50 protein-coding genes and 1 tRNA gene (1 of these 51 running past the window's edge) are annotated in these 56,456 nt (G+C 64.0%); 20 read left to right on the top strand and 31 right to left on the bottom strand.

Features of this window, described 5'->3' with window-relative positions; translation table 11 throughout:
- Positions 1-47: 47 nt before the first annotated feature.
- Positions 48-536, top strand: a complete 489-nt coding sequence (locus tag AB7245_RS44530) for a Crp/Fnr family transcriptional regulator (protein ID WP_063980080.1) — start codon at positions 48-50, stop codon at positions 534-536.
- Here the strand turns inward: AB7245_RS44530 and AB7245_RS44525 are convergent.
- The gene (locus AB7245_RS44525) at positions 475-1,302 is read right to left on the bottom strand and encodes a metallophosphoesterase family protein (RefSeq protein WP_063980079.1); all 828 of its coding nucleotides are present in this window, start codon (positions 1,300-1,302) and stop codon (positions 475-477) included. The genes AB7245_RS44530 and AB7245_RS44525 overlap by 62 nt on opposite strands.
- Before the next feature lie 213 nt (positions 1,303-1,515).
- Here AB7245_RS44525 and AB7245_RS44520 point away from each other — a divergent pair, with 213 nt between their 5' ends.
- The 3 genes from AB7245_RS44520 to AB7245_RS44510 all read left to right on the top strand — a co-directional run bounded on the left by AB7245_RS44520 (position 1,516) and on the right by AB7245_RS44510 (position 3,023).
- The gene (locus AB7245_RS44520; protein WP_063980078.1) at positions 1,516-2,205 is read left to right on the top strand and encodes a DNA-3-methyladenine glycosylase I; all 690 of its coding nucleotides are present in this window, start codon (positions 1,516-1,518) and stop codon (positions 2,203-2,205) included.
- A 25-nt stretch (positions 2,206-2,230) separates the two neighbouring features.
- Positions 2,231-2,524 (top strand): DUF1330 domain-containing protein, encoded by a 294-nt coding sequence (locus AB7245_RS44515; RefSeq protein WP_028151136.1) that lies wholly within the window; start codon positions 2,231-2,233, stop codon positions 2,522-2,524.
- A gap of 205 nt (positions 2,525-2,729) precedes the next feature.
- Complete coding sequence (locus AB7245_RS44510; RefSeq protein WP_063980077.1) at positions 2,730-3,023, top strand: hypothetical protein; 294 nt, start codon at positions 2,730-2,732, stop codon at positions 3,021-3,023.
- A 123-nt stretch (positions 3,024-3,146) separates the two neighbouring features.
- Here AB7245_RS44510 and dinB read toward each other — a convergent pair whose 3' ends face one another.
- Complete coding sequence (gene dinB / locus AB7245_RS44505; protein WP_439035685.1) at positions 3,147-4,247, bottom strand: DNA polymerase IV; 1,101 nt, start codon at positions 4,245-4,247, stop codon at positions 3,147-3,149.
- Between the two features lie 43 nt (positions 4,248-4,290).
- On the opposite strand from dinB, the gene AB7245_RS44500 reads away from it, so the two are divergent.
- Both AB7245_RS44500 and AB7245_RS44495 read left to right on the top strand, forming a co-directional pair.
- The gene (locus tag AB7245_RS44500) at positions 4,291-4,734 is read left to right on the top strand and encodes a TspO/MBR family protein (protein WP_084794905.1); all 444 of its coding nucleotides are present in this window, start codon (positions 4,291-4,293) and stop codon (positions 4,732-4,734) included.
- Positions 4,735-4,828: 94 nt separating this feature from the next.
- The gene (locus AB7245_RS44495) at positions 4,829-5,038 is read left to right on the top strand and encodes a hypothetical protein (protein WP_014491045.1); all 210 of its coding nucleotides are present in this window, start codon (positions 4,829-4,831) and stop codon (positions 5,036-5,038) included.
- A gap of 25 nt (positions 5,039-5,063) precedes the next feature.
- Here the strand turns inward: AB7245_RS44495 and AB7245_RS44490 are convergent, their stop codons facing one another.
- The 5 genes from AB7245_RS44490 to AB7245_RS44470 all read right to left on the bottom strand — a co-directional run bounded on the left by AB7245_RS44490 (position 5,064) and on the right by AB7245_RS44470 (position 9,425).
- Positions 5,064-5,996: a ferritin-like domain-containing protein gene (locus tag AB7245_RS44490; protein WP_439035684.1), complete on the bottom strand. Its 933-nt coding sequence runs from the start codon at positions 5,994-5,996 to the stop codon at positions 5,064-5,066.
- A 448-nt stretch (positions 5,997-6,444) separates the two neighbouring features.
- Positions 6,445-6,521: transfer RNA gene (locus AB7245_RS44485), tRNA-Arg, on the bottom strand.
- A 103-nt stretch (positions 6,522-6,624) separates the two neighbouring features.
- On the bottom strand, positions 6,625-7,344 hold the full coding sequence (locus tag AB7245_RS44480; protein ID WP_439035683.1) for a metallophosphoesterase family protein: 720 nt from the start codon (positions 7,342-7,344) through the stop codon (positions 6,625-6,627).
- Between the two features lie 25 nt (positions 7,345-7,369).
- Positions 7,370-8,281, bottom strand: coding sequence for a hypothetical protein (locus tag AB7245_RS44475; protein ID WP_063980073.1), 912 nt, complete (start codon positions 8,279-8,281; stop codon positions 7,370-7,372).
- A gap of 1 nt (position 8,282) precedes the next feature.
- Positions 8,283-9,425: an MBL fold metallo-hydrolase gene (locus tag AB7245_RS44470; RefSeq protein ID WP_231145446.1), complete on the bottom strand. Its 1,143-nt coding sequence runs from the start codon at positions 9,423-9,425 to the stop codon at positions 8,283-8,285.
- Between AB7245_RS44470 and AB7245_RS44465 the strand changes: the two genes are divergently transcribed.
- A complete protein-coding gene (locus AB7245_RS44465) occupies positions 9,318-9,767 on the top strand; it encodes a hypothetical protein (protein ID WP_231145501.1) in 450 nt (149 codons plus the stop codon). The two genes, AB7245_RS44470 and AB7245_RS44465, sit on opposite strands and share 108 nt — an antisense overlap.
- Positions 9,768-9,802: 35 nt before the next feature.
- Here AB7245_RS44465 and AB7245_RS44460 read toward each other — a convergent pair whose 3' ends face one another.
- The 10 genes from AB7245_RS44460 to AB7245_RS44415 all read right to left on the bottom strand — a co-directional run bounded on the left by AB7245_RS44460 (position 9,803) and on the right by AB7245_RS44415 (position 23,892).
- Positions 9,803-10,864 (bottom strand): sensor domain-containing diguanylate cyclase, encoded by a 1,062-nt coding sequence (locus AB7245_RS44460; RefSeq protein ID WP_063980070.1) that lies wholly within the window; start codon positions 10,862-10,864, stop codon positions 9,803-9,805.
- A 1-nt stretch (position 10,865) separates the two neighbouring features.
- Positions 10,866-13,979: a bifunctional diguanylate cyclase/phosphodiesterase gene (locus tag AB7245_RS44455; RefSeq protein ID WP_063980069.1), complete on the bottom strand. Its 3,114-nt coding sequence runs from the start codon at positions 13,977-13,979 to the stop codon at positions 10,866-10,868.
- A 174-nt stretch (positions 13,980-14,153) separates the two neighbouring features.
- The gene (locus tag AB7245_RS44450) at positions 14,154-15,239 is read right to left on the bottom strand and encodes a branched-chain amino acid ABC transporter permease (protein WP_028149341.1); all 1,086 of its coding nucleotides are present in this window, start codon (positions 15,237-15,239) and stop codon (positions 14,154-14,156) included.
- Positions 15,236-16,246, bottom strand: a complete 1,011-nt coding sequence (locus tag AB7245_RS44445; RefSeq protein WP_063980068.1) for a branched-chain amino acid ABC transporter permease — start codon at positions 16,244-16,246, stop codon at positions 15,236-15,238. The genes AB7245_RS44450 and AB7245_RS44445 overlap by 4 nt, the downstream gene beginning before the upstream one ends.
- Positions 16,243-16,965, bottom strand: a complete 723-nt coding sequence (locus AB7245_RS44440) for an ABC transporter ATP-binding protein (RefSeq protein WP_063980067.1) — start codon at positions 16,963-16,965, stop codon at positions 16,243-16,245. Before AB7245_RS44440 ends, AB7245_RS44445 begins: the two co-directional genes overlap by 4 nt.
- Positions 16,962-17,726, bottom strand: a complete 765-nt coding sequence (locus AB7245_RS44435) for an ABC transporter ATP-binding protein (RefSeq protein ID WP_028155337.1) — start codon at positions 17,724-17,726, stop codon at positions 16,962-16,964. The genes AB7245_RS44440 and AB7245_RS44435 overlap by 4 nt, the downstream gene beginning before the upstream one ends.
- A 63-nt stretch (positions 17,727-17,789) precedes the next feature.
- Positions 17,790-18,974 carry a substrate-binding domain-containing protein gene (locus AB7245_RS44430; protein ID WP_063985950.1) on the bottom strand — a complete coding sequence of 395 codons (1,185 nt, stop codon included), beginning with the start codon at positions 18,972-18,974 and terminating at the stop codon, positions 17,790-17,792.
- Positions 18,975-19,319: 345 nt separating this feature from the next.
- A complete protein-coding gene (locus tag AB7245_RS44425; protein WP_063980066.1) occupies positions 19,320-20,759 on the bottom strand; it encodes a sigma-54 interaction domain-containing protein in 1,440 nt (479 codons plus the stop codon).
- 224 nt (positions 20,760-20,983) lie between these two features.
- Positions 20,984-22,720 carry a putative bifunctional diguanylate cyclase/phosphodiesterase gene (locus tag AB7245_RS44420; protein WP_439035682.1) on the bottom strand — a complete coding sequence of 579 codons (1,737 nt, stop codon included), beginning with the start codon at positions 22,718-22,720 and terminating at the stop codon, positions 20,984-20,986.
- Positions 22,721-22,926: 206 nt separating this feature from the next.
- Complete coding sequence (locus AB7245_RS44415) at positions 22,927-23,892, bottom strand: sensor histidine kinase (protein ID WP_063980064.1); 966 nt, start codon at positions 23,890-23,892, stop codon at positions 22,927-22,929.
- Positions 23,893-24,071: 179 nt separating this feature from the next.
- Here AB7245_RS44415 and AB7245_RS44410 point away from each other — a divergent pair, with 179 nt between their 5' ends.
- Positions 24,072-24,911, top strand: a complete 840-nt coding sequence (locus AB7245_RS44410) for an SDR family NAD(P)-dependent oxidoreductase (protein ID WP_063980063.1) — start codon at positions 24,072-24,074, stop codon at positions 24,909-24,911.
- A gap of 118 nt (positions 24,912-25,029) precedes the next feature.
- On the opposite strand, the gene AB7245_RS44405 is transcribed toward AB7245_RS44410, so the two are convergent.
- The 3 genes from AB7245_RS44405 to sthA all read right to left on the bottom strand — a co-directional run bounded on the left by AB7245_RS44405 (position 25,030) and on the right by sthA (position 29,449).
- Complete coding sequence (locus AB7245_RS44405) at positions 25,030-26,403, bottom strand: cytochrome P450 (protein WP_063980062.1); 1,374 nt, start codon at positions 26,401-26,403, stop codon at positions 25,030-25,032.
- Positions 26,404-26,541: 138 nt separating this feature from the next.
- Positions 26,542-27,777, bottom strand: a complete 1,236-nt coding sequence (locus AB7245_RS44400) for an LLM class flavin-dependent oxidoreductase (protein ID WP_014491084.1) — start codon at positions 27,775-27,777, stop codon at positions 26,542-26,544.
- A gap of 280 nt (positions 27,778-28,057) precedes the next feature.
- The gene (gene sthA, locus AB7245_RS44395; RefSeq protein WP_071908996.1) at positions 28,058-29,449 is read right to left on the bottom strand and encodes a Si-specific NAD(P)(+) transhydrogenase; all 1,392 of its coding nucleotides are present in this window, start codon (positions 29,447-29,449) and stop codon (positions 28,058-28,060) included.
- Between the two features lie 148 nt (positions 29,450-29,597).
- On the opposite strand from sthA, the gene AB7245_RS44390 reads away from it, so the two are divergent.
- Together AB7245_RS44390 and AB7245_RS44385 are read left to right on the top strand one after the other, a co-directional pair.
- Positions 29,598-31,010 carry an MFS transporter gene (locus AB7245_RS44390; protein WP_085404096.1) on the top strand — a complete coding sequence of 471 codons (1,413 nt, stop codon included), beginning with the start codon at positions 29,598-29,600 and terminating at the stop codon, positions 31,008-31,010.
- A gap of 139 nt (positions 31,011-31,149) precedes the next feature.
- A complete protein-coding gene (locus AB7245_RS44385) occupies positions 31,150-32,322 on the top strand; it encodes an extracellular catalytic domain type 1 short-chain-length polyhydroxyalkanoate depolymerase (RefSeq protein WP_085404095.1) in 1,173 nt (390 codons plus the stop codon).
- Between the two features lie 22 nt (positions 32,323-32,344).
- Here the strand turns inward: AB7245_RS44385 and AB7245_RS44380 are convergent, their stop codons facing one another.
- Positions 32,345-32,647, bottom strand: a complete 303-nt coding sequence (locus AB7245_RS44380; protein WP_223153830.1) for a hypothetical protein — start codon at positions 32,645-32,647, stop codon at positions 32,345-32,347.
- Between the two features lie 139 nt (positions 32,648-32,786).
- On the opposite strand from AB7245_RS44380, the gene AB7245_RS44375 reads away from it, so the two are divergent.
- Positions 32,787-33,155, top strand: a complete 369-nt coding sequence (locus AB7245_RS44375; protein WP_085404073.1) for a winged helix-turn-helix transcriptional regulator — start codon at positions 32,787-32,789, stop codon at positions 33,153-33,155.
- 3 nt (positions 33,156-33,158) lie between these two features.
- Here the strand turns inward: AB7245_RS44375 and AB7245_RS44370 are convergent, their stop codons facing one another.
- Positions 33,159-33,839, bottom strand: a complete 681-nt coding sequence (locus AB7245_RS44370; RefSeq protein ID WP_085404072.1) for an MBL fold metallo-hydrolase — start codon at positions 33,837-33,839, stop codon at positions 33,159-33,161.
- Between the two features lie 173 nt (positions 33,840-34,012).
- Between AB7245_RS44370 and AB7245_RS44365 the strand changes: the two genes are divergently transcribed.
- On the top strand, positions 34,013-35,617 hold the full coding sequence (locus AB7245_RS44365) for an alpha-amylase family glycosyl hydrolase (RefSeq protein ID WP_085404071.1): 1,605 nt from the start codon (positions 34,013-34,015) through the stop codon (positions 35,615-35,617).
- A gap of 37 nt (positions 35,618-35,654) precedes the next feature.
- Here the strand turns inward: AB7245_RS44365 and AB7245_RS44360 are convergent, their stop codons facing one another.
- The gene (locus AB7245_RS44360) at positions 35,655-37,352 is read right to left on the bottom strand and encodes an alpha-amylase family protein (protein ID WP_085404070.1); all 1,698 of its coding nucleotides are present in this window, start codon (positions 37,350-37,352) and stop codon (positions 35,655-35,657) included.
- 261 nt (positions 37,353-37,613) lie between these two features.
- Here AB7245_RS44360 and AB7245_RS44355 point away from each other — a divergent pair, with 261 nt between their 5' ends.
- Positions 37,614-38,105 (top strand): MmcB family DNA repair protein, encoded by a 492-nt coding sequence (locus AB7245_RS44355; RefSeq protein ID WP_085404069.1) that lies wholly within the window; start codon positions 37,614-37,616, stop codon positions 38,103-38,105.
- Positions 38,106-38,231: 126 nt separating this feature from the next.
- Here the strand turns inward: AB7245_RS44355 and AB7245_RS44350 are convergent, their stop codons facing one another.
- Both AB7245_RS44350 and AB7245_RS44345 read right to left on the bottom strand, forming a co-directional pair.
- The gene (locus AB7245_RS44350; RefSeq protein ID WP_014491094.1) at positions 38,232-38,786 is read right to left on the bottom strand and encodes an ActR/PrrA/RegA family redox response regulator transcription factor; all 555 of its coding nucleotides are present in this window, start codon (positions 38,784-38,786) and stop codon (positions 38,232-38,234) included.
- Positions 38,787-38,888: 102 nt separating this feature from the next.
- Positions 38,889-40,211: an ActS/PrrB/RegB family redox-sensitive histidine kinase gene (locus AB7245_RS44345; protein ID WP_085404068.1), complete on the bottom strand. Its 1,323-nt coding sequence runs from the start codon at positions 40,209-40,211 to the stop codon at positions 38,889-38,891.
- Between the two features lie 106 nt (positions 40,212-40,317).
- Between AB7245_RS44345 and AB7245_RS44340 the strand changes: the two genes are divergently transcribed.
- From AB7245_RS44340 to AB7245_RS44325, 4 genes are all read left to right on the top strand, one after another.
- Positions 40,318-41,121 carry an ABC transporter ATP-binding protein gene (locus tag AB7245_RS44340; protein WP_085404067.1) on the top strand — a complete coding sequence of 268 codons (804 nt, stop codon included), beginning with the start codon at positions 40,318-40,320 and terminating at the stop codon, positions 41,119-41,121.
- Complete coding sequence (locus AB7245_RS44335; protein WP_063980053.1) at positions 41,118-41,936, top strand: ABC transporter permease; 819 nt, start codon at positions 41,118-41,120, stop codon at positions 41,934-41,936. Before AB7245_RS44340 ends, AB7245_RS44335 begins: the two co-directional genes overlap by 4 nt.
- 121 nt (positions 41,937-42,057) lie before the next feature.
- Positions 42,058-43,386 (top strand): polyhydroxyalkanoate depolymerase, encoded by a 1,329-nt coding sequence (locus AB7245_RS44330; RefSeq protein ID WP_063980052.1) that lies wholly within the window; start codon positions 42,058-42,060, stop codon positions 43,384-43,386.
- Between the two features lie 217 nt (positions 43,387-43,603).
- Positions 43,604-44,443, top strand: coding sequence for a M48 family metallopeptidase (locus tag AB7245_RS44325; protein ID WP_063980051.1), 840 nt, complete (start codon positions 43,604-43,606; stop codon positions 44,441-44,443).
- 372 nt (positions 44,444-44,815) lie between these two features.
- On the opposite strand, the gene AB7245_RS44320 is transcribed toward AB7245_RS44325, so the two are convergent.
- Together AB7245_RS44320 and AB7245_RS44315 are read right to left on the bottom strand one after the other, a co-directional pair.
- Positions 44,816-45,481, bottom strand: coding sequence for a hypothetical protein (locus AB7245_RS44320; protein WP_085404065.1), 666 nt, complete (start codon positions 45,479-45,481; stop codon positions 44,816-44,818).
- 414 nt (positions 45,482-45,895) lie between these two features.
- Entirely contained in the window at positions 45,896-48,112 is a 2,217-nt protein-coding gene (locus tag AB7245_RS44315; RefSeq protein ID WP_085404064.1) for a transglycosylase domain-containing protein, read from the bottom strand.
- A gap of 168 nt (positions 48,113-48,280) precedes the next feature.
- On the opposite strand from AB7245_RS44315, the gene AB7245_RS44310 reads away from it, so the two are divergent.
- Entirely contained in the window at positions 48,281-48,706 is a 426-nt protein-coding gene (locus tag AB7245_RS44310) for a DUF1330 domain-containing protein (protein ID WP_028149366.1), read from the top strand.
- Positions 48,707-48,883: 177 nt separating this feature from the next.
- On the opposite strand, the gene AB7245_RS44305 is transcribed toward AB7245_RS44310, so the two are convergent.
- The 3 genes from AB7245_RS44305 to AB7245_RS44295 all read right to left on the bottom strand — a co-directional run bounded on the left by AB7245_RS44305 (position 48,884) and on the right by AB7245_RS44295 (position 52,129).
- Positions 48,884-50,110: an ABC transporter substrate-binding protein gene (locus AB7245_RS44305; protein WP_085404063.1), complete on the bottom strand. Its 1,227-nt coding sequence runs from the start codon at positions 50,108-50,110 to the stop codon at positions 48,884-48,886.
- A 273-nt stretch (positions 50,111-50,383) separates the two neighbouring features.
- Positions 50,384-51,625 carry an ABC transporter substrate-binding protein gene (locus AB7245_RS44300; RefSeq protein WP_085404062.1) on the bottom strand — a complete coding sequence of 414 codons (1,242 nt, stop codon included), beginning with the start codon at positions 51,623-51,625 and terminating at the stop codon, positions 50,384-50,386.
- A gap of 147 nt (positions 51,626-51,772) precedes the next feature.
- Entirely contained in the window at positions 51,773-52,129 is a 357-nt protein-coding gene (locus AB7245_RS44295) for a DUF1304 domain-containing protein (protein WP_187388035.1), read from the bottom strand.
- Positions 52,130-52,226: 97 nt separating this feature from the next.
- Here AB7245_RS44295 and AB7245_RS44290 point away from each other — a divergent pair, with 97 nt between their 5' ends.
- The gene (locus AB7245_RS44290) at positions 52,227-52,757 is read left to right on the top strand and encodes a methylated-DNA--[protein]-cysteine S-methyltransferase (protein ID WP_085404061.1); all 531 of its coding nucleotides are present in this window, start codon (positions 52,227-52,229) and stop codon (positions 52,755-52,757) included.
- 8 nt (positions 52,758-52,765) lie between these two features.
- On the opposite strand, the gene AB7245_RS44285 is transcribed toward AB7245_RS44290, so the two are convergent.
- Positions 52,766-55,555 carry a [protein-PII] uridylyltransferase gene (locus AB7245_RS44285; protein WP_071909009.1) on the bottom strand — a complete coding sequence of 930 codons (2,790 nt, stop codon included), beginning with the start codon at positions 55,553-55,555 and terminating at the stop codon, positions 52,766-52,768.
- Between the two features lie 188 nt (positions 55,556-55,743).
- On the opposite strand from AB7245_RS44285, the gene AB7245_RS44280 reads away from it, so the two are divergent.
- Positions 55,744-56,456: the 5' portion of an aliphatic sulfonate ABC transporter substrate-binding protein gene (locus AB7245_RS44280; protein ID WP_014491109.1), read on the top strand. It continues 259 nt past the right edge of the window; 713 of the gene's 972 nt are visible here — the first part of the coding sequence; it begins with the start codon at positions 55,744-55,746; its stop codon lies beyond the right edge, outside the window.

Below are 56,456 nucleotides of genomic sequence, written 5' to 3'. Positions count from 1 at the left end.
CGTGCTCTAGTATCGCCTGGATTTCCCCAGCGATGGGAGCTTCGGCGATGCGCGCAGTTCTGGATCATTGCACCGGCGGAACGGAGCGGCAGGTCATGGCCGGCACGTCGGTCGTTACCGAGGGCGGCACCAGCAGCGGCCATCTTTACGTGCTCGTCGAGGGCAGGCTCGAGGTGCTCAAGAGCGACACGGTGGTCGCGACCATCACCGAGCCCGGCGCCGTGTTCGGCGAGATGTCCGTGCTGCTCGGGCTGCCGCACACCGCGACGGTGCGGGCCAGCTCGGATTCCGTCATCTATGAGTTCGAGGACGCGGCGTCATTCCTCATCCAGCGGCCCGAGGTCGCGCTGCTGCTCGCGCGCACGCTGGCGCAGCGGCTCAACGTCGCCAACACTTATCTCGCCGATCTCAAGCGGCAATATGCTGGCCACGGCACGCATCTCGCCATGGTCGGCGAGGTGCTCCAGAGCATGATCAACCTGCCGCCGCTCGAGGTGTCGCCAGGCTCGGATCGGCAATCCGATCCAAGGATGTGAGCCAGTCCGGCGGCTCCTCGATGGTGTTTGCGGGCCGCTTCAACGGTGCGCCGAGGTCGATCCACTGCGCTTCGCCCGCTGCCAGCCAGAACGCCTTGTCCGCAGCGAGATCCAGCACGATATGCGTCGGCGGCCGTCCCGGTTGCAGGCCGGCGTTGAACACCCAGGTCTGGCCGAGCCGGTCGAACCACGAGCCGTCGGCGACGAAGGGCGACTGGTGCACATGGCCCGAGATCACCATCGACGGCTGATACTGCATGATCCATTGCACCAGATCGACGTCGCCGAAGAAACGCTTGCCGCCCCAGCTGGTCGGTGAATTCGCCGGCGGCGCATGATGCGCCCAGATCCAGTGCTGCGGGCGGCTTTCGGCGGCGTCGCGCAGCTGTTCGACGATGCGCTGCTTGACCAGCGGGCCGTCCCACCACGGGCACACCGTGAACAGCGTGTCGCCGATGGTGAGGTTGCCGCCGTCGCAAGTGATCCCGAGCTCCCGCACCTCGGAGATCCAGCGCGAGATCTTTTCGCCCTCCGCATTGCGCTCGTCGAGGTCGTGATTGCCGGAGCAGAGGATCACGCGGGTCTGCGCCGCGAGCAACGCGAGGTATTTCTTCACCACCACGATCTGCGCGCGAAAATCCACCACCGAGCCGATGTCGAGCGCATCGCCGGCGAAGATCACGAGGTCGAACTGCGGTGCCGCGCTGACCAGCCAGTCGAGCTGCGGCAGCGAGTAGTGCAAATCGGCCACGACCAGGCAGCGCATTGAAAATCCGTGGGCGGGTTTGAAAAGGTCTGGGAATTCCAAAACGTTAATTACAAAGCAAGAAGCAGACCAGAATGGCTGCCTCTCTTCGTCAAGCCAATGGCCGGCAGCATGCTGCGGCGCATTGGCGTGCGCAAGTGACCGGGCGCCGCAGGGCTGGACCGTGTCATCGAATTCTGATGTCGTGGCGCATCCTCAAACGCCCGTATCCGCATGACCTCCTTCAAGACCATTCGTGCCCGCGCCGAGAAACGCAAGGGCGGCCCCAAGGCGCTGGACAAGCTGATGCCCGAAAAGCCCGACCTGAAGGGGCTCGCCAAGCTGGGCGACGATCGCATCCTCGCCGAGATGACCAGGCGGGTGTTTTGCGCGGGCTTTGCCTGGAGCGTGATCGATTCGAAATGGGACGGCTTTGAAGCGGCGTTTTTGCATTTCCAGCCGGCCAAGCTCACCTTCCAGCCGGAGGACTATTGGGAGGGCCTCGTGCGCGACGCGCGCATCGTGCGCAACGGCGCCAAGATCATGTCGGTGCGCGACAACGCCAGCTTCGTCCAGGAGATCGCAAAAGAGCACGGCAGCTTCGGCAAGTTTCTGGCGAAATGGCCGCCATCCAACGAGGTCGGCCTGCTCGATCTCCTGACGAAGCGCGGCAGCCGGCTCGGCGGCAACACCGGGCAGATGCTGCTGCGCTTCGTCGGCTGGGATGGTTTTGTCACCTCCAGGGATGTCGTCGCCTGCCTGCGCGATGCCGGCCTCGACATCGCCGAAGAGGTCAAATCAAAGGGCGATCTCGCAAAAGTGCAGGCACAGTTCAACGCCTGGGCCGAGGAGACCGGTCTGCCATACACATATCTGTCACGCATCTGCGCGCTCTCGGTTGGCGAGAACCGAGGCGAGCACTAAGTCACGAGAAACCAGGAGAATAAAAATGGCAAAAGCCTATTGGGTTGCCACCTACCGCGCGATCAAGAGCCCCGACGCCATGGCGGCCTACGCCAAGCTGTCGCGTCCGGCCATCGAGGCCGCCGGTGGACGCGTGCTCGCGCGCGGGATGCCGGTTGCGGCCTACGAGCACGGCCTGATGGAACGCGTCGTTCTCATCGAGTTCGATAGCGTCGAGCGCGCCAGGGCGGCGTATGAAAGTCCCGCCTACAAGGCCGCTCACGACCTGCTCGGAGACGGCGCCGACCGCGACATCCGGATCGTCGAAGCCGCCGAATAGCGGCATCGACAGGCGGATCGTGTGCTTCGTGTGGCGGTCCCGTGCCGTGAGCGCGGCAGATGAAACTCGCGATCACGAAATGCATTTTTCCGGAACATTCGTGCGCAACACCCGTTCGGGAATTTGAGCCAGGCGACACAGGCGCAGGGAACGCCCGTTTTGGCTCAACTCACTGAAACCCGGCACGACAGAAACGGAGCAGCGCATGAAGCTCACATCCGAACAGGTGAAGCAGACCGTCAACCAACTCGGCGCCCAGGTGCTGCCCGACGAACATCCCGCCATGCCGCAGCTCAACAGCATGTTCGGCGAACACACCTTCTTCGTCGACGAAACGGGCCTGAAGGTGCTCGAGCCGACGCCGTCGGTCGGCGCTGAGCGCCAGACCGGCGAAGTCGTCAGCCTCGCCAACTGGAGCGATGCCGACCTCACGCGCCTGATGGCCCATGAGCCGGAGCCGACGGGTGTGATCGTCGTGTTCGAGCATGTGAGGCATTGATTGGCCCGAGCGGATCGGCCTTCATCGGTGGCGGGTCTGAAAATCCCGCCACCTTCCATGGCTGGTTTGGAGCCGCGCCGCGGACAAGGATCTCGCGTTCGCGGAGGGCCTTTCCAGCCTGGTTCAAAGACCGAAAGTCAGCTGCGGCTCCGCATCGTCGCCGTCCTGGAGGGCAGACAGCGACACCCCCAGCAGCCTGACGCGCTTGGGTAGCGGTATCTCGGCTTCGAGCAAGCCGCAGGCCAGCCGCCCCAGATCGTCCCGGCCTGCAACCGGCGCCGTGACGGACCTGCTGCGCGTGATGATCTCGAAGTCGGCGAATTTGATCTTCAGGGTGACGGTCCGGCCGCGGTTGCCGGTCGTCTCGCAATGGCGCCAGACCTTGTCGACAAGCGGCTTGAGCTCGGCGGCCAGCGCGCCGTATTCGTCGAGGTCGGTCGAGAACGTCGTCTCCGCGCCGATCGACTTGCGGATCCGGTTGGCCCGGACCGGTCGCTCGTCGACGCCGCGTGAGATCCAGTAGTAATAGGCGCCCGACTTGCCGAAATTCGCATTCATGAACTCCAGCGTCTGGTTGCGGATGTCGAGGCCGGTGAACAGGCCGAGCGCGTTCATCTTCGCGCTGGTCGCCGGGCCTATCCCGTGGAACTTGCCGACGGGCAGCGTCTCGACGAAGGCGGGTCCCATCTCCGGCGAGATCACGAACTGACCGTTGGGCTTGCGATGATCGGAGGCGAGCTTTGCAAGAAATTTGTTGTAGGAGATGCCCGCCGAAGCGTTGAGGCCGGTCTCGGCCTTGATCTTCTCACGGATCCGCAAGGCGACGTCCCGCGCCAGCGGGATGCCTTGCAAATTCTCCGTCACGTCGAGATAGGCCTCGTCGAGCGACAATGGCTCGATGATTGGCGTGTGCTCGGCAAAGATGTCGCGGATCTGCTTGGAGATCGCCTTGTAGACCTCGAAGCGCGGCCTGACGAAGATCAGGTCGGGACATTGCCGCTTCGCGGTCACCGACGGCATCGCGGAGCGAACACCGAACTTGCGGGCCTCGTAGCTCGCGGCCGCGACGCCGCCGCGTTCCGCGGAGCCGCCGACGGCGACCGGCTTGCCGCGCAGCTCCGGATTGTCGCGCTGCTCCACGGACGCATAGAAGGCATCCATGTCGATATGGATGATCTTGCGGACGGGCGTGGCCTCGCCAGTCACCGTGCCGGATTCGCTCATGGAACGATGATACAATTGCCCGAAGAGAAGCGCGAGGTGATGGATGCTTCAGTTGTTGGTCTTCGTCGTCGGTGTGGTCGGCATCGGCTGGCTGATCGGCGCGACCAATCTTCCGGGAGAGTGGTATGCGGCCCTTGCCAAGCCGGGTTTCGTGCCGCCGAACTGGGCGTTCCCGGTGGCGTGGACTATCCTTTACATCATGATCGCGGTTGCGGGCTGGCGGACTTTTCGCCGTGAGCCGCCGGGTCGAGCGATGCAGGTCTGGGCCGCGCAACTGGCCCTCAATTTCGTCTGGTCTCCGGTGATGTTCACGATGCACCAGATCGGAGCCGCGCTCGTCATACTCATTTGCCTGTTCGTCGCGATCGTGACCTACATCAGTCTCGAGACGTCACGGGACAGGCTGGCCGCCGCGTTGTTCATACCTTATGCAGCCTGGGTCGCCTTTGCCGGCCTGCTCAATGCGGCCATCTGGCGCTTGAATTGAGGCGATTTGTCCAAGGTTCATCAAAGAGCAATCTCAGGCTCGTGAGTGGCGAGCCTAGGCACGCGTTCCTATATAGGAGCGCGGAGGACAGCCAATGCAATACAGCTCCGAGCTCATTCAGACCATGCGCCAGGCCCTCGAGACCGTGATGGCGAGCGTACCGGCCGATCAGTCGGTGTTCGGTCTGAAAGCCGCTGTCGCCGAATGCATTTTGAAGGCTGCCGCGCACGGTCATACGTCGTATGACGCCCTGGTGACGTCCGCCTCCGATCAGATCCAGTCGATCATCTCGATGCTGACGTGAGGGAGGCAGGCGGCAGATCCGGAGTTCATGCCGACGGAGGCGCCCATAGGAACTCAGGACGAATGCCCTGCTGGATGAGGTCCGTGCCAAGCGACTGAAGTGTGAACATGGCGCCGATGCTGGGTCTTGTACCGCTTGTCCAGCACGTTTGAAGGCCGATCAAGAGCTGCGACAGGGCCTGATTGAACGCAAGCGACGGACTCGGTGTGACGGTCGATTGCTGAAAATCGAACCAGGTCGGAAACGGGATTGGTGCTCCCGTAAAGCTCCAATGGCCAGCCGCATCCTGCACCAGCGTTTTCTCGGTGTAGATTTCCTTGAAGACATAATAGTGGGCGAATGTTGCATTGCCGGTTGGGGGTTGGTTAGGAGAGCCTTCCGTACCTTCACCTTCGGCCTTGATCAGCAGGATCGCCGCCTGCGCATCGGCGATGCTCTTGATCGGCGTTGCTTCCCCCGAATTGACCGCGAAAGCGCTGGCATTGATCGCGGGATTGACTGTGGTGAAACCCTCGGCGATCGCATCGTAGAAATCACCAATCGCCGCAGGTCCCGTTCTTGCGGCGAGCGCAACCGGTGGAAATTCCGGATACTCGATCTGCATGAAGACCTGAACTTGATCTGGCGTAAGCGGCTTCAGATCAACGGGCAATTTTTGCAGAATTTCTCCGGGCAGGACATTGGTCGGGTAGCTCGGAATGAAGGTCGCATTGGCAATGGATGGCACGCCGCCGATCGCGGTCAGCATGTTGCCTGCCAGGGCAAAGTGATACATCTCTTGCACCACAATGTCCTGAATCATACCGCCGACACCGCCCGGGTCGCTGTTGATCGACCATTGCGCGCAAAGATAAGGCGGGATGGTGGAGAACTCCAATTGCATCGCGGTCTGGAGTGCGTCTTTCAGGTCGGAAAGCGTCGTAATGCGATCCTCGACGAACTGGGCGATGGTTTTCATCTGAAGCACCCCTCCCGACTCGGTTGATTGCGAAGCCCTGTTCCTGGCGCCGCCACTGGATCGACGTCGTCAAGCAGGTTCCGTGTTGGCTCATTGCTTGCGGGACGAGCGCTCCTGGGGTGATTCAGTCCGACAATAACCGGATATCGGTCTGCGACATCACGCCTACAATCGGACCTGCCCCGATGATCGCGACCAGAAACGTGCCGCGATCGGGCTCATTTTCCGCAACCCATGAACAATAGTACAATTTAAGGGTGCAATCAATTGCGCCGTTGGTCAGAGATTTGTGACCGCTTTTCCATTCGACGTGCTTAGCCGGACGCGCGCGCGACGTTGCGAAGGCCAGATTGCGAGCCGCAACATTTGATGGATGGTGCCGTCACAGCGTCAAAAGCCGGCACACAGTCTCGGTCCGGCACACAGTCTCGGTAAAGAGTAGGGAGACTGGCGCACCCGACACGATTCGAACGTGTGACCTTTGCCTTCGGAGGGCAACGCTCTATCCAGCTGAGCTACGGGTGCTAGTCGAGGTTCATTTAGCCGATTGGCGGGGGGTGGGCAACCTCCGCTTTGCCCGTGCCCGGACGCCCGGCATCGCCCAATTCCTGGTCTTATGCTTCGCTCTTCAATCCCGGAGGGCGGCCGGTCCCGAGATCTCGCCGGAATCGGTCACGAACATCAACGGGCCCGTCTCCGAGGTGGCGAACACGGCCGCGGTGAGCGGGCCGCCAAAGCAGGCGCCGGTATCCAGATTCAACCGGTTGGCTCGCAGATCAGGTGTCCCGGACCGGACCGGCGTATGACCATGGACAACGAAAAGCCCGTGGTCGTGATCCGACGACAGGAAGGGTTCCCGGATCCACAGCAAGTCTCGCTCGGATTGTGACGCCAGCGGCACGTCCGGCCGTAGTCCAGCATGGACGAACAGCCGCCCATGCTCGATTTTCGTCAGCTGAAGCGCGCGTATCCAGTCGAGATGCTCGCTCGGCAGATCGGCGGGATCGTCGATCCCGTAGCTGTCGAGCGTCTGCTCGCCGCCGTTGCCCCACCAATTCATGAGGTCGCGGTCGGTGCGCTCCATGTCGGCCGCGCGAAGCAGCATCTCCTCATGGTTGCCCCGCAGACAGACGAAGGGGCGGTCCTGCTTCCCTTCGCTGCCGACGAGAAAATCCATCACGTCGCGGCTTTGGGGTCCCCGGTCGATATAGTCTCCGACAAGCACAAACTGCGCGCTCCGCTCGCCGCGAAGCTCCTCGCACGCGGCGAGCAGCGACGTCAGCTTGTCAAAGCAGCCGTGGATGTCGCCGATCGCGAAGGTGAGTTCTTCGTGCTCGGGAAGATGCAAAGCCAGGTTTCTCCCGCGTGCCAACTTAGATGGTGAGACCCTTTGTCGTGCCTTTGAGCCTGATCCGCTCCGGACCCACGCCCACCTTCGCGAGCGATTCAATCACTCTGTCGCTCAGCGCCTTGCCGTCCTTGTCCTTGCGATCGCGTTGAACCGCGGTGAAATCATACACGAGCAGCCCGACATTGGCGCTGCTCACGTTGAGCTTGGCCCCGTCCGCAACAGCGCGGATCGCCGCAGCCACATTGCGATGTCCGTTGCTCCATTTCGCCATGCCGGCCAGATTATTCGCAACGCATCGATAGCTGTCTTCGATCTCCGTCTTGTGAAGGTCGATCACCTTCTGATAGTCCGCGATCTGACCGACAATATCGCCGTTCTCCAGCTCGGGGTTGCTGAACGTCTTGGCCTCCCAGAACACTAGATCCACGCCGGTCGCCGTCGTTTCGAAGTTCGCCAGGTCCATGCGGGGGAGGTTCCGCTTGATGCCGGGGACGCCGGATGCGTTGATCGCAATCTCGACGTCGACGACGGAGAGATTGGACGTCGCGATCTCGTGGACGCCTTCCTTCTCCTGTCCGGAATAGGGCGATGCGGCCCTTTTGAGCTTCGCCAGCGTCTCTGCGCCTTCGTAGTCGCGCGTCAGCATTCTTGGCTCGGCGTTGCCGAAGGCGAACTTCCCCTCGACCAGCGAGACCTGATCCTTCAAGTCCGGATTCAGCAGATATTTCTCGTGCGTCGAGGCGGTCACCTTCCCGCCCTTGAATGACACTTTGAAGATGGATTGCCCCTGCCAGTAGACGTTCAGGTACTCGTCCCGAATGCCGATGATGAGTGTGGGATCGGCGAGAACGTCTTTCCACCAGCCATCCTGCTGGGCGAGTGTCTCGAGTGCCTTGCGAAAGTCGTCGCCCCGGATTCCGCGTCTGAAGCTCATCTCATACCTCCCACCATTCGCCATCGCTGCGTCGCGTGACGTTGTCAAAATATCTGGAGAAACTGTCGCCTTCGAATGTGTGAACGGGCACGAGCCTGTCCGGCTGTATTGCGTTCGCGAGCCGCTTGAGATCCAGGATGCTGGCGTGGCCCGAGGTGTGGATGATCTCGATGGGAACGCCGCGTGTCGCGAGATCCGCCTTCAGTCTGGCGCCAGGACCGTCCTTCAGATATCCGTCCCATTGCGACCAGATCGCTCTGGTGCCGGGCCAGAGATTTGCGGTCTCCACGTCGTCGGCCATCGCCGGGCGAAACAGCATCACGGTGCGATCGGCGATCTCGGTGATGCGCTCGCGGTAGATCCGTGCGGATTTGTAGGGATCCAGCAGGTCGAAGCGCTTTTTCCTTGCGATCTGCCGCCGTTGATATTCCGGCACATAGACCGACAAATTGGGCCAGCCGGCGTTCGGCAAGCGCTCGTTGCCAGTGGCCCGCAATATCTCCATCGCATAGAGGTCCAGCAGCAGCGTCCGGCCGCTGCGCTTGCAGGCGCGATAGATACTGACGATGCGATCGATGTTCTGCGCGGACGCCGAGAGGATGACGAAGCCTGGCTGCTCAAAACTCTCGGTCAGCCTCGCCTCGATGTCGTCCTCCGTCGGGAATTGCGTGTGCTCGTCGAGACGGCCGAGGCTCGACCCCTCCATCAGCATCGTGTCGATACCGCGGGGCGGATGGCTCACCAATCGCTCGAACAGACCGCCCTTGCGACCGTGCGCACGGATGTCGCCGCTGTAGAACAGACGCCGGCCGGCAGCCTGGATCAGCAGCGCATAGGCATCATAGGCCGAGTGATCGACAAGATAGGGCGTGATGCTGAACGGGCCGATCTGGAAGGTTCTGCGATCGTTCAGCTCGAATGAAACATTGGGCACGAAGGCGTTGGGCACGAAAGGAGCTGCCGCACACATGATGCGCGCGGTCGCAGCGCCCATGGCGAGGGGGACATTGGGTCTGCACAGGGGGAGCAAACCCCAATGATCGCCGTGTCCGTGCGACAGGACAACCGCACGCAGGGTTGGATCTTCGACGCGAAGCCCGGCCACAGGCGGGAGAAGATCGTCGGACGCGCCGTCGGCATCCAGCGGAAGGCCAAGGTCGAGCAGGATTCGCTCGCCCGCGGCCTCGAGCTCGATGCAGGTGCCACCAATTTGCTGCGTTCCGCGGTGGACACGTCCGCGAAACGAACCGGCTGCTTCGGTCATCAGCGGTTGGTCTTGGCGGCCGAGCCGGGTTCGGCCGTGACTCGCGACCAGGCGATGGCGTTTTTGGCGGAGGGGAGGGCACTGCGAGATGGGCGGGGAAATTTCAAAGCGAATACGGCTCCAGGCAACGACATATCTATATTCAAACGAGCGCCCGAGAAATTGCGGCTTTTCGAGAAGAAAATGTCCGTGTTGTTCCGGCGCAACATCACCTGCTGGTGAGGCCGAACGCAATAGAACCTTCGGTGGGATGAACGTCAGCCCCGGCTGGACCGGCGATTGGCGGCGACTTGAATCCCGGGCGAGCCGCGATCGGCGTGCGCGAATTCGGCAAGCAGGCGTTCGGAGCAGATGACGCGGTTGCGGCCGAGCCGTTTTGCCGCATAGAGCGCCTCGTCGGCCGCACCCAGCAGCCGGTCGGGGCTGCCGTCGGCCTCAGTGGGAATATGGCTTGCGACGCCGACGCTGAGGGTGACGTGGTCGCCGGCGTCAACAGCTCCATGAGCGATCCGCAAGGCCATGACGGCACGGCGGATCTCCTCGGCGATGGCGCAGGCGGCATCGCAATCCACGTCGGGCAGGATCAGCGCGAACTCTTCTCCGCCATAGCGGCTGGCGAGGTCGAGCGGGCGCACGGCATGGCGGCTGACGACATCAGCGACCGCGCGCAGGCATTCGTCGCCGCTCTGGTGGCCGTGCCGGTCGTTGAACAGCTTGAAATGATCGACGTCGACGAACAGCAGCGCCATCGGCTTCTGCGTCCGCTGGGCGCGGGCCCATTCGCTCATCAGCATCTGGTCGAAGGCGCGCCGGTTCGACAGGCCGGTCAGCCCGTCCTTGGTGGCGAGCTCCTTAAGCGCCATCTCGGCGCGCTTCTGATCGGTGAGGTCGCGCAGCGTCTCCACCACGGCGATCAGCTGGCCGGCCTCGTCGTGGATCGGGCCAGCGTCGATCGCGAGATAGAGCTGGCTGCCGAGCTTGGGCATCACGCACCAGTTCTCCGCGGAAAAGCCGAGCCCGTTGTGGCCGCGTGCGGCATATTCCGAATAAAACTCCGGCAGCTGCTCGGGACGGTCGAGCGCGACCAGGTCGGCGAGGCAGGGGCGCCGGGTCTCGTAGAAGGCCTGCCAGTGTTTCGTCGTGCCGATCACCTCCGCGGCGGGGACGCCGGTCAGCCGCTCGCAGGCTCTGTTCCAGATCACGACGCGGCGCTTGGGGTCGATCACGAAGGTCGGCACCACCAGATGCTGCATCAGCCGCACGGCATAGGAATCCGCGACGTCGACGCCTTTCGCTGACGTTTTCCTCGGCTTCGCCATCTCAGGCCACCGCCGCCACCGGCGCGGCATCGTTCGGACCGAACAGCTTTCGCACCTCGGCGGCCGGCTTCGGTTTGCTGAACAGATAACCCTGCATCTCCGTGCAGCCGAGCGCGCGCAGCATCTCGCGCTGCGCCTCGGTCTCGACGCCCTCGGCGACGGTGGTCATGTGGCTCGCCGCGGCGATGTTCACCACCGCCTGCACGATCACTGGCGCGCCGCTGGTCTCCGCGATGTCGGCGACGAAGCAGCGGTCGATCTTGATCTTGTCGAACGGGAAGCGCTTCAGATAGCTCAGCGAGGAATAGCCGGTGCCGAAATCGTCGAGCGCGATGCGCACGCCGATGGACCGGAGCTGGTGCAGGATCGAGAGCGCGGCCTCGTCGTCGCGGATCAGCACGGCCTCGGTGATTTCGAGCTCGAGCCGGGAGGGAGAGAGCCCGGAGGCGGCGAGTGCGCCGGCAATCCGCAGCGCCAGCGTGTCGCATTTGAGCTGCACCGGCGAGACGTTGACCGCAATCCGCACATGCGCCGGCCAGGTCGCGGCCTCGTTGCAGGCCATGCGCAGCACCCAGTCGCCGAGCTCGTTGATCAGGCCGGTATCCTCGGCAATCGGAATGAACTCCGCCGGCGACACCCAGCCGCGTTCGGGATGCCGCCAGCGCAGCAGCGCCTCGCAGCCCGACACGTCGTTGGTGCTCAGGTCGACCAGCGGCTGGTAGTGGATCTCGAAGCCGCCATTCACCAGCGCCTGGCGCAGATCCTGCTCCATGGTCAGGCGCGCCTTGGCGCTCGCATCCATCTCCGGCTCGAAGAAGCGATGGGTGCGGCGTCCTTCGGCCTTGGCGCCGTACATCGCAAGATCGGCGTGCTTGATGAGCTGGTCGAGATCGGTCCCGTCCTGCGGCGCCAGCGCGATGCCGATGCTGGCGTCGGTGGAGAGCTGATGGCCGAGGCAGTGATAGGGCTGGCGGATCGCCTCGTAGATCCGCGTCACGAACGATAGCACGTCCGCAGAGGACTGGATTCCGGTCTGGATCACGGCGAATTCGTCGCCGCCGAGCCGCGCGATCAGGTCGCTCTTCTTGAGGCAGCCGCGCAGCCGGGTCGCGATCGCCTTCAGCAGCTCGTCGCCGACGTGATGGCCGAGCGAATCGTTGATGCCCTTGAATTCGTCGACGTCGATATAGAGCAGCGCGAACTGTTCGCCGCCGGCGACCTTCGCCAGCTCGCGCTCGATCTGTTCGCGGAACAGCGTGCGGTTCGGCAGGTCGGTCAGCGCATCGTAATGCGCCATATGCGCGATCTTCTCGTGGGCGCGCCGCCGCTCGGTGACATCCTCGACGACGCTGATGAGGTAGCGCGGCTCGCCGGACTTGTCGCGAATGCCGATCCGGGTCGAGGTGATGTAGCGCGGTCCCTTGGTCTGGCTCTGCCAGGTGTGCTCGTCCTTGAACAATCCCCCGGGCGCCTGCAGCGCCTTGCTGTCGTCGTCGTTGACGATCCTGGCGGCGGCCTCCGGATACATGTCGAAAGGAGTCTTGCCGACGATGACGTCACCCGACTGGCCGAACTGCTCCTCGGCGGTCCGGTTGACCAGCAGATATTGCCGCGTCAGGGCATCCTTCACCGTGATCTGCGAGGGGATGTGATCGATGATCTCGCGCAGGAACATGTAGTTGCGGTCGCGCTCCTGCTCCAGATTGCGCCGCTCGGTGATTTCCTCGATCGTGGCGACCCATCCGCCCTGCGCCAGCGGGGTGTTGATGACCTGGAAGGCGCGGCCGTTGGGCAGTTCGTGGATCCTGCTGGAGACCTTGCCCTCGGCGACGACCCGCATCACATCGGTGCAAAACGTCTCGACGTCGCCGCCGAACGTGCCACGCTCCTTGCGATGCTGCATCGCCTCGCGGATGTGACAGCCGGGCTTGATGATGTCGTCGGACAGGCCGAACATCTCGGAGTAGCGGCGGTTGCAGGTGACGATAAATCCGGCGGCGTCGTACAGGATCAGCCCTTGCGACATGTTGTTCAGGGCGGTGTCGAGCCGGAGCCGTTCCGCTTCGATCCGCTCCTGGGCTTCCCGGTTCTGCCGGCTGATCTGGCGGATGATCAGGAAGAGGATCAATGCGATCACGATCGCCGAAAGCGTTGCCGTGGTGACCATGAAGCCGGTCTGCTGACGCCAGTCGGCCAGCGCGGCGCTCGTGGTGTTGGTCGCGACGATGACCAGCGGGAAATGCGACAGCGAGGCCCCCGAGCCGAGGCGGTCCTCGCCGTCGATCGGACCCTTGACGCGCAGCGTGTGCCGGCCGCCCTCGGCCAGCATCTTGCGCATCAGCGGCGCGTCCTTGAAATTCCTGCCGATCAGCTCTTCGACATGTGGATAGCGCGCCAGCATCTTGCCTTCGCGATCGAACAGCGAGATCGCCGTACCCTCGGCAAGCGCGACAGAAGCGAAATACTGCCGGTAGCTGTCCGGATCGATCCGCCGGACCATGGCGCCGAGGAAGGTGCTGCCGTCCGCGCCGCTCAGCCGCCGCGCGACGATCGTGGTCCATTTGCCGATGATGAAGCTGCGGACGGATTCCAGGATGACCGATTCGGCCATCGGATCGGATTTGAACGTCTGGAAATAGGCGCGCGAGGAGACGTTGATCTTGGGCAGCGGCTCGGCCCGCGACCAGTTGATCAGCTCGCCGTCGGCATCGTAGATCGCGATGTCGCCGAGATAGGAGACGGAGCTGATCTTGCTCCGCAGCATCTGATTCGTCGCGAGCCCGGACATGCGCTCGCGGAACATCGCCGGCGAGGTGATCTCCGGCAGGTTCATCTGCCCGATCAGGTCGGCGGCGACGACGTCGGAATCCTGGAATTGCTGATCGAAGTGCCGTGCGATCAGCTGCACCGTGTTTTCCAGCTCGCGCTCGCGGTTGGCCAGGGTGCGCTCGCGGAATTCGCCGACGGCCATGGCGGTCACGGCGAAGATCCCGGCGACCAGCAACACGCCGCACAGGGTCAGCCAGAGGACAGGACCACGCCGCGCCAAGGCCGCCCAGCCGTTGGTCGCGGCTGATGACATTCCGGCTGTCACCGTGGAAAAGACCTGGCGCATTCCCCCTCCCTGGAAGGACAGGAATACACCGCACAAATGGCGCAAACCTTAGGAAAGCCAGTTACCTAAGCATTAATCCGGTTGTGCAGCCGCGCCCGTATGCAGTGGGGCGGGAATCACGTCGCGGTTGTGCCGTGCCCATCACAACCGCTGCGCTGCATCATTAACCGCAGCTTAATGCGAAGCGCCCGCGCTCTTGTCGCGGCCGGCGTTGCGCAGACGTCCGACGACGCCGGTCGGGAAGAAGTAGACGCTGGCGATGAACAGCAGCCCGAGCCACAGCAGCCAGCGATCGGGATGCAGCAGCCCCGGCAGCAACGGCAGGCCGGCTTCGCTCGCCGCCTTGGAGGCGACGCCCATCAGCGATTGCAGATAGTTCTGGGCGAGGATGAAGATGGTGGCGCCGATGATCGCGCCGTAGATCGTGCCCATGCCGCCGATCACCACCATCAACAGAATGTCCAGCATGATCGAGAAGCTGAGCGAGGTGTCGGGACCGGCATAGCGCAGCCACAGCGCGTTCAAAATGCCGGCGCTGGCGGCGACCAGCGCGGCGAGGCAGTTGGCGTAGGTCAGGTGGAAGACGGTGCGAAAGCCGAGCGCCTCGGCGCGAAAGCGGTTCTCGCGGATCGCCTGGAGCACGCGTCCGAACGGCGAGTTCACGACACGCAACAGAGCGAGGATCATCAGGGCTGAGACGGCGAACACCAGGTAGAAGGTGAGGATGCGGCCGTTGATCTCGAATCCGAACAGGTTCTTGGAGATCAGCACCGTGCCGGGCCGCAGCAATTCCGGCAGCTGGAAGCTGCGCCCGTCCTCGCCGCCCGTCAGCCAGGAGAGCTGCGAAGCCAGCACCTGGAAGGCGGAGGCGACCGCGAGCGTGATCATGGCAAAGAAGATCGCGGCCACCCGCAGCGAGAACAGGCCGATCGCGAGCGCGAGCAGCGCCGCGAGCGGCAGGCCGACGACGATGCCGGTCGCGACCGCGGCCCAGTTCGGGCCCATCCCGTACAGCGCGATCGCGATGGCGTAGCTGCCGATGCCGTAGAACATGGTGTGGGCGAACGACACCGAGCCGGTATAGCCGAGCAGGAGGTCGTAGGAGGCGACCAGCGCGGCGAAGACGCAGATCTTGGCCGCGACGTTCAGCGCCTTGGCACCCGGGAACAGGAACGGCGTCGCCGCCAGCGCCAGGATGATGACGATGAGGAGGAGCGTGAGCACGCGGCTCTTCGGCGGATCGCCTGACAGGAGCATCATCGGCTGGTCACCGCATAGAGGCCGCGCGGCCGCCACATCAGAATGGCGACCATCAGCAGGATGTTGGAGACGAGGGCGAGTTTCGGCACCAGGAAGCCGCCGTAATTGGCCACCATCGCGACCAGGATGGCGCCGATGAAGCAGCCGCCGATCGAGCCGAGGCCGCCGATGATGACGACGATGAAAATCAAGACGGTGAGGTCGTCGCTCATGGAGGCGTGGACCTGCTCGCGATACAGCGCCCACATCACGCCGCCGAGGCCGGCGAGCGCCGATCCCGTCATGAACACGCCGAGGAACAGGCGGCGGATGCGATAGCCGAGCGCCTCGACCATCTCGCGGTTCTCGACGCCGGCGCGGATCAGCAGGCCGAGCTTGGTGCGGTTGAGCACGAGCTGGATCGCGATGAAGACCGCGAGGCCGACGAGCATCGCCAGCACACGGTATTTGGCGATCGCGACGTCGCCGAGGATGAAGGAGCCTCGCAGCGAGGTCGGCAAGGGTGTCGGGATGATCTGCGGTCCCCACAGCGCATAGAGCGTCTGCTCGGCGACGATCAGGCCGCCCGTCGTCATCAGGATCTGCTTCAGGTGCTGGCCGTAGACGGGCAGGATCAGCACGCGCTCGACGACCAGGCCGAGCGCGCCGGACACCGCCATCGACAGCAGCGCTGCCGGCGCCAGCACCGCGAGGTTCGTCCACAGCGAATCCGCCTGCATCGAGGCCGCGAACGGCGCCAGCACGAGGGTTGCCACATAGGCGCCGACGGCGATGAAGGCGCCGTGGCCGAAATTGAGCACGTCCATCAGGCCGAACACCAGCGTCAGCCCCGAAGCCATGATGAAGATCATCATGCCCATGGCGAGACTCGCGGCGGTCAGCGTCAGCCAGGTGCTGGGTGACCCCACCAGGGGAATCATCGCAAGCGCCAGTGCGACCGGCAGCAGGATCGGCGCGAGATCGCGCTTCGGCTTCGGCAGTGGATCATTTGCGGCGAGTTCAGTCACTGATGCGCCTCCAGGCTCAGGCCGAGCAGCCGCTCCTGCAGCGGCACGTCGGCGGCGAGCGCCGCCATCTCGCCGCGATGGACGATGGTGCCGTTGTCCATGACCAGCACGTTGTCGCCGAGCTCGCGGGCGGCAAAGAAATTCTGTTCGACCATCAGGATCGTCGCGCCCTTGCGCTCGATCTCCTTCAGGCACTCGATCAGTGCCATGACGATCGCGGGCGCCAGCCCCTTGGTCGGCTCGTCGATCAGCAGCAGCTTGCGCGGCTCGACGATGGCGCGCGCGATCGACAACATCTGCTTCTGTCCGCCCGAGAGGCTTCCCGCGCGCGACAGCCAGAACCGGCGCAGCGCGGGGAAGAAGCCGAAGATCCAGTCGAGCTGGGTATCGTCGAGCGGCCCGTCGCGCGCCGCCAGCACCAGGTTTTCCTTCACCGTGAGGTCGGAAAACACCGCCATGCTCTCCGGCACGTAGCCGACGCCGAGCCGCGCGATGTCGGGCGTGGCGCGGCTCTCGATGCGCTCGCCTGCGAGCGTGATTTCGCCGCTGGAGGCCTGCCACAGGCCCATCACGGTGCGCAGCGTCGTGGTCTTGCCGGCGCCGTTGCGGCCGAGCAGCATGGTGGTCTGGCCCTGCGGTACCGCGAGGTCGATGCCCTGGAGGATGTGGTAGCGGCCGATATGCGTGTGCACGCCGGAGAGTTTGAGCAGATCTGTCATGCGGCACTCTTTGGAGCAACGCCGAGATAGGCTTCCTGCACGATCGGTGAGGCGATCACCTCGGCCGGCGGACCGTCGGCGACAAGTTGTCCGTTGTGCAGCACGATGATGCGGTCGGCGAGCGAGCGCACCACGTCCATCTTGTGCTCGACGAGGAGGATGATCTTGCTCTTGTCCTGCTTGAGCTGGGCGATCAGGTTCAGCACGACCGGCACCTCGTCGATGCTCATGCCCGCGGTCGGCTCGTCGAACATGAACACTTTGGGTTCGAGCGCGATCATCAGCGCGACCTCGAGCTTGCGCTGGTCGCCATGCGACAGCGCAGTGGCGGCGACGCCGCGGCGATTGCCGAGTGCGACCTGGTCGAGGATGGCATCGGCGCGGGCGATCAGGTCGCGGCGGACCATCCAGGGCCGCAGCATGTCGTAATGGGTGCCGCTGGCCGCCTGCACCGCGAGGCGGACGTTCTCTTCCACGGTGAGATTCGGAAACAGGTTGGTGAGCTGGAAGGCGCGGCCAAGGCCCGCGCGGGTGCGCAGCGGCGCGGAATGTTGGGTGATGTCGGTGCCGTCGAATAGGATGCTGCCGTGTGAAGCGCGCAGCTGGCCCGAGATCAGGTTGAAATAGGTGGTCTTGCCGGCGCCGTTCGGCCCGACGATGGCGGTGAGCTCGCCGGGGCGGAACGTGCAGGTGACGTTGTTGACCGCGACATGGCCGCCGAAGCGGATGGTGAGGTCGCGCGTCTCTAGCGTCAGGGCCATGAGGATAACTCTGGAATAGGGAAGGATCCTCTCCCCGCACGGGCGGGGAGAGGGGATTCGATATCAGCGCTTGTTGCGGACCGGAACGTCCATGTCCTCGATCTTCAGCTCGCGTACCGGCTCGAGCACGGCCCAGGCGACGTTCGGATCGACCTTGACCTTGAAGTGATACATGCTCTGCAGCGCCTGATGGTCCTCCTTGCGGAACACCATCTTGCCCTTCGGCGTGTCGAACTCCAGGCCTTCCATCGCCGTGATCAGCTTCTCGGTGTCGGTCGACTTCGCCTTGGTGACGGCGGCGACGACGGACATCGCGGCGGCGAAACCGCCCGCGGTGAAGAAGTCCGGCGGCGCGTTGAAGCGCTTCTGGTGCTCGGCGACCAGCCAGTCGTTCACCGGGTTCTTCGGGATGTCGTAGTAGTAATAGGTCGCGCCTTCCATGCCGGGCAGGCCCTTATACGCCGCGAGCGCCGGCAGGATGTTGCCGCCGGTCGAGAGCTCGATGCCGTAGCGCTTCGGGTCCATGTCCTGCAGCTTGGCCAGCGGATTGCCGGCGCCGGCCCAGATCACCCAGATCACCTTGCGGCCGGGCTTGTCCTTGAGAGCGTCGAACAGGCGCTGGCCGACCGCGGTGAAGTCGGTGGTGTTGGTCGGGGCGTATTCTTCCGCGGCGAGCGTCGCGCCGGTCTTGGCGAGCGCCTCCTTGAAGGCGGCGACGCCGTCGCGGCCGAAGGCATAGTCCTGCGCCAGCGTGGCCACGGTGACGCCCTGCTTGCCGATCGCGACCGCGTTCGAGATTGCGTCCTGCGACGAGTTGCGCGCGGTGCGGAAGATGTAGCGATTCCACTTCTCGCCGGTAATCTGATCCGCGACGGCGGGCTCGACGATCAGGATCTTCTTGTTCTCCTCGGCGACGGGGAGGATGGCGAGCGCCGCGGCCGACGAGGTCGTGCCGATCGCGATGTCGGCCTTGTCGTCCTGATAGGCTTCCGCGAGCGCGGCTTTCGACAGGTCGGGCTTGCCCTGGTCGTCCTTGGTGATGACGACGATCTTGCGGCCGTCGAGCATCATGGTGCCCTTGGTGGCGTATTCAAAACCCATCTGCAGGCCGGTTTCGGTCTGCTTGGCATAGGCTTCGAGCGGGCCGGTCTTGCCGTAGATCAGCGCGACCTTGAGGTCGTCGGCCTGCGCGGAGGTGTTCGCGGCCAGGCCGAGGATGGCTGCCGTGAGAATGAGCGATCGACGCACGATGATTTCCTCCTTGAATGAACTGCCTTGATCACAGCGATTTGCACAAGTGTGCATACATTGCAATTCCACCTTCCGGCGGAGCTTGCACGAGGCTCATGTGACAGTCTCTTGACGTGCGCGTGCCGGATCGTCGCAGGCCGCGATGAGTTCGCGTTAACGATCCCCTGGCTTCACATCAGCCCATGCGTTTCCTCAGGCCGCCTCAGAGCAAGCCCTGCGCCAGATCCGGAGTTTTGCGCGGGAATGCCTGAAATTGCGGCGGATCGCGCGCGAATGCCACAGGCGAGTGCCGATATGGCGGTGTCAGGAGTCCGAGACTCCGGACACGTGCCGTCTCGAAAGTCAGACAGGCGGCGATCCCGACGCCAGTCCGAACTTGGCGAGCTTCTTGTAGAACGTCGCGCGCGAGATGCGCAGCATCCGCGCGGCTTCCGAGATCTGGCCGTTGCTGGCGGCGAGCGCATGTTCGAGCGTCTGCTTCTCGAACTCCGCCTCGGCTTCGGCATAGGGGACGACCGAGCCGGTCATCTGCGGCGCCGGTCCAGGGCCGGCCTCCGCGCTGACCGGCAGGATGTGAACGAAATCATCGCCGGTCAGGCGCCCGGAATCGCTCAGGATCAGTGCGCGTTCCAGAATGTTGCGGAGCTCGCGGACGTTGCCGGGCCAGTCGTAGCGCGCGAGCGCCGACAATCCGCTCGGCGTGATCCTGGCATTGAGGAAATCGCCGGAGGCGCTGATGTCCTCGATCAGCCGCGCACAGATGTCGGGCAGATCGTCGAGGCATTTTCTCAGAGGGGGCAGGTCGATCGAGAGCACATTGAGGCGGTAGTAGAGATCGGCGCGGAAGGCGCCGTCGCTGACGCGCTTGCGCAAATCCACATTGGTCGCGGCAATGACGCGCACGTCGACCTTGCTGATCTTGTCCGAGCCGAGCGGCTCGATCTCGCGCTCCTGCAGCACGCGCAACAGCTTGGCCTGCAATTGCAGCGGCATCTCGCCGATCTCGTCGAGGAACAGCGTGCCGCCATCGGCGATCCGGAACTTGCCCTCGCGCCCCCTGCGGTCGGCGCCGGTATAGGCGCCCGGAGCAGTGCCGAAGAATTCGGACTCGATCAGCGTTTCCGGGATCGCCGCGACATTGACGCTGACGAACGGTTTTTCCGCGCGCGAGGACGCATTGTGGATCGCCTGCGCCAGCAGCTCCTTGCCGGTGCCGGTCTCGCCGGTGAGCAGCACGGTCACGCTCTGCCGCGCCGCGCGTTTGGCGAACTCCTTGGCCTGCGCGATCGCCGCTGTCGTGCCGACGAAATCGGCAAGGGTGAAGCGCGCCGCGCGGGCGTTGGACAATTGCCGCCGCGCCAGCCGCAGATCGCTCTCGAGCTGGGTGACGCGGGCAAGCAGCGGCTTGAGACTCTCGAGGTGGTCGTAGAGCACGAACCCGATCGCGCCGATGACGTTGCGGTCCTCGTCCTCGATCGGCATGCGCGTCACCACGAGCTGTTCGCCGCCGAGCTCCATGATGTCGAGCAGGATCGGCTCGCCGCTCTCGGCGACGTTCCGCATCAGGCTGTTCGGGATGATCTCCTCGATCGGCCGGCCGATCGCTTCGGTGGTCTGCTTGAGGCCCAGCGACGCCAGATATTTCTCGTTGACGTAGATCACCCGCCCGCCGCGATCGATCGCGATCGCGCCCTCGCACAGATGCTCCAGCCGCTCGAACAGCGTCACCATCGCCCGCGCGCGGACATAGGCGGGATCGCTGACGTCGGGGGAGGAGGGCATGGCGTACCTCAGGGAAGTCCGCCCGTGTATTAGCAAAAGGGCAGTAATTTCAAAGGGGGAAATGGGTGTTGCGGATGCGAGCCGCCCCCACCGCTGTCATGCCCCGGCTTGACCGGGGCATCCAGTACGCCGCGGCCTATCGGTTCAACCACAACCGTCTCGGCGTACTGGGTCGCCCGGTCAAGCCGGGCGACGACATCGAGATTGGAGCGGCGCTTGGGCTCTTACCGCCGATACCCGCTCGCCCGAGAATAGCCCTGCCGGTTCTGCTGCGTCGGGCGGTTGGACACGCCGGGACGGGATTCGCTGGAGGTGGGGGTGGCGAGCTTGAGCTCCTCCAGGAAGATCGGCCGGGCGAAATAATAGCCTTGCGCGTAGCGGATCTTGGTCGCGGCCTGGAGATAGGCCAGCTCCTCGTAGGATTCGAGGCCTTCGGCGATCACGGTCATCCCGAGCGCTTCGCTCAGGGATTCGATCGCGCGCAAGATGCCCTGGCTGCGCGGACGCTTATGGATGTCGGTGATGAACGAGCGGTCGATCTTGATCTCGTCGGCGGTGATGTCGGCGAGCGCCGAGAGCGAGGAATAGCCGGTGCCGAAATCGTCGATGGAGATGCCGACGCCGAGCTTGCGGAACATCGGCAGGATCTCGGTCTGGAAATGATTCTTGGCGACGAAGGCGTCTTCCGTCACCTCGATCATGAAGCGCTGCGGAAAGCCGGTCTCGTCCAGCGCCCGCGCGAAACTGCGCATGAATTCGGGATTGCCGGCCTGCTTGGCGGCGACGTTGATGCTGATGGTCGCTTCCGCGCCGAAGCTGTCGTTGATCAGGTCGATCGACTTGACGATCTCGGCGAGCACGAGATGGGTGAGCTCGTCGATGAGTCCCAATTCGCCGGCAAGGTTGATGAACGAGCCCGGCGCCTGGATCACGCCCTCGTCGTCGCGAAGGCGCACCAATGCCTCGATGCCGGTCACGGCCTGGGTGCGGATGTCGACCTTGGACTGGAACGCGCAGCAGAAGCGCTTTTCGAGGATGGCGAGCCGCAGCGACTGCTCGATCTTCATCCGCGCCAGCGCCTCGCGCTCCATGCTGGCGTCGAAGAAGGCCGCCGAGCCCTTGCCGCTGTTCTTGATGCGGTACATCGCGATGTCGGCGTTCTGGCGCAGCGTCTCGAAGCTGCGGCCGTGGTCGGGATAGAGGCTGACGCCGACGGAGGTGGAGGCGAAGACCTCCGAATTGTCGATGAAGAACGGTGCGGTCAGCCGCTCCAGCGTCGCTTGCATGAATTCGGCGACTTCCTCCTGGCTCTGGATCGGGGAGAGCAGCAGCAGGAATTCGTCGCCGGAGATGCGCGACAGCATGTCGGAATCGCGCAGGTCGCGCCCGAGCCGCTTCGACAGCTCGACCAGCAGCGCATCGCCGACGGCGTGGCCGTAATAGTCGTTGATGTGCTTGAAATTGTCGACGTCGAGAAAGGCGAGCGCGAAACGCTCGCCTTTGCCGTCGCGCGCGAGCAGGCTGGCGGCGCGATGCTCGATCACGCGCCGCGAGGGCAGGCCGGTCAGCTCGTCGAAATAGGCCGAGCGGAACAGCTGGTCCTCGAAATTCTTCTGTTCGGTGATGTCGGAGGAGGCCGAGATCAGCAGCTCGCGTCCGGCAACGCGGACGGGGCGATGGGTGGTCAGCAGCACCTGGCGTGCAGCTCCATCCTGGAGCGCTTCCTCGGAGATGACTGCCTCGCCGGACCTCAGTGCCCGCTGGCAGGCTTCCCGGCGCGGCGTCAGATCGGGCGACGGACGGCTGCCGTCCATGCCGAGCTGAGCGGCCGCGACATCGTTAACCAGGAGAAGCTCGCCCTGCGCGTCCTGCACGGTCAGACCGGCAGGCAGCATTCTAACGATTTCCTTGAGAAATCCGAGTTCGGCTTCACTCGCGCCGGAATATCTGTTGTGGTTCATAGAAGTCATGAATCTTGTTGTTTCAACGCGCCTTTGCAATGGACGCGATCTTGCGCAGTTCCCTCTTAGGTTTGGTTAAGGGGTACGGAGAAATACGGGGGTGTTTTGCGGCGATGCGACGCGCCCGACCCATCGTCATTAACGGAGCGTCAACGCGCGCAACGAAACTGCGAGCGGGGCGCGCGTCTCTTGCGCTCGTGCCGCGTCTAACCGTTCTGCGGGATGCGGCATTGCATGATGCAATGCAGGCCGGTCTTGAGATACGAGACCTCGGACTTGCCGTCGAAAGCCGACAGCGCTGACTTCAGCAGCTTGGTGCCGAAGCCGGGCTCGGAGACCTTGTCGATGCTCGGGCCCTCGGTTTCGTCCCAGGTGACGGTCAGACGGTCGCCGCTGACGGTCCACGACACCTGCAATAATCCGCGCGGCGCGGAGAACGCACCATATTTGCCCGCGTTGGTGGCGAGCTCGTGAAACATCAGCGACAGCGTGACCGCGAGCTTCGGCGGCAGGAACAGCCGGTCGCCGTTGAGCGTGAAGCGGACATGGCCGTAAGGTCCGAGCTCTGCGATCAGGAGATCGCGGATATCGCAGCCGCCCTTGTCGATCCGCGAGATCAGATCGTCGGTTGCAGCCAGCGACCGTAGCCGCGGATCGATCCGGGCCCAGACCTGCGGCTGGTCGTGCAGCACCTGGTGCAGCACGGCGTGCGCGGTCGACAGCTTGTTCTTCAGCCGATGCTGCAGCTCGTCGACCAGCAGCTTGCGGTATTCTTCTTCCTCGATCAGCCGTTTGGAAATCCGGCGCTGTTCCGCCAGCATCCCGCGATAGTGCTCGACGCCCCAGATCGTGAGTGCGGAGACGCCCCAATAAAGGGTCAGCAAGGTGAACCTGGAGCGATCGGCAAGAGCGTCGCTGAAATTGACGACGACGCCGAGCACGCCGCCGATCAGCGCGGTGATGATGCCGATCCGCAAGCCGCCGAACGCGGCGGCAAAGAACACGGCCGGAAAGTACGGGGTGAAGTAGACGTCGGGCCGCACATGCGCGAGACCCCAGCGCGCCACCGTCGCAACCAGCAGGCAGGCGACCGCGAAGCCGAGGCTCAGAGCGAGGGATGGCGCTGCCACGCCCTGCCAGCCCTTGCGGAATTCGTCGATCAGCTTCTCCATGCCCGGCCCGGTTGCGCTATGCGCGCGTAAATCGAGAAAGGAGCGGGAATGTTACGCATGTCGCATGCACAAGCAAAGCTTGCCTTGTCGCAGACCGGCAGGAATAGTGACTGTCGCGGCGCCGAGATCGATCGGCGTCCGCCATTTGACATCAAATCATTCGAAAACAGGAACATTCCATGGGTAGGTTGGATGGCAAGGTTGCGGTGATTACGGGCGCGACGAGCGGGATCGGCCTGCGTACCGCGGAAGTCTTCGTTGCCGAAGGTGCCAAAATTGTGATCGCGGGGCGGCGCATACCGGAAGGCGAGGCGCTGGCGAAGCAGCTCGGGGTCAATTGCATCTTTCGCCAGACCGACGTGACGGTCGAAGCGCGGATGCAGGCGCTGATCGCGCTCGCGGTCGAGAAGTTCGGCCGGATCGACTGCCTGTTCAACAATGCCGGCGGCCCGGCGCAGACCGGGGGCATCGAAGGCCTCGATGTCGAGCGGTTCGACGCGGCGATGGCGACCCTGGTGCGCAGCGTCATGCTCGGCATGAAGCATGCCGCGCCCGTCATGAAGAAGCAGGGTTCTGGCAGCATCATCAACAATGGCAGCATCGCAGGCCGTCTTGCCGGCTTTTCCTCGTCGGTCGTCTATGGCGCGGCCAAGGCGGCGGTGATCCATCTCACCAAATGCGTGGCGATGGAGCTCGGCGAGTCCAACGTGCGCGTCAACTCGATCTCGCCCGGTGCGATCGCGACCGGCATTTTCGGCAAGGCGCTGGGGCTCGCGACCGATGCGGCGGAGGCGACGCCTGCCGTGATGCGCGAAGTCTTCAAGACCGCACAGCCGATCCCGCGCGCGGGCCTCCCCGATGACATCGCGCAGGCCGCGGTGTTTCTGGCGAGCGACGAATCCAGCTTCGTCAACGGACACGATCTCGTCGTCGACGGCGCCGTCACCGGCGGCCGCAACTGGAGCCAGCAGCAGCAGGGTTACGTCGCCATGCGCAAGGCGTTCGATCAGGAGGCGTAGTAGCGGCAGGTGACGGTGCCGTAGGGTGGGCAAAGCGAAGCGCGCCCACCAATTCTTTCTTCGCGAGGAATGGTGGGCACGGCGCTACGCGCCTTTGCCCACCCTACGAAAACGGTGCCTAAACCGTCTTCACCCGCACCCGCAAGCCATCCCGCGGCTTCGGGATCGGCCACATCTGCCAGTCCGGCTTGTAGCCCGGCTCCAGCGACACTTCGAGGTTCTGCAAAAAGTGCCGGGCAAAACACTTCGCCTGCATGTAGGCGAAGTGCAGGCCGAGGCACATATGCGCGCCGCCGCCGAACGGCACCCAGGCGAAGCGATGCCGGTTGCGCTGGGCTTCCTCGGTGAAGCGCAAGGGATCGAAGCGATCCGGCTCCGGCCAGATGTCCTTCATGTGGTGGGTGTAGAGCGGATTGACGCCGACGGCGGTACCGGCCGGAATCGTAAAACCCTTGAAGGTGAAATCGCGCATCGCACGGCGCGGCATCGACGGCACCGGCGGCTTGATCCGCAGGGCCTCCTTGAACGCCATCTCCGACAGCGGCATTTTTTCGAGGTCGTCGAAGCTGCTCGGCGAACCCGGTGCGAGCCCCAGCGCAAGAACCTCCGCGCGCAATCTATCCTGCCAGTCCGGATTGGCGGCGAGCTCGCCGATGAAGGAGGTCAGCGACGAGGTCAGCGTGTCGTGCGCCGCCATCATCAGGAAGCTCATATGGTCGATGATGTCCTGCTCGGAGAGCAGGGCGCCATCCTCGTGGGTGGCGCGGCAGAGCTGCGAGAACAGATCGTCGCCGCCGTGATTGCCGCGTCGCAGCGGGATCTGCTCGCGGAAATAGGCGACGATGCGTTTGCGTCCCTTCACGCCAGCCGCCATCTGCGTGCCCGGCAGCGGCCGGCGGATCGGGGCGACCGCGGCCGCGACCATGTCGACGAACGCGCGGTTGATCTCGTCGACCTCCGGCCCGATATCCGCGCCGAGGAACGACGCCGCCGCGAGGTCGAGCGTGAGCTGCTTCATCGCCGGATAGAGCTTCATCTCGCCGGGCTTCGCCTTCCACTGCGCGACGCGCGCGGCGATGCCGTAGTCGAGATCGCTCAGATACGACTTCATCGGCCCCGACTTGAACGCGACCGACAGCGCCTTGCGATGCAGACGGTGCTCGTCGAAATCGAGCAGCATCAGGCCGCGCGGAAACAACAGGCCCAGCACCTTGTTCCAGCCATGTGTCGACGAGAACAGCTTTTGCTGGTCGAACAGCACGAGCTCGTTGGCCTCGGGCCCGAGCAGCACGACATTGGTCTCGCCGAAAATATGGGTGCGGTAGACCGGGCCGTATTTGGCGCCGTTCGCCTCGATATGTCCCTTGGGGTCGGCGAGCACCTGAAAGGTCTTGCCGATGATCGGCCAGCCCTCGTCGCCAGGGATGTGCGTCAGCTCGTTGCGCCTGGGTGCGGTGAACGGAAGCGCAGGGGCGACATTCTGCATCGACATGACGATTGCTCCGGTTGACCGACCGAACAGGCGCGCGAACACAGATGACTACGACCCGCGCCAGCTGACCGGGGTCAGCATAGCACAGGCCGGTATGTCTTTCTTGTGAACGTCGTTACAAGCGTAGTTCCGACGGGCCTACCGCTTCGCCGCTTCCTTCTGCAAATCCGGGGCGTTGACGGCGGGAATGGCGACGCGGCCGGCGCCGGTCACCTTCAAGGCCTCTGCAGCCTTTTCGTTCTCCATGATCTTCGCCATCACGGCCTGCCCGGCGCGTTCGAAGATCGCGCGGTTCTCAATCACGAACTTTTGCGACTTCCGCAATCCGTCGATATAGCCGTTGATCTCCGGCACGACGTAGCGCGCCACCAGGTCCCAGCTTCGGCGGGTATTTTCGGGATTGGCCCAATCGTGCACGAAGCCGATCACGGCGCCGACGCCGCCCGACACCTGCATCACGTTCTTGATCATCTTGACGAGGTCGTCGGGCGTGCCGATCACGGAGGCCGCACCGTCGACGAAAGCGGTCTTGTCCACGGCCTCGTCGGGCGAGGCGAACGCGGTCAGGCCCGGCCGCTGCAGCGTGCCGACATTATATTCGTTGTGCCAGCGCATCAGGCCGGCGCCGGCTTCGCGGCGGGCCTGCTCGCGGGTCTCGGCGAGGTGCCAGGTCAGCAGCACGCGCCAGTTCGCCCGATCCACCTTGGTGCCGTGCTTCTTGGCGGCGTCCTCGGCGAACTGCCATTGCTGTTGCAGGGACATCAACCCTTGCGTCGTCATCGAGCCCAGCGAGATGATGCCGATGCCGTATTTGCCGGCGAGCGTCATGCCCGACGGCGAGATCTGCGAGGCCACCACGAACGGCATCTCCTCCTGCAAGGGCAGGATCTGGAGTGCGGCGTCGTTCATGGTGAACCAGTCGCTCTTCGCGGTGACGCGTTCGCCGTTGAACAGGCGGCGGATCACGCCGATGGCCTCGTCCTGGCGGTCGCGCTGCGTCATCGGGTCGATGCCGAGCGTGTGCGCGTCCGACGCCAGCGCGCCGGGGCCGGAGCCGAAGATGGCGCGGCCGCCGGTCATGTGGTCGAGCTGCACCATGCGCTGGGCGACGTTGAAGGGATGATGATAGGGCAGCGACACCACGCCGGTGCCGAGCTTGATCCGCTTGGTGCGCTCGCCGGCTGCGGCCAGAAACATCTCGGGCGAGGCGATCATCTCCCAGCCGGAGGAATGATGCTCGCCGCACCAGAACTCGTCATAACCGAGCGCGTCGAGCTGCTCGACCAGGTCGAGATCGCGCCGGAACTGGAGCATCGGATGCTCCCCGATCGGGTGATGCGGGGCAAGGAAGGCTCCGAACTTCAGGCGCGCCATGGCGTTCTCTCCGGCTGAATTTTCTGTTTGTTGAGGCGATGAGGCTACGTGCTGGCGATAGCGAAGGCAATCGCGCGGTGTCCCGCGCGGCGGAATGCAGGCATGCGTTGAGACGCTGCAACGACCTGCCTGGCCTGCATGGTTCGAGACGCCCGCTTCGCGGGCTCCTCACCATGAGGGTCTGAGGCTGCGCCGCGAAACGAGACCTCATCCTGAGGAGACCGCCGAAGGCGGGCGTCTCGAAGGATGGCTGCGAAGAGACTGTTCGATGAGCTTGCGGCTACCGCGTCATCCTGTTCCACGCATCCAGCCCGGCGATCTTGTACGCCTCCGCCAGCGTCGGATAGTTGAACGTGTTCTGGATGAAATAGTCGATGGTGCCTTTGAGGTTGAGCACGGCCTGGCCGATATGGATCAGCTCGGTGGCGCCTTCGCCGAGGATGTGCACGCCGAGCAGCCGGCGCGTCTTGGTCGAGAAGATCATCTTCATCATGCCGCTGTTCAGCCCCATGATGTGGCCGCGGGAGGTCTCGCGGAAGCGTGCGATGCCGACCTCGTAGGGAATGCCGCGCGTGCGCACCTCTTCTTCGGTGAGTCCCGTCGTCGATATCTCCGGCACCGAATAGATGCCGTAGGGGAAGAACTCCGGCGGCGCGAGCGGCTCCATGCCGAGCGCGTGGCAGGCGGCGACGCGTCCCTGCTCCATCGAGGTGGAAGCAAGGCTCGGAAAGCCGATCACGTCACCGGCGGCGTAGATATGCGGCACGCTGGTTTGCAAGGTCACGGGATCGACCGAGATGCGGCCGCGATGGTCGACGACGATGCCGGCCGCCTCTAAGTTGAGCCGATCGGTGGCGCCGACGCGCCCGGCCGCGAACAGCAGCATTTCCGTGGTGACGTGCCGCCCGTCCGACAAATGCGTGACGATGCCACCCTGCGCAGTCTTCTCGATCGAGTTGACCTTGGCGCCGAGCCGCAGCGCGACGTTGCGGTCGCGCAGCTCGTGCACGAACTCGTCGATCAATTCCTTGTCGATGAAATCGAGGAAGGTGGGCCGCGGTTCGATCAGGGTCACGGGCACGTCGAGCGCGCTGAAGATGGTGGCGTATTCGACGCCGATCACGCCGGCGCCGATCACAGCCAGGCTGCGCGGCAGCTTTGGCAGCTCGATGATCTCGTCGCTGTCGAGCACGGTGGTGCCGTCGAACGGCACGTAGTCGGGGCGGAACGGGCGCGTGCCGCAGGCGATCAGGATGAAGGCGGCCGACACCACTTTTACCTCGCCAATTGAGCTCGTGATCTCGACCTCGTGCGGTGAGACCAGCCGTGCCTCGCCATTGGCGGTGCGCACCAGGTTGCGGCTGAACTGATGTTCGAGTACCTCGACCTCATGGTCGAGCGTCTTCTGAAGACGGATCATCAGGTCGCTCGCCGCGATGTCCTGCTTCACCTTGTAGGAGCGGCCGTAAAAGCCGCGCTCGCGCCAGCCGGACAGATTGAGCACGGTCTCGCGCAGGGTCTTTGAAGGAATCGTGCCGGTATGGACCGAGACGCCGCCGACCCGCCGGCCCTTCTCCACCACCAGCACGGCCTTGCCGAGCTTGGCACATTGCACCGCGGCCCGGCGCCCCGACGGGCCCGAGCCGATCACCACCATGTCGTAGTCGTACATCCGGAAAACTTCCGAGCCCGCAAAACCAGCGGGAATTGCCATGCAGCAATCGGGCCAAAGCGGCAAGTCCTACCTCGGAGGTAATCGCGCCAATGACGCCGATCTGCGAGTTTTGCGCGCAAATAAATCGCCGAAGGCTCGCGCGAAAATGCATCAAACCGTCACAAAACAAGTCGATTCGTCGCGCCGCTGGGGCGTGCTGGCGATCGTCGTCGCTGCTCAATTCATGTTCGGCGTCGACGCGTTCATCGTGAACGTCGCCATTCCCACTATCGCGGTGGACCTGCATGCGACGCCGGCGCAGATCGAATCCGTCATCGCGATCTATCTGATCGCCTACGCCACGCTGGTCGTCACCGGCGGCCGCCTCGGCGACATCCACGGCACGAAGAATGTCTTCCTGGCCGGCGTGCTCGGTTTCACGGTGACCTCGCTGTGGTGCGGGTTGGCGCAATCGGGCGCGGAGCTGATCATCGCACGGCTGGCGCAGGGCGCGACTGCAGCGCTGATGGTGCCGCAGGTGCTGGCGACACTGCATCTGCTCTTCACCGACGAACAGCGCAGCCGCGCATTCGCCATCTACGGCATCGTGCTCGGGCTTGCGGGCGCCGCGGGCTTCCTGCTCGGTGGTCTCCTGGTCACGGTCGACCTTGCCGGTACCGGCTGGCGCTCGGTGTTCTTCGTCAACGTGCCCTGCGGCCTCGTCATTGCGGCCGCCGCCTGGCGCATCATGCCGTCAGTGCCGCGCCGGGCCGGCACGCGGCTCGACATCAACGGAAGCATGGTGCTGTTCGCGGGGCTGTTGTGCCTGATCGGACCGCTGCTGTTCGGTCACGATGTCGGCTGGGCGCCGTGGCTATGGGCCGTGATGGCAAGCGGCGGCGCGATCCTTGTCGCGTTCCTGAAGCTCGAGCATGCGGTGGCGCGCGCCGGCGGCATGCCGCTGATCGATCTGACGCTGCTGTCCGATGCAGCCTTCCTGCGCGGGCTCGGCGCGGCGTTCTTTTTCTTCGTCGCCAACCTCTCGTTCTATCTGGTGATGACGCTGTTCATGCAGCGCGGCCTGAAGATCCCGCCGCTCGCAGCCGGCATGGCCTTCATTCCGCTCGCACTGGCTTTCGTGGTCGCGTCGCGTCACAGCGGCGCGCGAGCGCGCCATCGCGGGACCAAGGTGTTGATCGAGGGCTGCATGCTGCAGATCGCGGGCCTCGCCGCACTCGCGCTGGTCACGGGCTATATCGATGCGCCGGCGCCGATCCTGCTCGCACTCGTCATGATCATCTTCGGCTACGGGCAGGGGCTGGTGATGGCGCCGCTATCCGGTGCGGTGCTCTCGACGGTGAAGCCTGTCGCGGCAGGCTCGGCGTCCGGCATGTACGGCACGACGGCGCAGATCGGAAATGCGGCCGGAGTGGCCGCAATCGGCGCGGCGTTCTTCGCGGTTGAAGCGTTGCAATCGGCGCGCGCAGGCTTCTTCGTTTCGCTCGCCGCGTTTGCGGCGTTAATCACGATCTGCGCCGCATTTCTGGCGTGGATGCGCCGCGTCTCTGCACGAAGTTGAGGCATTGCGGTTAATTCATGCGTATTCCTGCGGATTTTTGCGTGATTTCGGGTGATAGACAGCACACGGGCTTTTTATTTTGCACCGCAGCAACTATTTGGTTTGGGTGAACGTTGAACGTCGCCTGCCAGGAGTTGCCGTGTCGCTTGCCAAAAATCTCGCTCTCTTGAGACATCTGCCAAAGGTGGATGGTCTGCGCCTTGCCGAATTCGGCCGGAGCGCGGACGTGTCCAGCCCGTTGGAAGAGGTCACGGGCTTCGGCGACAATCCCGGAAACCTGCGCATGTTCGCGTTCGTGCCGGCGCAACTCCAGAAGCCGCGCGCGCTCGTCGTCGTGCTGCATGGCTGCGGCCAGACCGCCGCTACTTACGATCTCGGCGCGGGATGGTCGACGCTCGCGAAGCATTACGGCTTCGCGCTGGTGATGCCCGAGCAGCAACGCGTCAACAATGGCAACACCTGCTTCAACTGGTTCAATCCGGAAGACACTGCGCGGGACGGCGGCGAGGCGCGGTCGATCCGCGAGATGATCGCGCATATGGCCGAAGCGCACCGCATCGATCCCAGGCGCGTCTTCATCACCGGTCTCTCCGCCGGCGGCGGCATGACGTCGGTGATGCTCGCGACCTATCCGGAAGTTTTTGCGGCCGGTGCGATCATCGCTGGACTTCCCTACGGCATCGCGTCGAATTTGCGCGAGGCGCTCGACGGCATGTTTCATTCGCCGCAGCGGCCGGAGCGCGAGCTCGGCGATTTCGTGCGGCGCGCCTCGAACCATCACGGGCCGTGGCCGAAAATCTCGGTGTGGCACGGCAGCGCTGACCGCACCGTCAATCCCGGCAACGCCAGCGAGATCGTCAAGCAGTGGCTCGATTTGCACGACCTGCCGGCTGTGCCGATGGCGGAGACGATTGTCGATGGCTATCCGCGCCAGGCCTGGTGGAACAAGGACGGCGAGACGCTGGTCGAGTCCTACGCCATCACCGACATGGCCCACGGCACGCCGCTCGGCCTCGCCGACAATGATCAGCGTTACGGCATCGAAGGCGCATTCCTGATCGAGGCCGGTATCTCCTCGTCGTACCACATCGCAAAGTTCTTCGGCCTCACCGGCTGGATTCCGGACGCGGCCGGGAAGAAGGCGGGGCCCGGGACGTCGAAGCCGGCGCTTTCACCCGCGCCGCATCTCGCCCGCTCGATCCGCGCCGCAGTCGCCGAAGAGCCGGCCGAGCCGAAGCGCGCGGCGGCGCGCGGCTTCGATCTCGGCCAGATCATCACGCGCGCACTCACCGCCGCGGGCTTGATGAAGTAGTTCGTCGCTCGATAAGCGACGGCTACGCCGTCTGATCGATCCATTCGATCGGCGCCACCGTCACCTCGCCGCCGGCGACCTTCCGCGTCATCTCCTGATAGGCCTTGAAGAAGTCGCGCGATTGCAGCGCTTTTTGCGCGGCCTCGTCGGTGACGCTGGCGAGGTGGAAATAGCTGGCGTCGTCGCGGTTCTTCAGGACCCGATAGCCGATCCGCCCCTTCAACTCCGGATCGCCCTCGATCGCCTTGATGAAGCGGCCGATCTCCTGGTGCCAGGCTTCCGTCGTGCCGTTCCTGAATTCGTACCTGATCATGAAGTGCTTCATGTGACGCTCCCTGTTCGTCCAGTGCGTCATCATCTGCGCCTTGCAGGCGATCCTGCAAGTATGGACAAAATTGATAGTATGGACTTTTTCGACGTTGCTCCTATCCTCCTGCAAGCTGGCTGCGTATGGAGGAGGCGACATGGCAAGGGCAAACCCGGCGCGCACCTGTCCGGTTACGGCCTTTCAGAAGATGATCAGCGGCAAGTACAAGCTCCGCATCGTCTGGGACCTCAGGGACGGCCCGCGCCGCTATGGCGAGATCAGGAGCGGCCTGCTGCGCGGCGCGGCCGGCAGCGCCGAGATCACCCCGCGCGTGCTCAGCCGCGAATTGAAGGCGCTGACCCAAAGTGGCCTGATCGACCGCAAGGATTTTGGCGAGGTGCCGCCGAAGGTCGAGTATCGCCTGACGCGCAAAGGCAAGAGCTTCGTGCCGGTCGTCGCCGCGATCCGCGACTGGGGCGAACGCAACCTCAGTGACACCGCGGCGTTGGCGGAGGCCGCCGAGTAGCGCTCACATCTCGCCGGTGATGAACGGATTGGTCATCCGTTCCTGGCCGATGCTCGAGCCGGCGCCGTGGCCGCAGATGAAGCCGACGTCGTCGCCGAGCGGCAAAAGCTTGGTCTTGATCGAATTGATCAGCGTGGCGTGACTGCCGCCGGGCAGGTCGGTGCGCCCGACCGAGCCTGCGAAGAGCACGTCGCCGACATGGGCAAAGCGCAAGTCCTTGTTGAAGAACACCACGCTGCCGGGCGAGTGGCCCGGGCAGTGCAGAATGTCGAACTGCAGGCCGCCGATCGACACGCTGTCGCCCTCGTCGAGCCAGCGGTCCGGCTCGAAATTGCGCACCTCCGTCATGCCGAAGCGCGCGCCGCTCTCGACCACGTTGTCGAGCAGGAATTTATCCGCGACATGCGGCCCCTCGATCGGCACCTTCAGCGCATCGCGCAGTTCGGCCGCGCCGCCGACATGGTCGATATGGCCGTGGGTCAGCCAGATCTTCTCCACGGTGACGCCGGTCTGCTTGATCGCGTCCAGAATCTTCGGCACGTCCCCGCCGGGGTCGATCACAACGGCCTTCTTGCCGGGCTCGTCCCAGATGATGGTGCAGTTCTGCTCGAACAGCGTCACGGGGACGATGATCGCGCCGGCCTTGGCTTGTTGGGATTCTTGGTTGTCGTTTTGCTCGGTCATGGGCCTCACAATGCCGATTTTTGCCATGCCGCCAAGCAAAAGATTCGTGCCTCGCCCGGGAACAGCCGCACCCGCCGTCACACGGCCGTCCCAATTCGCCTGCTGGTTTGAACCGCGGCGTTCGTTCCGCGTTCACTCGCGCGAGACGCAGATTTTTGGGTGGGTTTTCCGGCATGGCTCAGGGCGGCGACAATTGGTGGCGCGACGGCATCTTCTATCAGATCTACCCGCGCTCCTTTCAGGACACAGACGGTGACGGCGTCGGCGATCTCGCCGGCATTCTGCGCCGGCTGCCTTACGTGAAATCGCTCGGCGTCGACGCGATCTGGCTGTCGCCAATCTTTCCGTCGCCGATGGCCGATTTCGGCTACGACATCTCCGACTATACCGGCATCGATCCGCTGTTCGGCACGATGGAAGATTTCGATGCGCTGCTCGCGGCGGCGCATGACAACGGGCTGAAGCTGATCCTCGACCTCGTGCCGAACCACACATCAAGCCAGCATCCCTGGTTCGTCGAGAGCCGGTCCTCGCGCGACAATTCCAAACGCGACTGGTACGTCTGGCGCGATCCGGCCGCCGATGGCGGTGTCCCGAACAACTGGCTGTCCGAATTCGGCGGCAGCGCGTGGGCTTTCGACGAGACGACAGGTCAATATTACTACCACGCCTTCCTTGCCGAGCAGCCGGATCTCAACTGGCGCAATCCGGATGTCCGCGCGGCGATCTACGACGCGATGCGGTTCTGGCTGGAGAAGGGCGTCGACGGCTTCCGCGTCGATGTGATCTGGCACCTGATCAAGGATGCCGAATTCCGCGACAACCCGCCGAACCCGCATTACGTCGAGGGCCGGCCGCCGAACGAGAGGATCCTGACGCAATACTCCACCGACCAGCCGGAGGTGCATGACGTCATCGCCGAGATGCGGCGCGTCACGGACGCGTATCGCGACCGCGTGCTGATCGGCGAAATCTATCTGCCGCTGCACCGGCTGATGGCCTATTACGGCAACGACCTCACCGGCGCGCAAATGCCGTTCAATTTCGCGCTGCTCTCGACCTTCTGGAGCGCGCGATCGATCGAGACAATCGTCGACGATTACGAGAAGGCGCTGCCGAAGGGCGCCTGGCCAAATTGGGTGCTCGGCAATCACGATCGTCCGCGCGTCGCAAGCCGCGTCGGGCCGGAGCAGGCGCGCGTTGCCGCGATGCTGCTGCTGACGCTGCGCGGTACGCCGACGCTCTATTACGGCGACGAGATCGGCATGCATCAGCTGGCGATCTCCCCCGAGGACGTGCGCGATCCCTTCGAGAAGAATGTGCCCGGCATCGGAGTGGGGCGCGACGGCTGCCGTACGCCGATGCAGTGGGATGCGTCGCCGGCCAGCGGCTTCTCCGGCGTAAGGCCCTGGCTGCCGCTGCCGGAGGACCATATCCGCGAGAACGTCGCCGATCTCGAAGCCGATTCGCGTTCGATCCTCAGTCTGTACAAGCGGCTGATTGCCTTGCGGAAGGCATCTCCGGCGCTGGTCGAGGGCGACTACCATCCGATCGCCGCGCAAGGCGATCTGCTGGTCTATCGCCGCGAGGCCGAGGGCACGGCGGTGATCGTCGTGCTCAATCTCGGGCCCGACCCGATCGCCGTGACCTCCAGCGCGATCCGTTTCAACAGCGAGATCTTGCTGTCGACGTTTCTGGATCGCGAGGGCGAGAGGCTGGAAGGCGTGCTGGATCTGCGCGGCAATGAGGGCGTGGTGGTGATGCTGCCATACATCTAGCCGCTCGCGGGGACGACGGCCGTGTGCGGAGATGCACCTACCCCGGATGCTTGTTACCCGCGGCATTCCCGTCGATGTCGCTCCGCTTCAGCAAATAATCCAGCCCTCCGATGCGGTACCAGCGATAGCCATAGGGCGCCAGCACGACGCGATGCTGGCCGCGCTTGTCGGCGTGGCTGTGATCTTCCGCGAGCAGGTTGATCAGGTGCGCGCCGGCCTCGCCGGACAGCCCCGCCGAGAATGCGATTTCGCGCGGCTTCTCATCCAGATTGTGAACGAACAGCACGGAATTGTTGCGCCAGTCGTAACGCATGATGAACACGGAGGGATCGCGCGTCGGAATGATCACGAAGTCGCCCCAGCCGATCTCGGGCACCTCCTTGCGCATGCGGACGATGCGCTCGGTCCAGTTCAGCATGGAATTGGGATCGCGCCGCTGTTTTGCGACATTGACGTGCTCGTAGCCGTAGGGGCCCGTGTCGATGACCGGGCATGCCGGCTTATCGTTCTTGGTGAAGCCGCCATGCGGCTCGGTCGACCATTGCATCGGCGTGCGCGCGCAATTGCGCTCGGGGAGCGAGAGATCGTCGCCCATCGCGATCTCGTCGCCGTAGCGGATGACGGGCGTTCCCGGCAACGTGCACATCAGGCTGTAGGCGAGCTCGAGCCGCCTTCGGTCGCCGCCGACCATCGGCGCGAAGCGGCGGCGAATGCCGCGGTCGTAGAGCTGCATGTCCTTGTCGGGGCCGAAGCGCTTGAACACGATGTCACGCTGCGCCTTGGTCAGGCGTCCCAAATCGAGCTCGTCGTGATTGCGCAGGAACAGGCCCCATTGCGCGCTGGCCGGCCGCGGCCTGGTCGCCTTCAGCGCCTTCGCCAGCGGACGCGAATCGCCGGATGCCAGCGCATAGAACAGATGCTGGTTGACGTGGAAGTTGAACATCATGTGCATGCGGTCGCCGTCGCGGCCGAAATATTCCATGTCCGTCTCAGGCAGCACGTTGGCTTCGGCGAGGATGATGGCGTCGCCCTGCCGCCATTGCAGGAATTCGCGGAACGCGCGCAGCATGTCGTACTGCTCGACCGGCTTCTTCACCTTCGCGCCCTTGGTGGCGATCACGAACGGCACGGCGTCCATGCGGAAGCCGGAGACGCCGAGCTGGATCCAGAAGCCCATGATCTTCAGGATTTCGGCCTGCACATGCGGATTTGAGGTGTTGAGATCGGGCTGGAAATCGTAGAAGCGGTGGAAGAACCAGGCGCCGGCTTCCTTGTCGCGCGTCCACGTCGACTTCTGCACGCCGGGAAACACCATGCCCTTGTTGGCGCCGGCCGGCTTCTTGTCCGACCACACATACCAGTCGCGATAGAGCGAATTCCTGTCGCGCCGCGCCTCCTTGAACCAGTGATGCTGGTCGGAGGTGTGGTTGACGACGAGGTCGATGATGATGCGGATGCCGCGCTGCTTGCAGCCGTGGGTGAACTCGACGAAATCGCCGAGCGTGCCGTAGCGGGAATCGACGCTGTAATAGTCGGCGATGTCGTAGCCGTCGTCGCGGCCCGGCGAGGTCTGGAACGGCATCAACCAGATCGTGGTGATGCCGAGGCCGTGCAAATAGTCGAGCCGCCGCAGCAGGCCCTTGAAGTCGCCGACGCCGTCGCCGTTGGCATCCATATAGGTGCCGACGGAGAGGCAGTAGATCACGCCGTTCTTGTACCAGAGATCGTCGATCATGCGCGAGCAGCCTCGATGCTCCGCCGAGGTGTGGCGGCTGCGTGATAAGTGCGTGGGGGAGGCGAGGTTCCCGCACTCCGCTGTCGTCCCGGGGCGCGACGTAGTCGCGAGCCCGGGACCCATAACCACAGGGAGTAGTTTGGCCAAAGCTCGGAGTTACCTGCTCACCCGACAACTTCTCCCTGTGGCTATGGATTCCGGGCTCGCGACTGCGTCGCGCCCCGGAATGACGGGCCCACCGGAATCGGCTAAGCTCCCCCCATGGACAGCCCCGCCCGCAACATCGCTCTCGTTCCGCCGCCCGATCGCCGCCAGTCCGAGACGGCGCTTGCGATCGCGCGCGGCACGGCGCGGCTGCTGCGCTCGCTCGGCTTTACCTGCATCAGCGAACTGCCGCTGCCGTCGGGCCGGCGCGCCGATCTGGTGGCGCTCAACGAGCGCGGCGAGATCTGGATCGTGGAGATCAAATCGTCGGTCGAGGATTTGCGTGCCGACCAGAAATGGCACGAATACCGCGCCCATTGCGACCGGCTATTCTTCGCCTTCACGCAGGATTTGCCGTGCGAGATCTTTCCGCAAGACACCGGCCTGATCATTGCGGACGCCTATGGCGCGCATCTGCACTGCGAGGCGCCCGAGCACAAGCTTCAGGCCGCCACGCGCAAGCAGATGACGGTGCGTTTCGCGATGGCGGCAGCGCTCCGGATCAACCGTCTGGTCGACCCGCAGGGCCACGCGGATTTTTGGGAGTAGCGGCGCGGCGAACGCGGACGCCGTAGGGTGGGCAAAGCGAAAGCGGGCCCACCATCCAAGCCGATCAGGATTGAAGTAGAAGCGGTGGGCACGGCGCTACGCGCCTTTGCCCACCCTACGAGACCGCTACCGCGGCGCGCGCTTGGCCAGAATCCGCTGCAACGTACGACGGTGCATATTCAGCCGCCGCGCCGTCTCCGAGACGTTGCGGTTACACATCTCGTAGATGCGCTGGATGTGCTCCCAGCGGACGCGGTCGGCGGACATCGGGTTCGTCGGCAACTCGGATTTCTCCGAGCTGGTCGAGAGCAGGGCGGCGACGACGTCGTCGGCATCCGCGGGCTTCGACAGATAATCGATCGCACCCATCTTCACGGCGGTCACGGCGGTGGCGATGTTGCCATAGCCGGTCAGCACGATGGCGCGGGCTTCGGGGCGCTTCTTCTTCAGCGCGGAGACGACGTCGAGACCATTGCCGTCGCCGAGCCGCAGATCCACCACGGCGAATGCGGGCGCGGCCTTGCCGATCTGCGCGAGGCCATCCGAGACGGTGTCACACGACGTCACCGCAAAGCCACGGGTCTCCATCGCGCGCGACAACCGCTCCAGGAACGGCTTGTCGTCCTCCACGATGAGAAGCGAGCGGTCGGTCTGTTCGTTCAGTTCGGCGATGGCGTTCAAGGTGTTGTCCTCTCTCTGCACATCTACATATGGCGTCGCAATCAGGCGGTGCCAAGGCCGCAAATAGTCGATCGGCCCTGCTGTGCGACGCAAGGTCGCGGCCTATCCTATTGTTTCTTCGAGCGTCTCGATAGTCTCAAAACGCTCTCTCGGCCAATTGATGTGAACCACAGCACCGTGTTCCGGAAAGGTCCGGTTGGTAAACGAGACCTTGGCCCCGGTGCGTTCCAGCAAGGTGCGCGCGATGAACACGCCAAGCCCGAGCCCACGCTGCTCGCCGCCGCCGTCATCCAGATTGCGCCGCCGCGACAAATAGGGCTCGCCGATCCGGTTAAGGATATCGGGCGGAATGCCCGGGCCGTCGTCGGAGATCACGAGCTCGATCGTGTCCTTGTTCCACCATGCATTCACCTCGACGGTGGTGCGGGCGAAATCGACCGCGTTCTCGACGATGTTGCCGACGCCGTAGAGGATCGCGGGGTTGCGCGAGCCGATCGGCTCGGCGAAGGCCGCCACCGCGATCCGCACCTTGATGTCGACGCCGAAATCGCGGTGCGGCGCCACCACCTCCTCGATCAGCTCAGACATTTTCATGCGGTCGAACGGCGCGCCTTCGGAGGAAAGCTGGGTGATCTTGCTCAAGATGTCGCGGCAGCGCTGGGTCTGCTCGCGCAGGGTTTTCAGGTCGGCGGCGAAACTTGGATCCTTCACCGTCTTTTCCAGCTCGCGCGAGATCAGGAAGATGGTCGCGAGCGGCGTACCGAGCTCGTGCGCGGCTGCGGCAGCCAGGCCGTCGAGCTGGGTCAGATGCTGCTCGCGTGTCAGCACCAGCTCGGTCGCAGCCAGCGCGTCGGCGAGCTTGCGCGCCTCCTCCGTCACCTGGAACGAGTAGAGGCTGGTGACGCCGATCGCGAGCACGATCGAGAGCCAGATGCCGATGAGATAAATCGGCGGCAGCACCAGGGGATCGTCGGAATCCCAGGGCAGCGGCAGATGGAAGAAGAACAGGACCGAGGCACAGGCCACCGCGAGCAGGCCGAGGCCGAAGGTGAGGCGGGCCGGCAGCGCCGTGGCCGAGATCAGCACGGGCGCGAGGAACAGGAACGAGAACGGGTTCTGCAGTCCGCCGGTGAAGAACAAGAGCCCCGCCAGCTCCACGATGTTCAGCGCCAGCAGTCCGGCCGCCTGCATCGGCTCCAGCCGTTGCAGCGGATTGGACACGGTCTGGAGTGCCAGGTTGAGCGCCGCCGACAGCGCGATGATGCTGACGCAGGGGACGATCTCGACGTTGAACTCAAGCCCCTGCGCCACGATGAAGATCGCCGCGAGCTGGCCGAGCACCGCCAGCCAGCGCAGCCGCAGGATCGTGTCCAAGCGGATATGCCGCTGTGCGTGGCGGAAGTCGGTATCGGCAGTCTCAGTCATCTCGGCCAATGTGGCGGTGCCTTCTCGGTCACAAACGCGGGGCTCGCGGAACCACCCGGATTACAAGCCTTGCGCTATCCGCTGCAATAGCAGAAGAACGGCTAGCATGACCGGGAACGACAAAGCTTCAAGTCCGCCGACTGTCGCGGAGCGCGGCTCCTCTGCGGCCATTGCGGTCGATCACCTCGTCAAGGTCTACAAGCAGACCCGCGCCGTCGACGATATCTCCTTTTCGCTGCCGCGTGGCAGCATCACCGGGCTTCTGGGCGGCAACGGCGCCGGCAAGACCACGACCATCGCGATGATCATGGGCCTGGTGCTGCCGACCTCCGGCCGCGTGCAGGTGCTCGGGCATCGGATGCCGGAGCAGAGCGCGGCGGTGCTGGGGCGGATGAATTTCGAGAGCCCCTATGTCGACATGCCGATGCGCCTCACGGTGCGGCAGAACCTCACCGTGTTCGGCAAGCTCTATGCGGTGAAGAACGTCTCCGATCGCATCGCCAGGCTGGCCGACGAGCTTGATCTCACCGAATTCATCGACCGCGCCAACGGCAAGCTCTCCGCCGGGCAGAAGACCCGCGTCGCGCTGGCGAAGGCGCTGATCAACCAGCCCGAGCTGCTGCTGCTGGACGAGCCTACCGCCTCGCTCGACCCGGATACGGCCGACTGGGTGCGGGCGCATATGGAGCGCTATCGCAAGGAGAACAACGCGACCATCCTTCTGGCTTCGCACAACATGCTCGAGGTCGAGCGTCTGTGCGACCGCGTCATCATCATGAAGCGCGGCCGCATCGAGGACGACGACACGCCGGAGGCCATCATGGCGCGCTACAACCGCACCACGCTGGAGGAGGTGTTCCTGGACGTCGCGCGCGGGCGGGTGAACGGTGCGAAGGAGGCGGCGCGATGACCGAGCTCTCCCTTCACCGCGGCATTTCCATCCATCGCATCGGCGCAATGATCCTGCGCTACTGGTACCTGTTGATGTCGTCCTGGCCGCGGCTGCTCGAGCTGCTTTATTGGCCCGCGCTCCAGGTCATCACCTGGGGCTTTCTCCAGCTCTACATCGCCGAGAACGCCAATTTCTTCGCGCGCGCCGGCGGCACGCTGATCGGCGCCGTCATCCTCTGGGACATCCTGTTCCGCGGCCAGCTCGGCTTCTCGATCTCGTTCCTGGAGGAGATGTGGGCGCGCAACATCGGCAACCTCATGATGAGCCCCTTGAAGCCGATCGAGTTTCTGCTGTCGCTGATGATCATGAGCATGATCCGGCTCGCGATCGGCGTCATCCCGATGACGCTGCTCGCGCTGTTCCTGTTTCACTTCAACGTCTACGCCCTCGGTCTGCCGCTGATTGCATTCTTCTGCAATCTGATCTTCACGAGCTGGGCGGTCGGCATCTTCGTCTCGGGGCTGGTCTTACGAAACGGCCTTGGCGCCGAGAGCATCGTCTGGACCCTGATGTTCGCGATCATGCCGCTCGCCTGCGTCTACTATCCCGTCAGCGTGCTGCCGGCATGGCTGCAATACGTGGCCTGGTCGCTGCCGCCGACCTATGTGTTCGAGGGAATGCGGGCGCTCCTGATCGAACAGACCCTCCGGATCGATCTGATGTTGCGTGCGTTGGCCATCAATGCGGTGCTGCTGGTTGCATCTTTTGGGGCATTCCTTGCCCTTTTGCGGAGCGCCAAGAAGCACGGCTCGCTGCTCTCGAGCGGTGAATAATCTCACTTTCCCGTGGATTCAGGCTGATTTAGCCGTTCCGGCTCCGTAGATGTACGGAACCATGCATTGACGCAATATTACGCATTCGGCAGTATGTTGCGATGCGAAGAGGATTTTAACGATGCCTATTGGTGAGTTCGGCGGCGCGCCGCCCCTGGCGGCCGAAGGCAGTCCGGTCCTGACGACGCCGATGTACTGGATGTACGAGATGGGGCAGGCCTCTCTCAATCCGGCGCGTGCGGTCACCGATGCGACCAAGCTCCTGTTTCAGAATCCCCTCAATCCGTGGGCGCGCACCGAGGTCGGCAAGTCCGTCGCCGCGGCCTGTGAATTGTTCGAACGCACCACGCGCCGTTACGGCAAGCCGGAATGGGGCCTCAACGACACCGAGGTCAACGGCATCCGCGTTCCCGTCGAGGTCCGCTCGGTCTGGGAAAAGCCGTTCTGCAAGCTGCTCTACTTCGATCGCAAGTTCGCCCGTCCCTTGCGCAGCCCGCAGCCGCGCGTGCTGATCGTGGCGCCGATGTCCGGCCACTACGCGACGCTGCTGCGCGGCACGGTCGAGGCGTTCCTGCCGGCGCATGAGGTCTACATCACCGATTGGGCCGACGCCCGCATGGTGCCCCTGAGCGATGGCCGCTTCGATCTCGACGACTACATCGACTACGTCATCGAGATGCTGCACGTCCTTGGCGGCAACACCCATGTCATGGCGGTGTGCCAGCCCTCCGTTCCCGTCGTTGCCGCCGTCTCGATCATGGAAGCGCGGCGCGACCCCTTCGTGCCGACGTCGATGACGCTGATGGGCGGCCCGATCGACACCCGCCGCAATCCGACCGGGGTGAACAAGCTCGCCCAGGAGCGCGGCATCGACTGGTTCCGCAACACCGTCATCACCAAGGTGCCGTTCCCGCATCCGGGCATGATGCGCGATGTCTATCCGGGCTTCCTGCAGCTCAACGGGTTCATCAGCATGAACCTCGACCGGCATATGGACGCCCACAAGCGCCTGTTCGCCAATCTGGTGAAGGGCGACGGCGACCTCGTCGACAAGCATCGCGACTTCTACGACGAATATCTCGCGGTGATGGATCTCTCCGCCGAGTATTATCTGCAGACGGTCGACACCGTGTTCGTGAAGCACTCGCTGCCGAAGGGCGAGATGACCCATCGCGGAACACGCGTCGACCCCTCGAAGGTCACGCGCGTGGCGCTGATGACGGTCGAAGGCGAGAACGACGACATCTCCGGGCTCGGTCAGACCGAAGCAACACACACATTGTGCAGCTCGATCCCCGATCACCGCCGCGTTCATTACGTCCAGAAGGGCGTCGGGCATTACGGCGTGTTCAACGGCTCGCGCTTCAAGTCGGAAATCGTGCCGCGCATCCATGACTTCATGGTCTCGGCTGCGAATCCGAGCTCGTTGCAGGCCCTCGCGGCCGAATAAGCGCGTTTTTCGGCTTTCCCGCTGAAAATCGGCGCCCTGTCGGAGGTTCCGGCAGGGGCTGGTTCCCTCCAGATTCGCGGTATTTAGGTAGCCTTATAGGAGTGAGTCCCACCTCATCCTTTGGGGGTGCCGCATGCGTCCAGCGGGGGCGAAAAAACCGGGTTCCAACCCCAGTCTGTAGGGTCTCCCGGACGCTAGACCGCTGTATATTGGGCAAATGATTTGTTTTTGCGCCGAGCGCTTTCCCTGGCGGCGGTTATGGCAGAATCCGGGCGCCCTCCTGCCCCCCGGACTGACAGACATGGCCACTCGCGCACTCCTCTATCGACGGCCCCACGAGCCGAAGACCCTGGTCATCACCCATGGATCGCAGTTTTTTGCGATTCGATTGCGTCGGCACCGCCGCGCGCGCCGCTACACGCTCAGAATCCATCCGAGCGATCGCGAAGCCATCCTCACCATCCCGCCGCGCGGCACGCTGGCCGAAGCCAAGGACTTCGCACAACGTCACGGCGCGTGGATCGCTGCACGTCTCGGCCGTTTGCCGAAGGCTGCGCCGTTCCAACCCGGCACAGTGATACCGCTACGCGGCACGGCCCATCGTATCGTTCATCGTGCCGGCACGCGCGGCACGGTATGGACGGAAGTGCGCGACAGCGGTGAACGCATTCTCTGCGTCGCCGGCGGGGTCGAGCATGTCGACCGCCGCGTCAGCGACTTCCTCAAGCGCGAGGCGCGCCACGATCTCCAGCGCTCGGCGGAGGCCTATGCCGTCGAGCTCGGCGTCAGGGTCAAGCGCCTCTCGATCCGCGATCAGTCCAGCCGTTGGGGCTCCTGCACCTCGGCTGGCTCGCTGTCGTTCTCCTGGCGCCTGATCCTCGCGCCGCCCTACGTGCTCGACTACCTCGCCGCGCACGAGGTCGCCCATCTCGTCGAGATGAACCACTCGGCGCGGTTCTGGCGCGTCTGCGGAAAGGCCTGCCCGTCGATGGAGCGCGCCAAGAAGTGGCTCGATACGCACGGCAACGACCTGCACCGCTATGGGGTCGAGGATTGATCCTCGTCGCAGACTAGGCCTCGCTGCTAGCCAACACTCACTGGGTCGCCCGGCTTGACCGGGCGACCCAAGTATTCCAGAGGCGGTTATTGTTAAGCCGAGAAGCCGCAGCGTACTGGATTCCCCGCTTTCGCGGGGAATGACAGCGGAGGACGGGGCGACATCAGTGCGTCTCGTGCCACGCTTTCCGATTTCCCCGAGCGACCGACCCATCGGACTATCCAGGCGAGCAGCTCTCGTCGCGCGACATCGCGGGCGTTGAACGCCGACGATGGCTGCTCGTTGTTCGGCGTTAGCCGGGATGATCTTGCTTGATGTGCTTTGACAAAATTCGTCGCCCGGATGCCGCGCGTCCTCAAACCATCTCTCAGGTCAGGCGCTGATATCTGCGCTTGTCCCCGGCTGCGCGCGCGAGGCGAGATAGGACGATTGCAGTTGCACGGCGGCCTTCTGGCCCTCGGCCAGCATCGCCTGGAAGGCCGCGTCGAGTTGATCGCGACTATAGGTCGCAGAATTGCTCTGACGCGGTGTCCATTGCGATTGCGTGATCGCGGTGGACGCTTTTTCGACGGTGCCGCCAAGCAGCTTGGCGTAATTGTCGGCTCGCCATTGCGCCAGATCAGGTCCACTCAGACCGGGAGGATCCTCGAGCTTGCCGATCTTTGCGGCCGCCGCGTTGGTCATCGTCGAGGACCCGCCATTGTACAGTGTGGCCACCACCTTGCCGTCAACCTTCACCTGGGCATAGGTGTTCTCAGGTGCATCGTCCGAGACGGCCGGTTGAGTCGCGTTCGCGCCGTGGGTCATCAGCCAATTCGTTGCCATCAGGTCGCGCAGGACCGGGTTGTCCGCCACCGAGATCGGCTTGGCGCCTTGCAGCGGCTTGAGTTGCGACACGCTGATTCCTGGGCTGCTGGTCGCAGCGTCAGTTGCAGTCGACGCCTCCGGCTGGAGATCTGATGTCGTTGTCGCATTGGAACCGGACGTTGATGCAGGACGCAGATAGGGCAACGCCGCGCTGGATAGACCTGCAATCATGGAACGCTCCTTCCCACTAAACCCGAGTCTTTGGGACTCAACTCAGCCCGAGCAAACGCTGCTGGCAGTATCCATCACTGTCATCGCCCGCGAAGGCGGGCGATCCAGTACGCCGCGGCAGCTGCTTTGAATCTCGACGTCTCGGCGTACTGGATTCCCCGCTGGAGCCTGTCAAGGGGCTCGCCGAAGGCGAGACCCATTGGCGGGGAATGACAGTTGAGAGCGGGGCGACGTCAGCGCGCTTTGCGCGATCCCCGCCATACTTCGCGACGATTGCGCGGCACGCTCGATTTGTCCCGCCGGATCAAACGTTTCCTACAATCCACCGCGCGGCGCGCCTGAAGTCACCGGCTACTGTGCATGGGGTTGTTTTCGCGTTTTTTGTTTTGAGGCCCTGGGGACCTCAGCTCGAAGCTACCGATTTCCGCCGAACAGCCGGTCCATCAGCCAGCCGTCGAGCCCTGCGGCGGCTTCCGGCCGCACATTGGCGCGCGTCGGAGGCGGGCGATAGCCGCCACTGCTCGCCGGTGCCGGTCCGGGTGCTGTCGTCGCCGTCGGCGGCGATACCTGCGATGCCGCCTGCGCGAGGTTCGACAGACCCCAGCTCGCTTGCGAGTTCGGCAAGGCGGCCACCGGCACGCCCTCGTGCGCCGTGCGCATGAAGCGGGTCCAGACTTCGACGGGCAGGCCGCCGCCGGTCGCCTTCTTGGTCGGCGAGTTGTCGTCATTGCCGAGCCAGACGCCGGTGACGAGGTTGGCGGTGTAGCCGATGAACCAGGCGTCGCGGTAATCCTGGCTGGTGCCGGTCTTGCCTGCTGCCGGCCAACCGGGGATATCCGCCTTCTTGGCGGTGCCTGATATCAGCGTCTCCCGCATCATCGTGTTCATCATGCCGACATAGCGCGGATCGATAACTTGGTTGCGCTCTTCCGCTTGCCGCATGTAGAGCAGCTTGCCACTGAGCGTCCTGATCCGCGTGACGACGTGCGGCGCCACCGCGAAGCCGCCATTGGCGAAGGGGGCATAGGCGCCGACCAGCTCGACGACCGAGACTTCGGAGGTGCCGAGCGCGATCGAGGCATTGGGCTCGAGCTTCGAGGAGATGCCGAGCCGGTGCGCGGTGCGCACCACGTTCTTCGGTCCGACCTCGAGACCGAGGCGGATGGCGACGGTGTTGAGCGACATTGCCAGCGCCTGCGTCAGCGTCACCGCGCCGAAATATTCATGGGTGTAGTTCTCGGGCTTCCAGCCCTTGACCTCGATCGGCGCGTCCTGACGCAAGGTATCAGGCGTCAGCCCCTGCTCGAGCGCGGTCAGGTATACGAACGGCTTGAACGAGGAGCCCGGCTGGCGTTTCGCGGTGACCGCGCGGTTGTACTGGCTGTCGGAATAGTTCCGCCCGCCGACCATGGCGCGTACCGCTCCGTCGGGCGTCATCGCCACCAGCGCGCCTTGGCTGACATTGAACTTGACGCTCTTGGCCGCGAGCTCGTCGATGATGGCGGCTTCCGCCACGCTCTGCAGCTTCGGATCGATCGTGGTCTCGACCTTGATGCTCTCGTCGATCTGGCCGACCAGATCGTCCAGCACCTCGCCGATCCAGTCGGCGACGTAGTTGAGCGTGCCGGCTCCGGCCGGCTTCACGTTGTAGGAGGGGTGGCCGATCGAGGCCTGCGCCTGTGCTTCGGTGATGAGTTTTGCATCCGCCATCGCCGCGAGCACGATCTGCGCGCGCGCTTCAGCGCCTTCCGGATTGCGGTTCGGCGCCAGCCGCGACGGCGATTTGACGAGGCCCGCCAGCATCGCGGCTTCGGCGACGGTGACGTCCTTCGCCGACTTGCCGAAATATTTCTGCGCCGCGGCCTCGACGCCATAGGCGCCCGAGCCGAAATAGACGCGGTTGAGATAGAGCTCCAGGATCTCGTTCTTGGAATGCTTGCGCTCCAGCCAGATCGCGAGCTCCGCCTCCTGCAGCTTGCGCGCCATGGTCCGCTCCTGGGTCAGGAACAGGTTTTTCGCGAGCTGCTGCGTCAAGGTCGAGCCGCCCTGCGAGACGCCGCGATGGAGTACGTTGGTGACGAGGGCCCGCAGGATGCCAATCGGGTCGATGCCGAAATGCGAGTAGAAGCGGCGATCCTCGATGGCGATGAAGGCCTTCGGCAGATAGGGCGGCAGGTCCTTCAGCGAGACGTTGGCGCCCGCCATCTCGCCGCGCTGCGCCAGCATGCTGCCGTCGATGCCGACGATCTGGATCGTCGGTGGCCGCTTGGGAATCTCCAGCGACTGGATCGGCGGCAGATGGGCGCCGACATAGATCACGACGCCGATCACGGCGATCACGCCCCACAGGCCGAGCACCGCACCCCAATAGACGAGGCGGCCGAGGCTGAAGCCTCCGCCCGATTTCGACCGGCGCTTGGCGCCGCTGCGGCCGGCTTGTGCCTTCCGCTCGCGCGGCGGCTCGTCGCCGGCATCCTCGCTCTTGCGCTTGGCGGATGATTTCGTTGATTTCTTCGGCTTGTCCTCGCCGCCGGGGACGCGGTCGGCCGCGGTCAGGCGCAGATCGGCGAGCGCAGCAGGCAAGCCGAACAACGGCTCCTTCCGCCCACCCTTTTTCTTTCCCCACGCCATACGCAAAACGCCCGGTCAGCCCGCCCCGCCGCACGCTACCGGTCGCTGTTTAAGGCCCGGTTACCCAGAGCTTAACGCGCGATTAGGAGGTGCGGCATTCGCCTGCCGCAGTTCCGCTCGCCGGGCGGCAGAGCTAGGATCGCCGACATAAAACAAGAGGGAACCGGCATGGGCCATATCGATCCGAGCAAGGAGATTTTTGCGCAGTTCCGGGACAACGACCGCCCCGGCCCGATCCACATGCTCAATCTGGTGCGTTTGCGCGAAGAGGCGGCCTATCCCGACGGCCGCAAGGCGAGCGGCGCGGAAGCCTATGCGGCCTACGGCCGCGAGAGCGGCCCGGTGTTCGAGCGCCTCGGCGGCCGCATCGTCTGGCAGGGCAAATTCGAGTTGATGCTGATCGGCCCGCAAGAGGAGCGCTGGGACCATTGCTTCATCGCCGAATATCCAAGCGTTGCCGCCTTCGTCGAGATGATCCGCGATCCCGTCTATCGCGAAGCGGTGAAGCATCGCCAGGCCGCGGTGGAGGATTCACGGCTGATACGGCACGCGGTGCTGCCGGTGGGGAAGAATTTTGGGGAGATACCGGAGTAGATGTCTCTGCGCGCATCTCCCTCCGCCGTCATGGCCGGGCTTGACCCGGCCATCCACGCCCTTGCCTTGCCGCTCCAAGAACGTGGATGCCCGGGCCTTCGCCGCGCCGAAGCGGCTTCGGCCGCGCAGGCGGGACAAGCCCGGGCATGACGTCGTTGAGGCAGTTGTTTCCGAGAACTAATCGATCGGGCCCGCGTCCTCCAGGATCGGGCCGAACAGCTCCCAGCGTTCGCCGTTGAACTTCATCATCTGAAGCTGCTTGTTAACGCGGTAGTCGGTCGCCGAGGTGTTGGCCTTGATACCGGGCAGCGCGATATCGCTGGTGACGTCCTTCAGCGACGCCGCCTGCTTCATGACGTTCTCGCGCGTCAGATCGTCACCGCACTGCTTCAACACATGGACCAGGAGCTGGGCTGTGCCATAACCATAGGTGTTGAAGTTCGAGTCCTTGTCGCCGTCCGGATAGTACTTCGCCATGAAGTCAAAATACTTCTTCAGGCCGGCGTCGTCCTTCCAGGTTGGATCGAGCGGTTCTTTGCCGTAGTTGACGCTGATCAGGCCCTTGGCCGCATCAAGGCCTGCCGGCTTCAGCACCGCACCGACCGAGGTGGCGTTGATGTCGACGATCTGGATCGGATGCCAGCCCATTTCGGCGATCTTCTTGATCGCCTGTGCGGCCTGCTTCGGCGTTGTGGCGCTGAAGAACAAATCGGCGCCGGCGTCCTTGATCTTGAGGATCTGCGAATCCACGGTCGGATCGGAGACCTCGTAGGACGCTTCGGTCACGATCATCTTGGCGGCTTTGTCGCCGAGGCCGGCCTTGATGCCGTTCAGATAGTCCTTGCCGAGGTCGTCGTTCTGATAGAGCACGCCGATCTTGGCGTCCGGATGCTGCTTCAGAATGTATTGGCCGTAGATTCGGCCTTCGACGAAGTAGTTGGGATTGTAGCCCATGGTCCACGGAAAGTTCTTTGGATCGGTGAACCTCGAGGCGCCGGTCGCTGCGAACAGCTGCGGCACCTTCTTGGAATTGAGATATTTCTGGACGGCCGCGTTCACAGGCGTGCCAATGATTTGGAAAGTCAGCAGCACCTCGTCGCTCTCGACGAGCTTGCGTATCTGCTCCACGGCTTTCGGCGGCGAATAGGCGTCGTCATACTGGATCAGGTTGATCTTGCGACCATTGATGCCGCCCTGGTCGTTGATCATTTTGAAATAGGCGGCCTGGGTCTTGCCGATCGACGAATAGGCCGACGCCGGTCCCGAAAACGGCATGGTCTGTCCGACCTTGATCTCGGTGTCGCTGGCGCCCGGATCATATTTTTTCTGGGCACTGGCCGCGGTGACCGACAGCGCAATGGTTAGCGCCGTTGCCGTGGCCAGATGCAGCATTCCATTCCTCATTCGCAATTTCCTCAGTTTGTTATTGCCGATGATCTGCCCGGATGCTCTTGCGCACAGGACGTCACCGCTGAGGGCGATTGTGGATGAGGCGTTGCTGCAACGCAAGGTGGGTGGAGACGCGCAGTTCGTAGGGTGGGTTAGCCTTGTGGCTGCGCGAAGCGCAGTCCGCCAGGCGTAACCCACCACTTCTGCTGCCGCGGATGTCGAAGAGGTGGATTACGCCGAGCAGATGCGCTTTGCGCATCTGCAGGGCTAATCCACTCTACGCAGTTACTAACCCGCCGGGCCGTTGTCCTCGATGATCGGGCCGAACAGCTCCCAACGCTCGCCGTTGAACTTCATCATCTGCATCTGCTTGTTGACGCGATAGTCGTTCGGTCCGGTGTTGATCTTGATGCCGGGCAGCGCGAAGCTCGGGGTGAAGTCCTTGATGTTGGCGACCTGCTTCATCACGTTCTCACGCGAAAGGTCGTCGCCGCACTGTTTCAGCACCTGCGTCAGCAACTCGGCGACCGAATAAGCGTAGGTGTTGACCGTGTTGAGCTTGTCGCCTTCGGGGAAATACTTGTCCATGAAGGCGAAGAAGGCCTTCACGCCCGGATCGTCCTTCCACTGCGGATCACTCGGCTCCTTGCCGTATTGGGTCGAGATGATGCCCTTGGAGATGTCGAGGCCGGCCGGCTTCAGCGTCGCCGAGATCGGGCTCGCATTGATGTCGAGGATGTGCACCGGCGTCCAGCCGAGCTCGGCCACCTTCTTGATGGCCTGCGCCGCGAATTTCGGCGTCGAGGCATCGTAGAAAAGATCTGCGCCGAGCGACTTCAGCTTGACCACCTGCGAGTCGACGGTCGGGTCGGTGACCTCGTAGGACACCTCGCCGACGATCATCTTGGCTGCCTTGTCGCCGAGGCCGCTCTTGAGGCCGGCGAGATAGTCGCGGCCCATGTCGTCGTTCTGGTAGAGCACGCCGATCTTGGCATTGGGGTGATTGGCGAGAATGTACTTGGCGTAGATGCGTCCCTCGGACACGTAGTTGGGATTGTAGGCGATGGTCCAGGGATAGTTCTGCGGATCGTTGAAGCGTGCGGCGCCGGTGGAGGCCAGCAGCTGCGGGATCTTCTTGCCGTTGAGATATTTTTGCACGGCGGCGTTCGCGGCCGTGCCGATGATCTGGAAGGTGAACAGCACCTCGTCGCCTTCGACGAGCTTGCGCACCTGCTCGACCGTCTTCGGCGGCGAATAGGCATCGTCATACTGGATCAGATTGATCTTGCGGCCGTTGATGCCGCCCTGATCGTTGATCATCTTGAAGTAGGCGGCCTGGGTCTTGCCGATATTGGCATAGACGGAATAGGCGCCGGAGAACGGCACGGTCTGGCCGATCTTGATCTCGGTGTCGCTCGCGCCGGTGTCGTATTTCTTCTGGGCGAGGGCTTGATTGAAGGGGGCTTGGCTGGCGGAGAACGTGAAGGCGAGCGCCGCCGTGGCAGCTATGAAGGCTCTGCGATTGTTCATCTTGGTTGTTCCTCCTGACGGAATTTCCGGTCGACGGTCTTTTCCCGTTGATTGCAACGGTCGCCATCGCTGCCGGAGAGTGTGGAGGAAGGTCCGGCGCCGCGCAAGGATCGCGACGCTGCGCCGTAGCGTCTCAGGTCACGAGAATCAGGTCAGAAACAGCGCAACCAGCGCGATCGCCGCCGGCAGCGCCTGCACGAGCAGGATGCGGGTGCTGACGGTCGCCGCGCCGTAGGCGCCGGCCACGATCACGCAGAGCAGGAAGAATGCCTTGATCTGGAATGCGAAGGCCGGGTTGCCGTGGACGAGGCCCCAGATCAGGCCGGCGGCGAGGAAGCCGTTATAGAGCCCTTGGTTGGCCGCCAGCACCTTCGTGATCTCGGCCTTTTCAGGCGTATTGCGGAATGTCTTCAAGCCAAGCGGCTTGTCCCAGAGAAACATCTCCAGGATCAGGAAGTAGGCGTGCAGTGCGGCGACCAGCGCCACCAGGACATTGGTGATCAGAATCAAGTTGAGCCCCCCAAAGCGTCAGCTTTCGGGTGGACGTTAGCACGGCCGGCATGGCAAGTGCGATGGCGTGTTTCGATGGCCTGGTGTCGCAATGCCCGCTCGATCAACCAAACCGCCTGAACGATTCGGCCTCGATCGCCTGACGACGCCGATCGGGATCGCGCTGCTCGTCACCGATGCCGAGGGCGCCTTGCGTGCGCTCGACTGGGAAGACTACGAGCACCGCATGCGCGAGCTGTTGCGCCTGCAATACGGCGCCGTGGATCTGAGCGATCTGCCTGCGCCGACGGAGATGCGGACGGCGCTGTCGGGTTATTTCGAAGGCGATCTCGGCCAGCTCTCGGGCGTCGCATGGCGCATCGCCGGCACGCCTTTCCAGCAAAGGGTCTGGACCGCGCTCGCGCAAATCCCTGCCGGTACCACGATGAGCTATGGCGCGATGGCCGCAAGGATCGATATGCCCAAAGCCATTCGTGCCGTCGGCCATGCCAACGGCTCAAACCCGATCAGCGTGGTGCTGCCCTGTCACCGCCTGATCGGCGCGGATGGCTCGCTGGTGAAATATGGCGGCGGGCTCGAGCGGAAGCGCTGGCTGCTGCGGCATGAGGGGGTAGAGATTTAGCTCTCTCCTCACGCCGCCGGCTGCACCGCCTTGTCGCCGGCCATCACGTGGGTCAGCGCGCTCTTGATTGCGGACTGGCGCGTCGGCGCGTTGATCTGCGCGCCCAGGAGGTCGGTGACGTAGAACACGTCGCGGGCGCGCTCGCCGAAGGTCGCGACATGGGCCGAGGCGATGTTGAGGTTGAGCTTCGAGATCGCGGTGGTCAGCTCGTAGAGCAGGCCGGGGCGGTCGAGGCCGGACATCTCGATCACGGTGTAGCGGTCGGACCATTGGTTGTTGATGGTCACTTCCGGCTCGATCGTGAAAGGCCGCGCCTTGCTGCGCACGGTGCGCCGCGCCACCACTTCGGGCAGACGCAGCTTGCCTTCCAGCACGTCCTCGATCATCTCGCCGATGCGCGTGGCGCGCCGGCCCTCGTCCTCGTCACGATCGTATTCCCTGGAGATCGAGATCGTGTCGAGCGCGCGGCCGTCGGTCGTCGTGTAGATCTGCGCGTCGACGATGTTGGCGCCGGCCGAGGCGCAGGCGCCGGCGATGATCGAGAGCAGCCAGGGATGGTCGGCGGCGAAGATGGTGAGCTCGGTGACGCCGCGCACCTCGTCGAAGCCGACATTGATCGCGAGCTTGTGGCCGGCCTGTTCGCTGGAGCGGACGAAGCGGGCATGGCGGATCTTTCGCGGCAGCTCGACCTTGAGCCAATAGGCGGGATAGTGCCGGCCGATATAGGCATCGAGCTCGTCCGCCGGCCACTCGGCGAAGGCCATGCGGAATTCGGCGTAGGCGGCCGTGAGGCGCTTGCCGCGGTCGACTTCCGAGAAGCCGCCGGTCAGCACCGGTTCGGTTTCATAGTAGAGCGAGCGCAGGAGCTGCGCCTTCCAGCCGTTCCACACGCCCGGGCCGACGCCGCGGATGTCGGCGGTGGTCAGGATCGTGAGCAATTTCATCTGCTCGACCGACTGCACCACGGCAGCGAAATTCTCGATCGTCTTGCGGTCGGAGAGATCGCGCGACTGCGCGACCGTGGACATCGTCAGATGTTCCTCGATCAGCCAGGCCACGAGCTCGGTGTCGGCCGCGCTGAAGCCGAGCCGCGGGCACAGCCGGCGCGCCACCTTGGCGCCCGCGATCGAGTGATCCTCCGGCCGTCCCTTGGCGATGTCGTGCAGCAGCGTCGTGATGTAGATCACCGCACGGTGCTCGGGCCGGATCTTGCGGAAGAGATCGCTGGCGAGCGTGAACTCCTCGATGCCGCCGCGCTCGATGTCCTGCAGGAAGCCGACGCAGCGGATCAGATGCTCGTCGACGGTGTAGTGATGATACATGTTGAACTGCATCATCGAGACGATCTTGCCGAAGGCGCGGATGAAATGGCCGAGCACGCCGGTCTCGTTCATCCGCCGCAGCACGATCTCGGCGTTGTCGGAGGTCAGGATCTCCATGAACAGCCGGTTGGCTTCCGGGTTCTCGCGCAGCTGCGCGTTGATCAGTCCGAGCGAGCGCGTCACGTCGCGCATCGCGTCCGGATGGAAGGCGAGGTTGTTCTTCTGCGCCAGGCGGAAGATCCGGATCAAATTGACCGGATCGTGCTTGAACACGTCGGGCGCGGCGACGTTGATGCGGTTGTTGTCGACGAGGAAGTCGTCGCTGTCGGGGACGCGGCGCTTCGCGGGGGCGGGGCGCAGCCGCGCCATCATCCGGCTCAGCACCGGCGCGGGCTTGGCCTGCTGGTCCTCGAGCTTGGCGCAGAGGATGGCGGTGAGGTTGCCGACTTCCTTGGCGACCAGGAAGTAGTGCTTCATGAAGCGCTCGACGTCCTGCATGCCGGGATGCGAGGTGTAGCCGAGCCGGACCGCGATCTCGCGCTGGAGATCGAAGGAGAGGCGCTCCTCCGCGCGGCCGGAGTAGAAGTGCAGATTGCAGCGCACCGACCAGAGGAAGTCGGCGCAGCGGCGAAAGGTGCGGTATTCCTGCGCGTCGAACACGCCGCGCTCGACCAGCTCGTCGGTATCACGGACGCGGTAGACGTATTTGGCGATCCAGAACAGCGTGTGCAGGTCGCGCAGTGCGCCCTTGCCGTCCTTGACGTTGGGCTCGACCAGATAGCGCGACTGGCCGCCGCGGCGGTGGCGCTCCTCGCGCTCGGCGAGCTTTGCGGTGACGAATTCGGACGCCGTGCCCTGCACCACGTCCTTGTCGAAGCGCGCGACCAGTTCGTCATAGAGCGGCTGGTCGCCGGTCAGGAAGCGCGTTTCCAGAATCGCGGTGCGGATGGTCATGTCGCCGCGCGCCTGCCGGATCGATTCATCGACCGAGCGCGTGGCGTGCCCGACCTTCAGCCCCATGTCCCAGAGACAGTAGAGAATGGCCTCAGCCACCTGTTCACCCCAGGCGGTCTGCTTGTAGGGCAGGATAAACAGGAGATCGATATCGGATTCCGGGGCCATCAGGCCGCGGCCATAGCCGCCGGTCGCGACCACCGCCATGCGCTCCGCGCCGCTCGGGATCGGCGAGCGGTAGAGATGCCGGGTCGCCGCCGAATACAGGATGCGGATGATCTCGTCCTGCACGTGGCACAGCCGCTCGGCGCAACGCCTTCCGTGACGGTCCTTCAGCAGGATCGCCTGCGCCGCGGCGCGCGCCGCGATCAGCTCGGCCTTGAGCAATTGCGCCATGGCGGTGCGGAACGTGTCCTCACGTCCCTGATGCTTCTCGGCAAGCGCATCGACCGCGGCGGTGATCCGCGCGGTGTCGAAGCGATCGTCCACCTCGGCCTTGTGCTCAGTCGCGACGCTGTCCATGTCTCACCGGATATAAGAGGTGACAGGCGCTGTCACCCGCCATTCTCTGGCAATAGTCGTTCCATGCTGGAAAAGGCCGGCCTCGGGCAAAATCGTTCTCGGCCGAGGGGCTTTCGGGATAGCGATTTTCTCGTTGACCTCTAGAAATAACTCATTGAAAAACAATGAAGTTTTTGAGGAGGCTGGGCATGACCGGGATTACACGACGCATTCTGTTGGCGGGGGCTGTTGCGCTCGCCATGACCCCCGCGGCACGGGCGGCGGATCCGCTCAAGGAAATCCGCATCGACTGGGCGACCTACAATCCGGTGTCGATGGTCCTGAAGCAGAAGGGTCTGCTGGAGAAGGAGTTCGCCAAGGACGGCATCAGCATCATTTGGGTGCAGTCGGCCGGCTCCAACAAGGCGCTCGAATTCCTCAACGCCGGCTCGATCGATTTCGGCTCGACCGCGGGCTCGGCGGCGCTGGTGGCGAAGATCAACGGGAACCCCATCAAGTCGATCTACGTCTATTCGCGTCCCGAATGGACGGCGCTGGTGACATCAAAGGATTCCAAGATCGCGAGCGTTGCCGATCTCAAGGGCAAGCGCGTCGCGGTGACGCGCGGCACCGATCCGCACATCTTCCTGGTGCGCGCGCTGCTCGGTGCCGGCCTCACCGAAAAGGACATCACGCCGGTCCTGCTCCAGCACGCCGACGGCAAGACCGCGCTGATCCGCGGCGACGTCGACGCCTGGGCCGGCCTCGATCCGATGATGGCGCAGGCCGAGGTCGAGGAAGGTGCAAAACTGTTCTATCGCAAGGCGGATGCCAACACCTGGGGCATCCTCAATGTGCGCGAGCAGTTCTTGAAGGACTATCCGGACGCCGCCCGCCGCGTGCTCGCGGTGTATGAAGAGGC

The sequence above is a fragment of the Bradyrhizobium sp. 604_D8_N2_3 genome (genome assembly GCF_051810765.1).
Lineage (GTDB): Bacteria > Pseudomonadota > Alphaproteobacteria > Rhizobiales > Xanthobacteraceae > Bradyrhizobium > Bradyrhizobium barranii.
Note: the sequence above shows the minus strand (reverse complement) of the source record. Positions and strands in the feature narration are given on the sequence as shown.

Bases quoted from the DNA above. Each gene is read 5' to 3' on its own strand.
- AB7245_RS44360 (WP_085404070.1), bottom strand. From the start codon at position 37,352: ATGATCGACGATCTCTGGTACAAGAACGGCGTGATCTACTGCCTCTCC.
- AB7245_RS44290 (WP_085404061.1), top strand. From the start codon at position 52,227: ATGCCCGCTCGATCAACCAAACCGCCTGAACGATTCGGCCTCGATCGC.
- AB7245_RS44355 (WP_085404069.1), top strand. From the start codon at position 37,614: ATGGACAGCCCCGCCCGCAACATCGCTCTCGTTCCGCCGCCCGATCGC.
- sthA (WP_071908996.1), bottom strand. From the start codon at position 29,449: ATGTACGACTACGACATGGTGGTGATCGGCTCGGGCCCGTCGGGGCGC.
- AB7245_RS44420 (WP_439035682.1), bottom strand. From the start codon at position 22,720: ATGAACCACAACAGATATTCCGGCGCGAGTGAAGCCGAACTCGGATTT.
- AB7245_RS44340 (WP_085404067.1), top strand. From the start codon at position 40,318: ATGACCGGGAACGACAAAGCTTCAAGTCCGCCGACTGTCGCGGAGCGC.
- dinB (WP_439035685.1), bottom strand. From the start codon at position 4,247: ATGAGCGAATCCGGCACGGTGACTGGCGAGGCCACGCCCGTCCGCAAG.
- AB7245_RS44330 (WP_063980052.1), top strand. From the start codon at position 42,058: ATGCCTATTGGTGAGTTCGGCGGCGCGCCGCCCCTGGCGGCCGAAGGC.
- AB7245_RS44440 (WP_063980067.1), bottom strand. From the start codon at position 16,965: ATGACAGATCTGCTCAAACTCTCCGGCGTGCACACGCATATCGGCCGC.
- AB7245_RS44435 (WP_028155337.1), bottom strand. From the start codon at position 17,726: ATGGCCCTGACGCTAGAGACGCGCGACCTCACCATCCGCTTCGGCGGC.
- AB7245_RS44345 (WP_085404068.1), bottom strand. From the start codon at position 40,211: ATGACTGAGACTGCCGATACCGACTTCCGCCACGCACAGCGGCATATC.
- AB7245_RS44325 (WP_063980051.1), top strand. From the start codon at position 43,604: ATGATTTGTTTTTGCGCCGAGCGCTTTCCCTGGCGGCGGTTATGGCAG.
- AB7245_RS44365 (WP_085404071.1), top strand. From the start codon at position 34,013: ATGGCTCAGGGCGGCGACAATTGGTGGCGCGACGGCATCTTCTATCAG.
- AB7245_RS44335 (WP_063980053.1), top strand. From the start codon at position 41,118: ATGACCGAGCTCTCCCTTCACCGCGGCATTTCCATCCATCGCATCGGC.
- AB7245_RS44455 (WP_063980069.1), bottom strand. From the start codon at position 13,979: ATGCGCCAGGTCTTTTCCACGGTGACAGCCGGAATGTCATCAGCCGCG.
- AB7245_RS44315 (WP_085404064.1), bottom strand. From the start codon at position 48,112: ATGGCGTGGGGAAAGAAAAAGGGTGGGCGGAAGGAGCCGTTGTTCGGC.
- AB7245_RS44490 (WP_439035684.1), bottom strand. From the start codon at position 5,996: ATGAAAACCATCGCCCAGTTCGTCGAGGATCGCATTACGACGCTTTCC.
- AB7245_RS44310 (WP_028149366.1), top strand. From the start codon at position 48,281: ATGGGCCATATCGATCCGAGCAAGGAGATTTTTGCGCAGTTCCGGGAC.
- AB7245_RS44515 (WP_028151136.1), top strand. From the start codon at position 2,231: ATGGCAAAAGCCTATTGGGTTGCCACCTACCGCGCGATCAAGAGCCCC.
- AB7245_RS44465 (WP_231145501.1), top strand. From the start codon at position 9,318: ATGATCGCCGTGTCCGTGCGACAGGACAACCGCACGCAGGGTTGGATC.
- AB7245_RS44495 (WP_014491045.1), top strand. From the start codon at position 4,829: ATGCAATACAGCTCCGAGCTCATTCAGACCATGCGCCAGGCCCTCGAG.
- AB7245_RS44300 (WP_085404062.1), bottom strand. From the start codon at position 51,625: ATGAACAATCGCAGAGCCTTCATAGCTGCCACGGCGGCGCTCGCCTTC.
- AB7245_RS44410 (WP_063980063.1), top strand. From the start codon at position 24,072: ATGGGTAGGTTGGATGGCAAGGTTGCGGTGATTACGGGCGCGACGAGC.
- AB7245_RS44525 (WP_063980079.1), bottom strand. From the start codon at position 1,302: ATGCGCTGCCTGGTCGTGGCCGATTTGCACTACTCGCTGCCGCAGCTC.
- AB7245_RS44500 (WP_084794905.1), top strand. From the start codon at position 4,291: ATGCTTCAGTTGTTGGTCTTCGTCGTCGGTGTGGTCGGCATCGGCTGG.
- AB7245_RS44460 (WP_063980070.1), bottom strand. From the start codon at position 10,864: ATGGCGAAGCCGAGGAAAACGTCAGCGAAAGGCGTCGACGTCGCGGAT.
- AB7245_RS44285 (WP_071909009.1), bottom strand. From the start codon at position 55,555: ATGGACAGCGTCGCGACTGAGCACAAGGCCGAGGTGGACGATCGCTTC.
- AB7245_RS44520 (WP_063980078.1), top strand. From the start codon at position 1,516: ATGACCTCCTTCAAGACCATTCGTGCCCGCGCCGAGAAACGCAAGGGC.
- AB7245_RS44320 (WP_085404065.1), bottom strand. From the start codon at position 45,481: ATGATTGCAGGTCTATCCAGCGCGGCGTTGCCCTATCTGCGTCCTGCA.
- AB7245_RS44375 (WP_085404073.1), top strand. From the start codon at position 32,787: ATGGCAAGGGCAAACCCGGCGCGCACCTGTCCGGTTACGGCCTTTCAG.
- AB7245_RS44380 (WP_223153830.1), bottom strand. From the start codon at position 32,647: ATGAAGCACTTCATGATCAGGTACGAATTCAGGAACGGCACGACGGAA.
- AB7245_RS44370 (WP_085404072.1), bottom strand. From the start codon at position 33,839: ATGACCGAGCAAAACGACAACCAAGAATCCCAACAAGCCAAGGCCGGC.
- AB7245_RS44530 (WP_063980080.1), top strand. From the start codon at position 48: ATGCGCGCAGTTCTGGATCATTGCACCGGCGGAACGGAGCGGCAGGTC.
- AB7245_RS44405 (WP_063980062.1), bottom strand. From the start codon at position 26,403: ATGTCGATGCAGAATGTCGCCCCTGCGCTTCCGTTCACCGCACCCAGG.
- AB7245_RS44415 (WP_063980064.1), bottom strand. From the start codon at position 23,892: ATGGAGAAGCTGATCGACGAATTCCGCAAGGGCTGGCAGGGCGTGGCA.
- AB7245_RS44450 (WP_028149341.1), bottom strand. From the start codon at position 15,239: ATGATGCTCCTGTCAGGCGATCCGCCGAAGAGCCGCGTGCTCACGCTC.
- AB7245_RS44390 (WP_085404096.1), top strand. From the start codon at position 29,598: ATGCATCAAACCGTCACAAAACAAGTCGATTCGTCGCGCCGCTGGGGC.
- AB7245_RS44475 (WP_063980073.1), bottom strand. From the start codon at position 8,281: ATGAGCTTCAGACGCGGAATCCGGGGCGACGACTTTCGCAAGGCACTC.
- AB7245_RS44305 (WP_085404063.1), bottom strand. From the start codon at position 50,110: ATGAGGAATGGAATGCTGCATCTGGCCACGGCAACGGCGCTAACCATT.
- AB7245_RS44400 (WP_014491084.1), bottom strand. From the start codon at position 27,777: ATGGCGCGCCTGAAGTTCGGAGCCTTCCTTGCCCCGCATCACCCGATC.
- AB7245_RS44425 (WP_063980066.1), bottom strand. From the start codon at position 20,759: ATGCCCTCCTCCCCCGACGTCAGCGATCCCGCCTATGTCCGCGCGCGG.
- AB7245_RS44510 (WP_063980077.1), top strand. From the start codon at position 2,730: ATGAAGCTCACATCCGAACAGGTGAAGCAGACCGTCAACCAACTCGGC.